This window comes from Bifidobacterium reuteri DSM 23975 (genome assembly GCF_000741695.1).
Lineage (GTDB): Bacteria > Actinomycetota > Actinomycetes > Actinomycetales > Bifidobacteriaceae > Bifidobacterium > Bifidobacterium reuteri.
The window spans coordinates 1-57,671 of sequence record NZ_JGZK01000006.1; the positions used below are offsets into that span (position 1 = coordinate 1).

Genomic DNA, 57,671 nt, shown 5'->3' on the forward strand with positions numbered 1-57,671 from the left:
ATGAGGAGGGGAAAATCGTTTCCTCATGTACCGCATATGCCCAGAATGCGTTGTAGGGATTCGTATATGTACCGCATATGCCCAGAACCAGGGCCGCTACTGGTGCGGGCGCCGGCGGAAGCAGAACCGGCCTGTGCCCTACCGATACCCCTCCCACAAAGGCAGGGGCATGAGAACGTCTTCGCAATCCGCCCACATGGCGGCAAGGTCCTGGCCGGGGGAGCGCAGCCAGCGCAGCTGGAGGCCATCCATCATCGAGAAGCCGGCCTGCAGAAGATGCTCCACGTTCACGCCATCCGGCACGCGCCAGTTGATGTTGAGCGCGTTGGCCACGGTGTCGTGCTCGCGGCGGGCGAAATAGTCGTGCGCCGGATGCGCGGGGTCGAGCGCCTCGGCGCTCAGGGTGGAGAACATGTGCACCAGCGCCGGGCGTGTGGCATTCACCGCCACCACCTTGCGCCACATTTCGGCGATGAGCGGACGCGCCTCGGTGACCATCGTGGCCATGATGTCCACGGTCTGCTGGTCGTAGGTTTCGGTGAGCGCGAGGTCCAGCAATCCCTCCTTGCTGCCCACGTAATGCAGTACGCCGGCCTTGGTGAGTCCGACCTCGGTGGCGATGCGTTGCAGCGAGGTGCCGTAGTAGCCGAGTCTGCCGAAGGATTCGACGGTCGCCTCGATGATGGCGCTGCGGCGGTCGTCCGCCGACGCGGCGGGGGAGGGGGTGGGATCGTTCATGCGTTTCTCTTCTCCGCTCCCGAGCCCGGGAGCTGGTAACTGGTGCGGTTGCTGGTGCAGGCGGGGCGATGGGGCTTGCACAACGACTTCCGCACAGTGTATTGCTGCATCGTATCAAGCAAGATTATCTGCTACCTTACGGTCGGTTGGTAAGGATTCCAAATGATTTCGGTGTGTTGCGTCGTCAATTCTGATACTCTACCTACCAACCGGTTGGTCTAGGCGGTATTGCCTGATGGAATTCGCGGATGAACCTCACTGGGCAGCGGGATATCGAATCCCCGAGATTCGTTCCCTTGCCGACGTCCGGACCGAACCGCGCAAAACGACTGACATCGCACACGACTCAAGGAAAGAGGCATCATGAGCGAAACCAACGCAACCCCGACCTACCCCTCCGTCAAGGATCTGACCCTCGAGGAGAAGGCGTCCCTGACCTCCGGCGGAGACGCCTGGCACCTGCAGAGCGTCGAGCACAAGGGCATCCCCGGCTACATGATCACCGACGGCCCCCACGGCCTGAGGAAATCCCTGGCCTCCAACACCAGCGAAACCGACCTCAACGACTCCGTGCCGGCCACCTGCTTCCCGCCGGCCGCAGGCCTCTCCAGCTCGTGGAACCCAGCGCTCATCCGCAAAGTCGGCGAGGTGATGGGCGAGGAGTGCGTGCAGGAGAAGGTCGCTGTGATCCTCGGCCCCGGCGTCAACATCAAGCGCAACCCGCTCGGTGGCCGCTGCTTCGAGTACTGGTCCGAGGACCCGTATCTGGCCGGCCATGAGGCGGTCGGCATCGTCGAGGGCGTGCAATCCAAGGGCGTGGGCACCTCGCTGAAGCACTTCGCCGCCAACAACCAGGAGACCGACCGCCTGCGCGTGGACGCCCGCATCAGCCAGCGGGCCCTACGCGAGATCTACCTGCCGGCCTTCGAGCACATCGTCAAGACCGCCCAGCCGTGGACCATCATGTGCTCCTACAACAGAATCAACGGTGTGCACTCCGCCCAGAACCACTGGCTGCTGACCGACGTGCTGCGCGACGAATGGGGCTTCAAGGGCATCGTCATGTCCGACTGGGGCGCCGACCACGACCGCGTGGCGTCCCTGAACGCCGGCCTGAACCTCGAAATGCCGCCGAGCTACACGGATGACCAGATTGTGTACGCCGCACGCGACGGCCGCATCGACCCAGCTCAGCTCGACCGCATGGCCCAGGGCATGATCGACCTGACCAACAAGGCCCGCGCCGCGATGAGCATCGACGGCTACCGTTTCGATGTGGACGCACATGACGAGGTGGCTCGCCAGGCCGCCGTGGAATCCATCGTCATGCTCAAGAACGAGGACGCGATCCTGCCGATTGACCCTGCCGGAGGCAAGAAGCTCGCCGTCATCGGAGAATTCGCGCGCACCCCGCGTTATCAGGGCGGCGGCTCCTCGCACATCACCCCCACCAAGATGACATCGTTCCTCGACGCTCTGGACGAGCGCGGCATCAAGGCTGACTTCGCCCCCGGCTTCACGCTCGACCTTGCCCCGGCCGACTCCGCGCTGACGCTCGAAGCCGTCGAAACCGCGCGCGACGCCGACGTGGTCCTCATGTTCCTCGGGCTTCCCGAGGAGGCCGAGTCCGAGGGCTTCGACCGCACGACGCTCGACATTCCCGCCAAGCAGATCGAACTGCTGCGTCAAGTGGCTGCGGAGAACCCGAACGTCGTCGTAGTGCTGTCCAACGGTTCTGTGGTAACCGTGCACCCGTGGGCCGATGCCTCCAAGTCGATCCTCGAATCCTGGCTGCTCGGACAGGCCGGCGGCCGCGCGCTCGCCGATGTGGTCTTCGGCGAGGCGAGTCCGTCCGGCAAACTCGCCCAGTCCATCCCGATGGACATCAACGACGACCCGAGCATGCTCAACTGGCCCGGCGAGGAAGGCCACGTCGACTACGGCGAAGGCGTGTTCGTCGGCTACCGCTATTACGACACCTATAACAAGGCCGTCGATTACCCGTTCGGCTACGGCTTGAGCTACGCGACGTTCGAGATCGGCGACGTGGCCGTGGCCAAGACCGGTGCCAACACCGCATCTGTGACCGCGACCGTGACCAACACGTCCGACACGCCCGCCGCCGAAACCGTTCAGGTCTACGTGGCGCCCGGCAAGGCCGACGTTGCCCGTCCGGTCCACGAGCTCAAGGGCTTCGAGAAGGTGTTCCTCGGAGCCGGCGAATCCAAGACCGTGACCATCGAGCTCAATGAGCGCGCCTTCGCCTACTGGTCCGAGAAGTACAACGACTGGCATGTCGAAGCTGGCGAATACACGGTGGAGGTCGGCGTCTCCAGCCGCGACATCGCCGCCAGCATCGCGGTGACGCTCGACGGTGACGGCAAGTCCATGCCGCTGAACGAATGGTCGACGTTCGGCGAATGGTCCGCCGACCCGGTCGGCGCCAAGGTGGTCGAGGCGGTGGGTGCCGCCGGCGAACGCGGCGATATGCCCAAGCTGCCGGACAACGACATGATGCGCCTGTTCCTCAATTCCATGCCGATCAACTCGCTGCCCACGCTGCTGGGCGAGTCCGGCAAGGACCTCACCGCCTTCATGCTCGACGAATACGCGGCGCTGACCAAGTAGCAGCAGTCCGGTCAGACGGTCCGTCGGCCTGACGTCGCGACATACCAAAGGGGAGTTCGCAGAACCACGGTTGTCACAGACAGCCATTGGGTTTCGCGCCATTGCGCGAAGCCCATCCGCCGTTCTGCGAACACCCCTTCGACGTATCGGCCGGCAACGAGCTATTGGTCTGTGCAAAGCTTCCTACAAGGCCCACTGACATGGTGGCCCCCAATGGACGACAGGCAATTGTTGTATGCGGAACTGTTGTATATGGGACGTAATAACATGCTTCAATGCAGATTAGATGCACATGGAATGCATAGTCAACTGTCGCGAATGGAGGGGTTGTGGACCGTCGTATCCTCAGCTTCGATTTGCGGGCGCTCGTCAAGGCGGTGAATCGGTATCTGGGTGAGACGATGCCGGAATCGGCGCGTATCGCCACAGGCGGGAACGCGCATATCATCATGTTCCTTGCCCGTAATCGGGACAAGGACATCTACCAGCACACCATCGAACAGAAGTTCTGCATCAGCCGGTCCACAGCCTCACGTGTGCTGGCGTTGATGGAGAGGAAAGGGCTTATCGTGCGCGAATCGGTCGCCCACGATGCCCGGCTCAAGAAAATCGTGCTCACCGAAAAGGCGGATGCCATCGTCGCCGACCTCACGGCGAATGGCGAGCGAGTGGAGCGTCTGCTGTCGAAGGGATTCACCCAGGCGGAGACCGAACAGCTCATGCAATACGTGCAACGGTTGCGTGCCAACGTGGACGCAGCGCAGCAGGCGTTCGAGCTGCGGCAAGAACAGCCCCGACATGAAACCAAACAATTCGACCATGACGAAATATCGGATACGGAGAACAAGAAGGAGGAGAGCAAATGAGCGATACCACAGCAAAACGTACTGCACGTACTGCAATAGCAGACAGCGATGATGCAGTCGCCACCGAAGCCGCGATCATGCGGTCGCGCAAGGCCGTCGAACCGGAACGCCCCAAGCATGTCATCCGGACGCTGGCGGGATCGATGCGCGAATACACCAAGGAGAGTTTCCTGGCCCCGCTGTTCGTGTTCATCGAGGCCATTCTGGAAATCGTGATTCCTACCGTGATGGCCACCCTGATCGACCAGGGCATCACCGGCGGCTCCATGCCCGCCATCATCAGGTTCGGCCTGATCCTGCTGGCCTGCTCCCTGGTTTCGCTGGGTTGCGGCTTCCTGGCCGGAAAGTACGCTGCCATCGCGGCCGCCGGTTTCGCCAAGAACCTGCGCCACGACCAATTCGAACAGGTGCAGCGCTTCAGCTTCACCAACATCGACCGCTTCTCCACCGGTTCGATCATCACGCGCCTGACCACTGATGTGACCAACCTGCAGATGGCGTACGGCATGATGGTGCGTATGGGCGTGCGCGCCCCGATCATGGTGATCGTGGCGTGGATCTTCTCCTACCGCATCAGCCCGAGCATCTCCATGGTGTTCCTCGCCTGCATTCCGATCCTGGCCATCGGCCTGTGCGGTCTGGCGGTGCTGGTGCATCCGGTGTTCGAGCGTGTGTTCCACACCTACGATGCCCTCAACAACGTGGTGGACGAGAACCTGCAGGGTGTCCGCGTGGTGAAGTCCTACAACCGCGAATCCTTTGAAATCAACAAGTTCGACAGGATCTCCAAGCGCATCTTCAAGGACTTCACACTCGCCGAACGCATCATGAGCTTCAACAATCCAATCATGATGTTCTGCATCTACGCCTCGATGATCCTCATCGCATGGCTGGGCGCCCAGCAGATCGTCGCCTCGGGCAACAACGCCGCCATCGGCCTGACCACTGGAGACTTGACCGCTCTGGTGACCTACGCCATGCAGATCCTCATGGCCATGATGATGCTGTCGATGATTTTCGTCATGTTCATCATCTCCCAGGCCTCCGCCGAGCGCATCTGCCAGGTGCTTCAGGAGAAGAGCACCGTGGTCGATCCGGAAACCCCGATCTCGACCGTGGCCGACGGCTCCATCGAATTCGACGATGTCACGTTCCGCTATTCCGACAGCTCCGAAAAGCCGGTGCTTGATGACATCAACCTGACCATCCCCTCCGGCGCCACCATCGGCATCGTCGGCGGCACGGGTTCGGCGAAATCCTCGCTCGTCCAGCTCATTCCCAGGCTCTACGACGTTTCCTCCGGCTCGCTCAAGGTAGGCGGCCGCGATGTGCGCGACTATGACCTCGAGGTGCTGCGCGACCAGGTGGCCATGGTGCTGCAGAAGAACGTGCTGTTCTCCGGCACCATCGCCGAAAACCTGCGCTGGGGCAATCCGGATGCCACGGACGAGGATCTGCGCCATGCCTGCCAGCTTGCCCAGGCGGACGGCTTCATCCAGGAATTCCCGGACAAGTACGACACGTACATCGAACAGGGCGGCACCAACGTCTCCGGTGGCCAGCGTCAGCGTCTGTGCATCGCACGCGCACTGCTCAAGAAGCCGAAGATCCTGATTCTCGACGACTCCACCTCCGCCGTCGACACCAAGACCGACAAGCTGATCCGCGAGGCGTTCCACCATGAGATCCCGGACACCACCAAGATCATCATCGCCCAGCGCGTGGCCTCGGTGCAGGAGTCGGACATGATCCTCGTCATGGACGAAGGCCGCATCATGGCACGCGGCACCCATGAGGAGCTGCTCAGGACCTGCGACGAATACCGGTCCATCTACGAATCCCAGACCAAGAACACCGCTCAAGGCCAGATGGAACTCGACCGGTCCGCAGCCGACCAGTCCGCGGCCGAGGAGGCCGCGAAGGTCAGAGGCGTCGATTCCAATAGCGAATCCAGCAATGAGTCTGGTGACAAGGCACAGGAAGGAGAGGCGCGATGAGCGACAAGCAGAATCAACGGAATTTCCGCAACCGCAAACCCGCGATGGGCAAGGCGGCTCCCGGCACCACCAAGCGCATCTTCGGATACATCCTGCAATACCGTTGGCGTGTGGTGGCCATCGTGGCGTGCATCCTCATTGGCGCTATCGCACAGGCCGGTTCCGCCCTATTCCTGCAGACCCTCATCGATAAGTACATCCTGCCGATGGTCGGGCAGAGCAATCCCGATTGGGTGCCTCTGATCCGCGCCATCACCCTGATGGGTTGCCTGTATGCGGCCGGTATCGTTTCCTCCTGGCTGTGGGTATGGCTGGTCGTGACGGTCGAACAGGGCACGTTGAAGAAGATCCGCGACGACATGTTCGCCCACCAGCAGCATCTGCCGATCCGCTACTTCGACACCAACGAGCACGGCGACATCATGAGCCGTTACACCAACGACACGGATACGCTGCGTCAGGCCATCAGCCAGTCGTTCCCGCAGATGTTCTCCGCCGGCATCTCCGCGCTGGCGGCCGTGATCGCCATGTTCTGGTTGTCAGTGCCGCTCACGTTGTTCGTGCTCCTGTTCACCGTGCTGCTGTACTTCATAGTGCGCGCGATCGTCGGCCGTGCCGGACGCTATTTCGTCAAGCAGCAGCAGTGGCTGGGCGATGTGAACGCCTTCGTGGAGGAATCCGTCAACGGCCAGAAGGTCATCAAGGTCTTCAACCATGAGGAGACCACCCAGCGCACCTTCGACCAGAAGAACCAGGAACTGTTCGAGGCGTCCGCCGAGGCCAACACCTGGGGCAACGTCACCATGCCGGTGGTGGGCAATATGGGCTATGTGCTGTACATCCTGCTCGCCATCGTGGGCGGTGCCATGGCGCTTGGCGGCGTGGGCAACTTCGGCCTGTCCGGCGCAGGCCCGCTGACCCTCGGCACCTTGGTCTCGCTGCTGACGCTGTCCCGTTCGTTCATCAACCCACTCGGCCAGGTCTCCATGCAGCTCAACATGGTGATGATGGCGCTCGCCGGTGCCTCCCGAATCTTCGCGTTGATGGATGAACCGGTGGAGTCGGACGGCGGCACGGTGACGCTGGTCAACGTGGAACTGGGCGAAGACGGCCGCACCATGACGGAGGTCGACCATGAGACCGGCCACTGGGCTTGGAAGCGCGAAGCCGGCGATGATGGCACCCGTTCGCTTAAGGCTGCGGAGAAACTGCATGGCACCGCACGCGAGGTGGCTTTGAAGGCCAAGGAGCAGGCGATTACCTCGCCTGACGGCAGGCTCACGCTGTTGCAGGGCGATGTGCGTTTCACCAACGTGACTTTCGGCTACAACCCGGACAAGCCGGTGCTGCACGACATCACCTGGTTCGCCAAGCCGGGGCAGAAGATGGCGCTTGTGGGCGCCACCGGCGCCGGCAAGACCACGGTGACCAACCTCATCAACCGGTTCTACGACATCCAGGAAGGCCAGATCCTCTACGACGGCATCGACGTGAAGAACATTCGCAAGCCTGACCTGCGCCGATCGCTGGGCGTTGTGCTTCAGGACGTGAACCTGTTCACCGGCACCGTGATGGACAACATCCGCTACGGCCGCCTGGACGCCACCGACGAGGAGTGCATCGAGGCTGCGAAGCTCGTGAACGCGGACGGCTTCATCCGCATGCTGCCTCAGGGATACCAGACCGTGCTCGAGGGAGACGGCTCCGGCCTGTCCCAAGGCCAGCGCCAGCTGATCTCCATCGCCCGCGCCGCCGTGGCCGATTCCCCGGCGCTGATCCTTGACGAGGCCACCTCGTCGATCGATACGCGTACCGAGGAGGTCGTACAGGCCGGCATGGACGCACTGATGAAGGGACGAACGGTCTTCGTGATCGCCCACCGTCTCTCCACCGTGCGCAACTCCGATGTGATCATGGTGCTCGACCATGGACGCATCATCGAGCGCGGCTCCCACGACGAGCTCATCGCGCTCAAGGGCGAGTACTACCAGCTCTACACCGGTGCCGTGGAACTGGAGTAAGACCTCCTGCCGTCTGCTGCCTGCAGCATTCCATGGCACGGTATTTGCGAAATATCTCTCACTGACGAAAAGCCAGTGAGAGATATTTTTACAAATACAGGGATGTAGTCAGCGGAAATCATCCCCGTGGCTTTGGAAGAAGCGGTGTGTCGAATTGCCTGTTGAACTGCCTGCCGAACTGCCACGTGAGGTGCGATATGGCCTAGCTGCGTGCTACGATATGCACCGTTGTGAGGCATTGATCCGTTATCAGCGGGGAGTCTTCGGAAGAACGGCGGAATCCGCATGCGCGGCATTCGCCCAGTAGAACCGACGGGATCGGCCCGAGACAGCCGAACATAAGCGGTCGCGCGGGTTTTCCGTTGCAAGGTGTCACAGCCTGAGGCGGGGAAGCGGTGCGATAAGCGAGGTGGTACCGCGGTGCGGAGCGCGACATAGTCGCTTCGTCATCGTCCTCGTATACAGGAACATCATTCGACGATGATTCCGGCGAGGCGACTGGATCGACCGGGTGCCCATCCGAATTCAACGTCATCGATGATGCTCCCCAATGTACCGACATCATACAAACAGGAGATCTACGGTGAGCGAAAACGTATATCCCAAGGCGAACGAGGGCGGCGAGACCGCGAACGTTGCGCCAAACCCCAGCTTCCCCCACATGGAGGAGACCGTTCTCGACTACTGGGACAAGGATGACACCTTCCAGAAGTCGGTCGAGCGAAACCCCTCCGGCGACCACAGCCAGAACGAGTTCGTGTTCTTCGACGGCCCGCCCTTCGCCAACGGTCTGCCGCACTACGGCCACCTGCTGACCGGTTACGCCAAGGACGTCATCCCGCGCTACCAGACCATGAAGGGCCGCAAGGTCAACCGCGTCTTCGGCTGGGACACCCACGGCCTGCCCGCCGAACTCGAGGCGCAGAAGGAGCTCGGCATCGACTCGGTCGACCAGATCGAGAAGATGGGCATCGACAAGTTCAACGACGCCTGCCGCGCCAGCGTGCTCAAGTACACGCACGAATGGCAGGACTACGTGCATCGTCAGGCCCGCTGGGTGGACTTCGAGCACGGCTACAAGACCCTCAACATCCCGTACATGGAATCCGTGATGTGGGCGTTCAAGCAGCTCTACGACAAGGGCCTCGCCTATCAGGGCTACCGCGTGCTGCCGTACTGCCCGAAGGACCGCACGCCGCTGTCCGCGCACGAGTTGCGCATGGACGCCGACGTCTACCAGGATCGTCAGGACACCACCGTCTCCGTGGCCGTCAAGCTGCGCGACGAGGACGCCTACGCCGTCTTCTGGACCACCACGCCGTGGACCGTGCCCACCAACTTCGCCATCGTGGTCGGCGCCGACATCGACTATGTCGAAGTCAAGCCCACCGAAGGCAAGTTCGCAGGCAAGAAGTTCTACCTCGGCAAGGACCTGCTGCCGCATTACACCAAGGAACTCGGTGAGAACTACGAGGTCGTGCGCGAGCTCAAGGGCTCCGAGCTCGAAGGCCGCCGCTACTGGCCGGTGTTCCCGTACTTCGCCGGCGAGAAGGCCGAGTCCGAAGGCAACGTGCCCGGTCCGAACGGCTACACCATCTTCACCGCCGACTACGTCGACACCGTCGAAGGTACCGGCCTCGTGCATCAGGCCCCCTACGGCGAGGACGATATGAACACGCTCAACGCCAAGGGCATCAAGAGCACCGACGTGCTCGACGCCGGCTGTCGCTTCACCTCCCAGTGCCCGGAGTATGAAGCATGTTCGTGTTCGACGCCAACCTGCCGATTCTGCGCAACCTGCGCGCCGGCGACGGCCCGCTCGCCGAAATCCCCCGAGGAGCATCGCGCGATCCTCTTCCAGGAGAAGAGCTACGTGCACTCCTACCCGCACTGCTGGCGTTGCGCCACCCCGCTGATCTACAAGCCGGTGTCCTCCTGGTTCGTCTCCGTGACCAAGATCAAGCCGCGTCTGCTGGAGCTCAACCAGCAGATCAACTGGATTCCGGAGAACGTTAAGGACGGCCAGTTCGGCAAGTGGCTCGCCAACGCGCGCGATTGGTCGATCTCCCGTAACCGTTTCTGGGGCTCTCCGATTCCGGTGTGGGTGTCCGACGACCCGAAGTACCCGCGTGTGGACGTGTACGGTTCGCTTGAGGAGCTCAAGGCCGACTTCGGCGATTATCCGCGCGACCGTGACGGCAACATCAACATGCACCGTCCGTGGATCGACAACCTGACCCGTCCGAACCCGGACGATCCGACCGGCAAGTCCACGATGCATCGCATCACCGATGTGCTCGACTGCTGGTTCGAATCCGGCTCGATGTCGTTCGCGCAGTTCCACTACCCGTTCGAGAACAAGGAGAAGTTCGAACAGCACTTCCCGGCCGACTACATCGTCGAATACATCGGACAGACCCGCGGCTGGTTCTACCTGCTGCACGTGATGGCGACCGCGCTGTTCGACCGTCCGGCGTTCAAGAACGTGATCTGCCACGGCATCGTGCTCGGCTCCGACGGCCAGAAGATGTCCAAGCACCTGCGCAACTACCCGGATGTGAACGGCGTGTTCGACAAGTACGGTTCCGACGCCATGCGCTGGTTCCTGATGTCGTCCCCGATCTTGCGCGGCGGCAACCTCATCGTCACCGCCGAAGGTATCCGCGACACCGTGCGCCAGGTCATGCTGCCGGTGTGGAGCTCGTACTACTTCTTCACGCTGTACGCCAACGCCGCCAACGGCGGCAAGGGCTTCGACGCTCGTCATCTGCATGCGGATGAGGTCGCGGCACTGCCGGAAATGGATCGATACCTGCTGGCCCGCACCCGCAGGCTCGTGGAGCGCGTGGAAAAGGCACTGGACGAGTTCGCGATCTCCGACGCCTGCGACGCAGCATCCGACTTCATCGACGTGCTCACCAACTGGTACATCCGCAACACCCGAGACCGCTTCTGGAACGAGGACGCGAACGCGTTCAACACCTTGTACACCGTGCTCGAGGTATTCATGCGCGTGCTCGCCCCGCTCGCCCCAATGGAGGCCGAATCCGTGTGGCGCGGCCTGACCGGCGGCGAATCCGTCCACCTGGCCGATTGGCCGTTCGTGGTGGACGAGAAGACCGGCGAGGCTACCGAATTGGGCCGCGTGCTGGTCGATGATCCGAAGCTCGTGGAGGCGATGGAAAAGGTGCGCGAAGTCGTCTCCGGCACTCTGTCCCTGCGCAAGGCGTCGCAGATTCGCGTGCGCCAGCCGCTGTCCAAGCTCACCGTGGTGGTCGAGGATGTGAATGACGTGCGTGCCTATGCCGAGGTGCTCAAGTCCGAGCTCAACGTGAAGGACATCGAGTTCTGCACGATGGAGGACGCCGGCTCCCAGGGCCTGAAGATCGTGCACGAGCTGCGCGTGAACGCTCGCGCTGCCGGCCCGCGCCTTGGCAAGCAGGTGCAGTTCGCCATCAAGGCGTCCAAGACCGGCGCATGGCATGTGGATGTCGACACCGGTGCTCCGGTGGTAGAGACGCCGAACGGTGATGTCGCACTGGTCGAAGGCGAGTACGAGCTGATCAACCGTGTGGAGGAGCAGAACGCGGCTGAGGCTTCGGTCTCCGTGTCTGCGGCGCTGCCGACCGGCGGCTTCGTGATTCTCGACACTGCGCTTGACGCCGATTTGCTGGCCGAGGGCTACGCGCGCGACGCCATCCGCGCTGTCCAGGACGCCCGCAAGGACGCCGGACTCGACATCGCCGACCGCATCTCGCTGGTGCTGACCGTGCCGGCTGCCGATGTGGCCAAGGTCGAGCAGTTCCGCGACCTGATCGCTCGCGAAACGCTGGCGACTTCGTTCGAGGTGAAGGAAGGTGCCGAGCTGGCCGTCGAGGTCGCCAAAGCCTGAAATCGCTGAATCGGCTTGCTGAGCTTCCAACGTTGAACGTTGCCGACAGCTTGGCAAGCCCGGTGCCAATAGATAAGAGCTTGTCGTTATGGTAGGAATCGCATAGATTCCAATCACAACAACAAGCTCTTTGTGTTCCTATAGGCGTCGTTCTTGTATATAAAGTGAATGGGTGTTGCCTACCGTGTTTGGCGGGCAACACCCATTCACTCTATCTGGATTGGTAACGGCTGCTCACTCCGCGGCGATGGCGGCCTTGAGCTCGTCGACCTTGTTGGTCTGCTCCCACGGGAACTCCACGTCGGTGCGACCGAAGTGGCCATAGGCGGCGGTCTTCAGATAAATCGGACGCTTCAGATCGAGCTCGTCGATGATGGCGGCCGGACGCAGGTCGAACACCTTACGCACCGCGGCGGCGATCTGGCCGCGCGTCACACCATCACGCTCGGTGCCGAAGGCCTCCACGTTGATGGACACCGGATCGGCCACGCCGATGGCATAGGCCACCTGCACCTCGGCCTTGTGAGCCAAGCCGGCAGCCACGATGTTCTTTGCGACCCAGCGGGTGGCATATGCGGCGGAACGATCCACCTTGGACGGATCCTTGCCGGAGAATGCGCCGCCGCCATGGTGGGCTGCACCACCATAGGTGTCGACGATGATCTTACGGCCAGTAAGGCCGGCGTCAGCAGCCGGGCCGCCGAGTATGAACGAACCGGTCGGGTTCACCAGCTGACGGTATCCCTCATATGGCACCTTGTCGCCCAGGACTTCCTTCAGGACAGGGTCGATGACGTGTTCCTTGAGCTGCGCTTCAAGCCACTCATGAGTTGCCTCCGGGTCGTGCTGGGTGGAGATGAGCACGGTGTCCAGGCGTACCGGCTTGTCATTGTCGTCGTATTCCACGGTCACCTGGGTCTTGCCATCCGGGCGCAGATGCGGCACTTCGCCGGACTTGCGCACCTGCGTCAGACGGAAGGCCAGACGATGCGCCAAGTAGATCGGCAACGGCATCAGCACCGGCGTCTCGTCGGTGGCGTAACCGAACATCACGCCTTGGTCGCCGGCACCCTGAGCCTCGTAGCGTTCCTCGCGGCTGGCTGCGGTCTCCTGCTCGGCGGAAAGGCGGGATACGCCTTGATTGATTTCAGCGCTTTGCCCGGTAATCGCCACAATCACGCCGCAGGAATCGGCATCCAAGCCGACCTCTGAGGAAGTGTATCCGATGTTGCGCAGGGTCTCACGAACTTTGGACTGCACATCGCAGTATCCTTCGGAAGTGACTTCGCCGAACACCAGGAAGACGCCTGTGGCAGCTGAGGTCTCCACAGCGACATGGCTGGTGGGATCCTGCGCGAGCAGGTCGTCAAGAATGGCATCGGAAATCTGATCGCACACTTTATCCGGGTGGCCTTCGGTGACGGATTCCGCGGAAATAAGCCGCTTCTCTTCTGTCATATCATCCCTTTCATCAGGACTTATCGCCCCGCAGGCAGGCGGAGCACAATGATACGGTTGTATTCATTTTTGATGGAAGCAGGCATAGCAAAGGGCTCGTGCCAACCAGCGCGGTGGCGCGAGCCCTTGGTCGTGTTCGCTCCTGAGTCTGTTTATAGCCTATGCAACTCGGTAAAGCAAGCATGTGACTCGAAAATCAGTGCACAGCGGAACCTGACGGCATGTGGCATGCGGGGGAGCGTGACGGCGAAGCCGATCAGTTGCCTTCGCTCAGATCGTCTTCGCCCAGAGTCTCCTCAAGCAGACCTTCGTCGATTTCACGGAAGGCGATGGACAGCGGTTTCTCGTTGTTCTGGTACTCCACCAGCGGGCCGACGTTCTGCAGAAGGCCCTCGTTGAGCTGGGTGAAGTAGGAATTGATTTGGCGGGCGCGCTTGGCGGCGAAGATGGCCAGCGCGTACTTGGAATCAGCATGCTGCATCAGGTCGTCAATCGGCGGGTTCGCCAGACCGGTGGGGTGCGGGTCGGTGCCGAACGGCTCGGCAGCCTGCTCGTCAGCCTGATCCTTGACCTCGGTATCTTCTGCCATAAGTATGTGTCTCCAAACGTTGGAAAATCTATCTCAACCGAAGCAAGTGTAGCCTTGCCGTGGGACTTCATGCATGCTCGCAGACATCGGTGAACTGCTGGATGCGCCAAGCGAATAAGGTTACGGTTTTGAAAATTCCATTATTCGACTCTTGACAAGAAACGTGTCCCGTGCAAAGGCTTGAATGGAATCATGACCGAAATGCGATCTGCAAAACTCATGTCCGGCCGCGTCTTCGCAGGCGCGCGCGCCCTGTATCGTGCCGCTGGCGTCAGCGGCGACGACATGGGCAAGAAGCCCATCATCGCCATCGCAAACTCATTCGACGAGTTTCTGCCTGGCCACGTCCACCTGAACAAAGTGGGACGCATTGTCTCCGAAGCCATCAAAGAGGCTGGCGGCATCCCCCGTGAGTTCAACACTATGGCTGTGGATGATGGCATTGCCATGGGCCACACCGGCATGCTGTACTCCCTGCCTTCCCGCGACATCATCGCCGATACCGTCGAATACCAGTGCAACGCGCACTGCGCCGACGCCCTGATCTGCATCCCGAACTGCGACAAGGTCGTGCCGGGCATGCTCATGGCCGCCCTGCGCCTCAACATCCCGACAGTGTTCGTCTCTGGCGGCCCGATGGAGGCAGGCACCACAGTGCTCGCCGACGGCACCGTCAAGAAGAACACCGACCTCATCTCCGTGATGTACGCCTCCGCCGACGATAGCGTCTCCGAGGAGGACCTGCTCAACTACGAGAAGACCGTGTGCCCGACCTGCGGTTCCTGCGCCGGCATGTTCACCGCCAACTCTATGAACTGCCTGACCGAGGCCATCGGTCTGGCCCTGCCGGGCAACGGTACGATCCTCGCCTCCCACGGCTTCCGCAAGGAGCTGTTCCGCAAGGCCGCGCGCCAGGTCGTCAAGATCGCCAACCAGTACTACAAGGACGACGACGATTCCGTGCTGCCGCGCTCCATCGCCACCAAGGAGGCGTTCGAGAACGCCATGACCATGGACGTGGCCATGGGCGGTTCCACGAACACCGTGCTGCACATTCTGGCCATGGCGCAGTCCGCTGACGTGGACTTCACCCTGGACGACATCGAGCGCATCTCCCACACCGTGCCCTGCATCTGCAAGGCCGCGCCTTCCGGCAAGTGGGAGATCTCCGACGTGCACCGCGCGGGCGGCATCTGCGGCATCCTCGGCGAACTCGACCGCGCCGGCAAGCTGCACAGGAACGTCCACTCCATCGATTACCCGACGCTCGAGGACAAGCTCGCCGACTGGGACATCATGCGCGACACCTGCACCGAAGAAGCCAAGACCATGTACCACGCGGCGCCGGGCCACATCATCTCCCCGGAGCCGTGGACGCACGAGACCCTGTTCGATTCGCTCGACACTGACCGCGTGAACGGCGCCATCCACGACATCGATCACCCGGAGATCCACGAGGGCGGTCTCGCCGTGCTGCGCGGCAACCTCGCTCCCGACGGCTGCGTGGTGAAGACCGCGGGCGTGCCGCAGGAGATCTGGAAGTTCCGCGGACCGGCTCTGGTGGTTGAGTCCCAGGAAGAGGCCATCAAGGTCATCCTTGACGATACCCTGAAGCCTGGCATGGCCTTGGTCATTCGCTACGAGGGTCCGAAGGGTGGCCCGGGCATGCAGGAGATGCTGTACCCGACCTCCTTCGTCAAGGGCAAGGGCATCGGCAAGCAGGTGGCCATGCTCACCGATGGCCGCTACTCCGGCGGCTCCTCCGGTCTGGCCATCGGCCACATGGCTCCCGAGGCTGCGAACAAGGGCCCGGTGGCGCTTATCAAGAACGGCGACATCATCGACATCGACATCGAAGCCCGTTCCGTGAACGTGGAGCTGACTGACGAGCAGCTGGCTCAGCGCCGTGCGGAGCTTGAGGCCGGCGACGGCTATGTGGCCCATCGTGACCGCAAGGTCTCTCAGGCGCTCAAGGCGTACGCCGCCTTTGCCCGCTCCGCCGACAAGGGTGCTACGAGGGATCCTGACCTTATCAACAAGCTCTCCGGTCTCGCCTGATTCCACTGATTCTGCTGGCCGTCCGGCTGTGGACGGCTATGGATTTGGGGCCCGTCATCTTCCTTGTGTAGGAAGATGACGGGCCCCAAATCTTATGCAGCACTCATTGCGCAATATGCGGATGCGGGTCGAAACATAAGTCTTGAACGATACCTGTTTATGTTTCGACCCGTATGAGGCATCAACAATGGGACGAAACATAAACAGGAGCAGGATGAAACTTATGTTTCGACCCGTCTGCACGTTCCAACGTCTGATTATGCATGCAGGCGAACCTGCATATGAGCATAACTCAGTGCAGGCATGCGGTGGGGGAGAGACGGGCTCCTCGCGCCCAGTCGGCGGCGCGCATGGCCTTTTTGCCTTGCGCTTTGACTTGGGTGAGCTCCAGCGCGGTGGTGCCGGTGCCGACCCAGACGTTCTTCTTGCCGGCCTTGAGCTCGCCGGGCTTCAGGTTCATGGGTGTGTTGGAGTTGCCTGCATCCGCGGGCTGGGCGGCGAGCACGTGCAGGGTGAGCGGGTGAGCGGTCTCGGTTGCAACTTTGACGGTTGCATCTTCGGTGTCCGACGCTCCAGACAGACCATCCGCATGCAGTTCAGTCCAAGCTCCAGGCTGTGGGGTGCACGCGCGAATCTGACGGTCGATGGCATCGGCGGCATCGGTCCAGTCGATACGTGCATCCTCCACGGTGATTTTGTGCGCATACTCCAGCCCTTCGGCCGGCTGCGGTGTGAACGTTGCGGTTCCTTCCCCGACCGCCGCCAGCGCATCCACGTACAAGGGCGCACCTTCTTGGGCCAAGAGGGTCAGAAGCTCTCCGGAGGTTTCGCGTCCGCCGAGCTCAATGGTCATCGATGCCACGATTGGACCGTCATCAAGACCTTCGCCCACTTTGAACACATCCGCACCGGTGGTGGTGTCTCCGGCCCAGATGGCGCGTTGCGCAGGGGCTGCACCACGCCACTTCGGCAGATTGGAGAAATGCAGGTTGTACCAACCCATCGGCACTGCGTCGAGCACGTTTTTCGGCAGGATATTGCCATAGGCGATCACCGCTGCGATATCGGCGTGCAACGCGCTGAGTGCGCTCAGGAATTCGGGGGAGCGGGGCTTGGCGTCAATTACCGGCAGGCCGAGCTCCAAAGCCGCGGCTTTGACCGGGCTCGGCGTCAGTCTGCGTCCACGGCCCGTGGGAGCATCTGGGCGTGTGATGACACCCACCACCTCAAAACGTGGGTCTGTAGCGAACGCCTTGAGTGAGGGAACCGCAACATCAGGTGTGCCTGCGAACACCAGTTTCAGCATGAATCTCCTTACGATGCATTGATGAATCGTGTCAGGATAGCGCCGTTGCTGGACTCCCCTCAGTCAGCTTTGCTGACAGCTCTCCCGGGAGGGGAGTCCGGGAATCTGGTGAGGACGGTCGCTATCCCGTTGGCACGGCTCCCCTCAGGGAAGGGGAGACAGAAGCCGGCATTGATCAGACTGTATCGTGATGGCTACTGGACGTCCGGGATGTTGACCCCGTTGGCGATGAGCAGTTCGCGCAGCTTGACCGGATCCTTGAACCGAACGCCACGAATGCCGGCCGCGTTCGAGCCGACGATGTTCATGGCCTTGTCGTCGATGAACAGCGCGCCATCGGCTGTGATGCCAAAGCTCTTCAGCGCCGCCTCATAGATCTCCTTGTGCGGCTTGCGCAGCTTGACGAAGCCGGAGACCAGCTTGCCGTCCAGCTGCTGGATGATGTCGCATTGCTCTTCGGCCACATGGAAGAGCTCGGCCTCCCAGTTGCTCAATCCCCAGACGCCGATGCCGGCGGCTTTGAGATCGTTGACCAGCACGCGGGCGCCCGGTACCACACCGGTCAGGGAATCGCGGAAATTGTCTACGTAATACCGCAGCATGTTCGCCCACTTGTCGCCCTTGCGTTCGCGCATGATGGCGATGGCCTCATCGGGGCTGGTGCCGGCATCCATCATGTCGTTGATGTCATAGAACCCGGAGATGTCATTGTCGAGGAATTCCTCGATGGTGTGCTGGCTGTAGCGGGGGATGAGCACTGCGGCGGGGTCCCAATAGATGAGCACATTGCCGAAATCGAAGATCACGTCAGTGATGGGTTTGCCGGCGTTCACGGACGCATCGCCGTCTGTCACCAGCACATCATATTCCATATCCGGTTCTCCCGGCCAACCTTTCATGATGATCCTCCTTTTGGAATCTGTCATGGACCGCGTATGGTACCGCTGAGTTTTCCAGCTTCTATGGTTTCATGTGTTGACGACGAGGACGACGAGGACAAAGCGTGTCGAAGATGAGGCAAAACAGCTGGAATCGCGTCAGATCAGATCCTTGGGGTCGACGCGGAACCGTAATTCTCCGGGTTCCCGCGCGGCCACATGACGGGCGGTCTCGCGTCTCAGCCGCAATGCCAATGCCGCTCGTTCGCTTTGCGGCACCCTTACCACGGCTTTGACCCTATCCGCGGTGGCCTCCAGTTCACGGGCGTCCACCGTATCCGGCTGAGCGATGGGCACAGGTCCCAGCATGCCGGGCAGCTCGCCGCACAACGCCCAATCGCCGCCCAAAGCTCCGACACGTTGCATCAGCGTCATCACCGCGTCCCGTCTGCCCCAGACGCATGCCGCCGCCACGGTAGGGGGCATGCCGGTTTCCGCGCGCTCCTCCATATCCTTGGCGGCGAGAATACGGGAATCCCATATCATCAGCGATTGCGCGATGGCAGGATCGGTTTCACCGAGAATCAGCGCGCTGCCGCCGCGGGATCGTGGTGCGCATAGCGACACGGCGCGCATCCATGCTGTCAGCGTATCGAGACGGGCGTCCACGCCTAGCGCATACAGGCTTGTCCACGCATCGAGGATCGCCACGGCACGATACTCATAGCCCTCCGGACGTCGTGTGCCGTCCACTGGGCGAACACGAGGTTCGAATCCCGGTGTCGCGATGACGATCATCGGCTGGGAGGGCACATTCGTCACCAGCCCGCGGGCTTTGGAGGACACCACCACCGGCACTCCACGGAACAGCCCGGCGAGTTCCTCGGCTGTACCGGTGGCACCGACCCGGATCACCCGCATGCGATCATGATGGCACGCGGGGCATGTCCAGTTCATGGCCGGGGCCCCGCACCATTGGCATCGTGGTGTGGAATCCGTGCGGTCGGCAGGAAGCTGCAACGGTCCCGCGCATCTGGCGCACCGCGCCTGGCCGTGACAGGTCGCACAGCTCAGCGTCTCGCTGATGCTGTCCTGTGGAATCGATAAGAGCACGGGTCCGCTTTCCAACGCCTTGCTCAATATCCGAACAGCCGTATGCGGCACGCGCGCGCCAATGGTCGGGTCGGCGAGTCGCGAGAGCTCTTCGCGGTTCAGCCACCGCACCCATGGGGTGGCGTCTTTCAACGGCGAAGCCAGCGGATGAATGGCGGTGGAATAGCCGCTCACAGGCGTCTCCACGGTGTGTGGCCCGGCGGTCTCCCAATGGCTTTGTGCGCTACGCGCGTTGGCCATGGCCACGAAGACGCCGCCATGGGCTTTGGCGCGCAGTCTCATTACGCCACGGGCCTGAGGATACGGCATCATGCCATCCATGTTCTGATAGGCTGCATCTTCCAGGATGGCGAACAAGGCCGGGCCCTCGACCGGCGCATAGGCCACGGCGCGAGTGCCTATCACCACTTTCACCTGCCCCAATGCGACGGCAAGATAGGCGCGGTAGCGATCCGCGGCAGGCATGGTCTCCGCGTTCAGAATGGCCACATCACCCGCCCATCCGCCTGACGGCGAAGGCATGAACGGCGTCAACCCGTAGTTGCGCAGCATGGGAAGGAGATCCTCCACCTCTCTCATGGTGGGCAGCTCCACAACAGCGCATTTGCCGGCTGTCAGCGCAGCGGCGACCATCCAGGCCATGTTCCTCTGCCATTCCTGCGCGCCGGGGAGGGAATCAAAGACAAAGGATCGGAACTGTTTACCGATGAGCCCCTCGTACAGGACATGTGCGTCGCCGTAATTCGCGACGACGCGTTGATACCCCTGCTCGGTGCCCTTGCGCACCATGGGGGCGACGGAAAACCCGTGAGCGTCGATAGGGGAGCCATCGGGTGTGGTGCCCCTGCCGGCAAAACCTGATGCCGCCGGCGATGTGGATGCCTGCTGTCGCTCCTCGGAAGGTCGCGGCGCGGCGGACATACCGGACCCGACAGGACGCCGGAAGGATGCCGCCAGACGCTGTTCGGCCTCCACCTTTGCCACGCGGGGTGGTACGGCGAAGCGAAGGATATTCGCCCGAGTGCCTCCGTAGGCGTCCGCAATCAGCGCAATGTCGTCACGCATAGACTTCGGGACCAATACGTCCGGGCTCAGCACCCGTTCGATGTAGCGAAGCGAGGAACGCGGAGTACTGCTTGCAGTGGTCCGTCCCCATATGATGCCATTGACTCTTCGACCGCCGAATCGTACCCGAACCAGTACGCCGGGCTGTGCGGCGTCGCTGTCCTTCTCATCGATGAGATAATCGAACGTCTGCCCCAGGTGCAACGCCTGCACCTCCAACACCACCTGGGCGATGGGCGCCTGATCGGCCGGCGTGTGTTCTGCGGGCGCGCGTCTGCGCCGCTTGCGTGGGGTAAGCCCCGCAAGTGTCAATTGTTCCGCGCCCTCAACAGTCATGAAGCCACTATAAGCGAGGATTTCATGTGCGGTAAAAATTTACCTCAGGTATTCGAGTACGTGACGAAGATCGCGGTCGTTGATTGATTCATCGGCGGCAAGCTGGGTCTTCGGCTTCGCGCAGAACGCCAGTCCAAGACCTGCCGCCTGAATCATCGGAATGTCGTTGGCGCCATCGCCTACCGCCACGGTCTGGCTCATCGGCACGCCAAGGCGTTCGGCCCAGGCGCGCAACGCATGCAGCTTCACCGTTTTGCAGACGATCTCGCCCAACACCTTGCCGGTCAGCCGGCCGTCCACCACATCCAAGCGATTCGCGATCCACAGGTCGATATGCCCCTCGGCGGCCAAGCGATCCACCACTTCATGGAAGCCGCCGGACACCACGCCGACCTTCCATCCGTGCTCGTGAAGCGTGTCGATAAGCTCCAACGCGCCTCGAGTGAAATGCAATTTGTCATGTACGGTGTCGAATACTGAGACAGGAAGCCCCTCGAGCAGTGCGACACGGGCTCGCAGCGCATCGCAGAACTCCAGTTCGCCCCGCATGGCGCGTTCGGTCACATCGGCGATCTCCTCGCCTTTGCCTGCCGCTTCACCAAGCTCGTCGATGACCTCTTCATCAATCAGTGTGGAATCCACGTCCATGACCAGCAATCCAGGCTTGCTGAGCGTCGGCATCGGATTGCTGGTCGCGGTACCGTCGCCGTCATCATCGGTGAACTTGTCAACAAAATGCGCATCTTCTCCAGTCATGCCTTAGATTGTCGAAAAACCTTGGGACAATACCCGCTATGAGTCTTACCCCTGAGCTTGCCCTTGCAGTAGCCCAACAGTCCACCCCGGTATGCAGTGCCTCGGATGGCGGATTGATCGGTGCAATCACCTCATGGCTGGTTGCCCTTATGGAGACCGTCGGAGGTGTTGGCGTGGCGCTGGCCATAGCATTGGAATCCGTATTCCCGCCCATTCCCTCGGAAGTGATTCTGCCTCTCGCCGGTTTCACCGCCGCACGCGGCACCTTGAGCCTTCCCGGAGCGATCATCTGGGCCACCATCGGTTCGGTGCTGGGCGCATGGGTGCTGTATGGCATCTCCCGTTGGGTCGGACTGCATCGCATCAACCATGCCGCGGACAAGATTCCCGGCGTCAGCCGCAACGATGTGAGCAAGGCCAACGACTGGTTCACCAAATACGGTACCTGGTCCGTGCTGATCGGCCGCGTGATTCCCGTGGTGCGTTCGCTGATTTCTATCCCCGCCGGCTTCAACCGCATGAATTTCCTGCAGTTCACCGGCTGGACGCTGCTGGGATCCGCGATATGGAACACGATTCTGGTGTCCGCCGGTTACATGCTGGGGGACCAGTGGTGCTCCATCCAAGGTGCACTGGGCGTATTCGAGGATGTGGTCATCGCAGTGGTGATTGTGATCCTCGTCTGGTTCATCGCGCGCAAAGTGCGTAGTGTGGTTCGTGCGAGAAAGCAGCAGTGACACAGACACGGACGACAGGCCGCGCCTCGACAATCATGAACAAGACAGCCGGAGAGAGCCGAATGAGTGAAGCAGAAGACCTTGCCGCATTGAACGATCGTCTGATGGCCAGGAACCATGCGCTCGCCGAGGCATTGTCCCGGGCGGGCAAGGAGCTGACCCGCGCCAAGTCCCAATTGGCTCAGCTCGCCCAGCCCCCGTTGACCTTCGCCACCATGGTGAAGGTTGATGCCTCACATGTCGATGAGGATGGTGTGCAGCATGCCTCCGCGGAGGTCATTTCCGGCACGCGGCGCATGGTGGTGCCTGTGGCGTCGAACGTGAACGCCGCACGTTTGACCTCCGGTGCCACCGTGATGCTCAACGAGAAACTCGTGCTTGTCGAGCATCACGACAGCGACACGGTGGGTCAGGTCCGCGTGGTCAAAGAGTGCCTTGACGATGGGCGTCTGTTGGTCAGCGACGCGTCCGGCAACCCCGTGCTCATACGCCGCTCCGGTGGCATGGCTCATGTCACGGTCAGCCAGGGCGATCGTGTGATCGTGGATCCATCCGTACGTATGGCGTTGGATGTGCTGCCCGTCGAAGGTGACAAGGACCTGGTGCTTGAAGAGACCCCTGACGTCACCTTCGCCGATATCGGCGGCCTTGATACGGAGATCGGCCGCATCAAGGATGCGGTGCAATTGCCGTTCCAGCACCGCGCGCTCTTCCGACGCTATGATCTGAAGCCTCCCAAGGGCGTGCTGCTCTACGGTCCTCCCGGCAACGGCAAGACGATGATCGCCAAGGCCGTAGCCAACGCGCTGTGCGAGGGCGGCTACGACATGGATGGCGATGGCGCGATGACTGATGCCGAACGCAAGGTCACTGGCGTGTTCCTTTCCGTCAAAGGCCCGGAGCTGCTCAACAAGTATGTAGGCGAATCCGAGCGACTCATCCGCTTGATCTTCCAACGCGCACGCGAGCGCGCGGCGGAAGGCCGACCGGTGGTGGTGTTCATCGATGAGATGGATTCGCTGCTGCGCACCCGTGGCTCCGGCGTCTCCTCCGATGTGGAGACCACCATCGTGCCGCAGTTCCTCGCCGAACTTGATGGTGTGGAATCACTGGACAATGTCATGGTGATTGGTGCTTCCAACCGTGTGGACATGATCGATCCCGCCGTGCTCCGGCCCGGGCGTCTGGATGTGAAGATCCGTGTCGGCCGGCCCGGGCCTGAGCAGGCCGTCGCCATAGTGGATCATTATCTGACCGATGACCTGCCCCTCGACCCTGACGTGGATGCCCATACGCTGTCCACAGTGCTGGTGCAGGACATCTTCGCCACCAATGAGCGTCGGCATATATGCGATGTGCAGGGCGAAAACGGCCAATGGTCGGCCCTGTTCCTCGCCGACGTCGTGTCGGGTGCCATGCTCAAGAACATCGTGGATCGCGCCAAGACCAAGGCCGTCAAACAATCCATCGAAACCGGTGAGGACGTGGCGTTGACCGTATCGTTGCTGGCCGCGGCGGTGGAAGAGGAATATGAAGAGACCCGGGATTCGATGGCGGATGTCGATCCCGAACAGTGGGCGCGCGTCAATGGCATGGATCCGATTCGCAGGGTTCGGGCAGTCTCCTGATTGCGTGAATCGACCGCGACGGCACCGACAGCGAACAACGTGTATGGAAAACAATGGAAAGCAGGAACGGATATGACCGTCAAACGAGTGATGGGAACCGAAACAGAATATGCGGTCTCTCTGCAAGGTTCCGGCCGATACAATCCCGTACAACTTTCCTTCGATGTGGTGGGCGCGGCGGCGGACGGCCACAGCGACACCATCCGCTGGGATTATCGTCAGGAGGACCCGGTCAATGACGCGCGCGGCACCCGGCTTGAACGCGCCGCGGCACGGCCGGAGATGCTCACCGACGCGCCCCAGCTCAACATCACCAACGTGATTGCCCCCAACGGCGGTCGCGTGTATGTGGATCATGCCCATCCTGAATATTCCGCTCCCGAAACCCTCGACCCGTTCGAGGCCGTGCGATATGACCATGCCGGCGACCTCATCATGCAGGCCGCAGCCGAGCATGCCGCCAGGCAGACCGGCACGCCGATTGTGCTGCATCGCAACAACGTGGACGGCAAAGGCTCCTGCTGGGGCACGCACGAGAACTACATGATGCAACGCAGCGTGCCGTTCAATCAGGTGGCTCGGCTGATGACCTTGCACTTCGTGACACGCCAGATCTATGCCGGCTCCGGACGGGTCGGCATCGGCGAACACAGTGAACAGGCCGGATTCCAGCTCAGCCAGCGTGCCGACTATATTCATGCGAGAATCGGTCTGCAGACCACCTTCGAACGCCCGATCATCAATACGCGGGACGAATCCCACTCCACCGAATCGTGTCGCCGGCTGCACGTGATCGTGGGCGACGCCAACCGCATGCAGGTCCCGCAAGTGTTGAAGCTCGGCACCACCAGCATGCTGTTGTGGCTGCTCGAGCATGCCGACGAGGCGGGATTCGACATGAATGAATTCCTGAATGGGTTGGATCTCGCCGATCCCGTCGAAGCCATGCATGTGGTGTCGCATGACCTTTCCCTGGCTGCCGAATTGCCGCTGGCCAATGGAGGACAGGCCACCGCGTGGCTGATTCAGCTGAAACTCCGCCAAGCCGTGTACCAGGTGGCTGCGCTGCTGGACGGCACCGACACCAAAGGCGAACCGGCTTGGCCTGATAAGCCGACCGTGTCGGTGATGGCCATGTGGGGGCAGGCGCTTGCCGACGTGGCTGCGATCCGTCACGCCGATGATGATGCACGGCTTGGGCTTGCCGCCGAGGCAGGCCGGGTCGAATGGCTGCTCAAGTGGCAATTGCTGGAGAAGGTGCGCAGGAAAATCGCCGGTGGAAGCAACGCCGGGGCCACGCAGGATACGCGATTGGCTTGGCAGGACTCCCGCATCAAGGTCATCGACTTGGCTTGGGCTGCGCTTGATCCCCGGACCAGCGTATTCGCCAAACTCGACCCCCGGACCGAACGTGTGGAACGCAACGAGGACATTGCGCGGGCCGCCGACGAGCCTCCTACCGATACCCGTGCCTGGTTGCGCGGCGAGTTGGTCAGGACATTCGGCGAGGAGGTGGCCGCAGTGAGCTGGTCACGGCTGACCGTGCGTGATCCGCGATTCATGGACGGCGATGATTCGGCTGAATTCTACGGCAACGCCAGCCGGACCACCACCGATCCGGCCCGCCTGTTCTCCTTGGATATTTCAGATCCGCTCGCCTTCACCAAGAGCCGTTGCGAACAGAGGCTGCGGGAATCGAAACACGCCATTGACCTGCTCAAGGCTTTGGCCATCGGCAAAGAAGGATAGACTTGTCTGCTATGGATGACACACAAACACAGACCCCTCAGGATCTGCGCAATCTCGCGCTGAAAGTAGCCGGACTGCTTGAAGAAGCCGGCAAGCATGCCCTCCATGACCAGATCAATCCCAGAAATCTCGCACAACCCTCCACGGATGAGCAGGAGCGGCGAGGCCCCCTGTTCAAATTGGAGACCGACAGCAAGATTCTGCGCTTCATGAGCACACGTTTGGCTGATATAGCCCATTTCGACGGTTTCTGGACCACCCGTCCATCTGAAAGCCGCCCCGGTCAGAAATACTGGTATATCGGCAAGATCGATGGTGTGATCAACTATGTGCGCCGTATGAGCGAATGGACGCTCACCGCAGCATTATTCGAATTCGACGAGAATCGCGAGCCCAAGCCCATTCTCGGTGTGGTGCATGCGCCGGCTTTGGGATTGACCTATCTGGCTGCACGTGGTGCCGGTGCCGTGCGCATCCATAAGACCGCAGTCGGTGAGAAACGCGACAAGGTGGTTCCCTCGATGACCTCCTCGCTGGATGGTTCCGTGCTGAGCTACGGCATGTCGATCATTCCCGAGGAGTCCAAGAGAGCCCTGGATGTGGCATCCGCGCTGGCAGGCCGCCCTGCGGACATCAAGCGTGTCGGACCGGCCTCTTTGGACCTGTGCAAGGTCGCGGACGGTACATACGACGCTTATTTCGAGCCGATGCTTCATGTCTGGGACATTGCCGCCATCGCCGCGGGAACGGTGGTGGTCTGGGAGGCTCAGGGCACGCTCAGCCGTTGGGATGGCGACCGCATCCATTGGCGTCATGACAACGACGTAGTGGCCACCAACGGCCTTATCGTCCGCGATCTTAAACCGTATCTGAAATAGTTCCATTCCGCTTCCTCCACAATGAGGAGGCGTCCACATCAATCATTACAAGAAAGCGTCACATATGCCGCAGCAATTCCAACAGCCACAGTCCCAATCCGCCGACCAGCACGAGGAAGACGACCAGATCGTCACCCAATCCGCTGATCAGGAACAGGGACAGGCACAAGACCAGGGCGACGTGCTCGACAGCATCCTCGACGATATCGAGTCCACGCTGGAAACGAACGCCGAAGAATACGTGAACAGCTTCGTGCAAAAAGGCGGCGAGTGATGCCCCAACTGCGTGACAGCGGCACCCGCTCCCTGCACGCCACAGAACCCGTGCCATCCGCCGAGATGGACGGGTTCTGCCGTATTTTCGGTATCGAGACCGAATACGGCGTGGCGGTCACCGGCGCCGACCGGCCGGTGGATGCCGGGCAGGTGGCGATGACCATGTTCCAGCCCATCGTCTCGCGCTCTCGTTCCACCAACACCTACCTGTCCAACGGCTCCCGTCTGTATCTCGACGTCGGCTCGCATCCCGAATACGCCACCGCCGAGGCCCGTGACCCGCGCGAGGCATTGGCTCAGGATCTTGCCGGCGAACGGGTGATGCGGAACCTCGCCTTGAAGGCGCAGACGAAACTGCGCGAATCGTACGGCGAACACGCCACCATTCACGTGTTCAAGAACAACGTGGATTCCGCAGGGCACGCCTTCGGATGCCATGAGAATTACCTGGTCCGCCGGTTTGTCCCATTGGAGACTATCGAGCATCAGCTGCTGCCGTTCCTCATCACCCGGCAGCTCTACACCGGTGCCGGGCGCATGACCCCGGACGGCTTCCAGATCACCCAGCGCGCCGATTTCCTCGACGAGGCCGTATCCTCGGCCACCACGCGCTCGCGCCCGATGGTCAATACGCGCGACGAACCGCACGCCGACCCCGACTCGTTCCGTCGTCTGCATGTGATCATCGGCGACTCGAACCGTTCGCAATGGGCCACATGGATGAAACTCGCCGTGACGCACCTCGTGCTGTGCGTTATTGAGGACGCAGCCCGGCGCGGCGTGCCCTGCGGTTTCGAGGAGTACGATTTCGCCGATCCCGCCGCGGCCAATCGCATGGTCAGCCGCTTCCTTGAACATCCGGATGCTGAATTGTCGCTCGTTTCGGGCGCAACGATCACTGCACTCGGATTGCAACGCCGGTACTACCGGGCGGTGGCATCATTCGTCTCCGACCATCGTGAGACGATGGGTGCCTCATTGGCGAACAGGTCTTACTCCGGCTCCGTGATCTCGGATTCGATGTCCGGTGATTCTCCCGATGTGCCGGTGACTGTGGTGCTGCAGGAGTGGGACCGGGCGCTTCGTGCTCTGGAATCAGGGGATTACACCGCGCTCGCCGACCGTGTGGATTGGGCCGCCAAAAAGCGTGTGCTCGATACCGTTCGCCGTCGTCGCCCGGACGCGACATTCGCGCAGTTGGAGCAGTTGGAACTCGATTACCACGACATCGCCAATGGACGGCTGTATGGTTCGCTATCTTCGCGGGGTCAGATACGCGGACTCATAGCCGACGATGATGTGGAACAGGCTGTGCACAATCCGCCGTCCGACACCCGAGCCGCCCTGCGCGGCCGGTTCGTGACCGCCGCCCTCGCCTCTGGTGCCCAATTCTCCGCCGACTGGACGCATTTGGCCCTGACCGCCCCCGAGCGCCGGGAAGCCGTGCTCCTCGATCCGTTTGATGCCGCTGGAACCTCGGACTTCACGCGTCTTATGGAGGCGCTGGACCGCTAGTATCCTGCGTCGTTAATTCGTTGAATACATTGGATGCTCCCCTTGTCAGGGGAGCTGACCCGCGAAGCGGGACTGAGGGGTAATGAATTAATCAACGAACTTACGGCGAGGCATACTAGTCCGGTAGATAGTAATACGCCAAGGGGCCCCGACCGTCATGGTCGGGGCCCCTTGGCGTTGCTCGATTCGGCAGTCAGTCGCTCAATGTTGAGCGTCAATTCACTCGGTGACGGCCTTCTTCAGCAGGGAGCCGGCGGAGATGCGCACGCCGTAGGAAGCCGGAATGTTGATGGTTTCGCCGGTGCGCGGGTTGCGGCCGGTACGAGCGGCGCGCTTGACACGCACAGCGGAGAAGAGGCCAGTGAGCTTCAGGCCTTCGCCGGACTTCATAGCGTCGACGAACACGTCCTGGAAAGCATTGACAGCAGCCTCGGCCTGGGCCTTGGTCAGGTTGGACTTCTGAGCAATCTTCGAGACGAGATCAGACTTGTTGTATGCCATAAAGCATCCTTCTTGGGTCAGTGGGCAGGCGCGGTTGTCTGCCCGTGGTTCATCCATGATAATAGCGCATGCACCTGCCGAAACCCGCTATTTATAAGGGTTTTCACATCTTTTTTCGGGTTTTTCGCGTGAATCGACCAAAAGATGGCAGTTTGACCACGATAGGGGACAGCCATACCAAACCGCAGTGATGATGCGGACCGGCATGACTGTCGGAGAACCCTCGGCGCAAGGTGTGTCGCCGCCGCTTGTCGTCACACCAGATTGCGGTGATCGAGCCATTTCATGGCAGCCGCACCCAGCGGAATGCGAATCCAGTAGAAGACCACGCGATGAAGCAGCGTCGCGGAGAGCGCCACTGCCTGTGGCACGCCTACAGCCACGAAAGCGAAGGTCAGCGCGGCCTCCACACCGCCAAGGCCACCGGGAGTAGGCACCGCCGAACCCAACGCATAGGCGAGCATGAACACGAATGTGGTTTCCACCGGATTCGACGAATAGCCGAATGCGTGAAGCGCGGACCAGAACGCCAATCCGGTGGTGATGTTCTGGAACAGCGCGCCAGTGCAGCTGATGGCGAGTTGGCGGGGCTGTGACAGGATATCAAGCAGCTGGTTGAGATAGGTTTTCGCAAGTGGTACCAACTGTTTGGTCACCAGATGGCGTACGGGTGGAATCATCATCGCCACAGACAGCACCACCACCACGATGCCCAGTACGATCACCAGAGTGTTGGTGGGGATGGCGCCCGAGAGCATATTGCGTCCGGTGAACATGCCGATGATCACGAGCATGAGGAAATACACCCCGTAATACACCACCAGCGCGGCGCTCATGATCGCCGTGGCGGCGGTGCTGCGGTATCCGGATTTGCGTAGGAACTGAAGGTTGACGAAAGACGGTCCCACACCGGCGGGCATGGATACCGTGGCGAAGCCGCCGGCCACCTGGCTCATGAACACACCCGTGTTGTTGCGTTTGCTGCGGTCCATCAGCGAACCCAATGATATCGAAGAGCCGATCCAGCCACACACGCCGAAGATAAGTGTGATTACGGCCATCAGCGGATTCGCGTTGGTCAGGGCGTCGATGATCTCTTCAGGCTTGAGCTGGGTGAACACCACCGCCACGGCGACAATGACCAGCAGCATCGTGATCATCGAGCGCCAGGAGAAACGGGCGAGCGTCACCGGTTCGCCGGCTTCTCCGTTGTCGTCGTCGTTCAGATCGGCGAGCTTGCCTCGTAACGATTTGAGCAGTTGCTTGTTCCAGCTGTCCAAGGACCTGGTGGTGGAAGGAATGGCCATTTTCTGGATGAATGGCGCAATGGAGGCGAGCGTCAGATCGCCCCATGCCTCGCGTGCCGCATCTACCGCTGGCTCCACGCCGATCAACAAGGCAAGGAGCGTCAGCAACTGCACCTTATCGAGAGCGGTGTTGGCGGCGCTGGAGGCGTTGTCCCCGTCACCCCATCCGGCGATCACCGCCGTGCCGTCTTCGAGCCTTGCCAGCGTGGAAGGGATGATGCGCCGGTGCGTATAGCCTCGGCGATTGGCCACGGACAGGTAGCGCATATACGCCACTGCATCGGCCTTGGTCAACGTCTTGAGATTGGCGGGCATGGCGATCGTGTTCGCATCCAGTACCAGAATGGCTGATTCGTCCGTGTCGGCGATGCCATAGGGGGCCGGTGCGGGAAGCTTGATATTGTGCAGTCCGAGCAGCATGGACAGATGATGCTGCACGGCATCGCGCACGGAACGGTCACGGCGTATGGACACGCTGGTGAATCGCACCCAATCCCACAGTTGTTTGAAATATCCCGCTGTATGGGTCTGCGCATCCAGCACGGATACGATGAAGGCGCGCCCATCGGTGGTATGCAAGTCATACAGGCGCGAGCCGGTGGTCAGGTCATCCTCTAGGGTGGCGTCCAGGGATCCCTTCCTTCCGTCCACGGGGTCCTGATGCCTGATCAGGGAGGCGGTCTCCAATCCGATGCCGTTGAGCGCCGTGACGAGCGCCTCGCCCCAGACGCCTTTGTTCTGCGTGCCCACGATGAAACGGATGAGCATGCCCACCGTGCGCCCGGCCGTCATGGACACCAGCGTGCCGGTGACCGAATGCCAGGAGAGCACGACCATCACCGCCGCGGTGATGTAGAGGATATTCCATCCCCATTTCACCGTGGAGCGGGTTCGACGAGGGCCTGCGGCCGTCAGAAACGCCGCCATGCCGGCATAGATATCCGGCAGCAGGCCGGAGCCGAAGGAGGTGGCGGCCGAAAGCAATGCCATCGCCAGAGTGTGGTCATTGATGCCGCTGACCAGCGTGGAAACACCCCATGCCGTGCCGTATCCGGCGAACATGGCAATGGCTGAGATCGCGGCTTGTGGCCATTCGCGGGAGAGCAGTAGCTGCCCCAGCACGGTGACCACAATGATGATGGTCATCAACTGCGTCAGCACTGTGGAAGGGTAGTTGGCCAGCCAATTGATGGCCTGTGCGGCGGTATGCGCATCGGACTCCACTCCACGGGTCATACCGCCCATGAACACTGCGAACACCATGACGATTGCCGCGGCCAGCAATGATAATGCGCTTCTGGCCAGATCGCCGAAATCGTGTGTGCGTTTCGGCGCCACGTCGTCAATGATCGGACTTGCCACCTGAACTCCTCTTGCCGTTCCTTGTCGTCAGCTTCGTCATACAACAGGTCATACGACAAGGCGCGCACGCCATCGCGCACGCGCCTTGCTCCATCATGGTGATGCGTACGTCCTGCCTCAGCGGTCGAATGCCACGAGTTCCGAAGCCACGCCGGTATAGGTGGCCGGGGTCAGGGCCTTCAGACGGGCGGCGGTCTCGGGATCGAAGGACTGCTGATCGATGAACTGCTCGACCTGCTCCTTGTCGATGGTGTGGCCTCGCATCAGCTCCTTGACCTTCTCGTACGGCTTGTCCATGCCGGGCAGACCGCGCAGCTCGCAGGCGCGCATGGCGGTCTGGATGGGCTCGCCGAGCACCTCCCAGTTCTCGTCCAGCTCGCGCTCGATCACTGCATCATGCGGGTGGATGGACTTCAGACCGCCCATCAGGTTGTGCAGGGCGAGCAGCGAATAGCCGAGCGCCGAACCGATGTTGCGCTGGGTCGTCGAATCGGTCAGATCTCGCTGCCACCGCGACTCCACCAGCGTGGCGGAGAGGGTGTCGAGTAGCGAGCAGGACAGCTCGAAGTTCGCCTCGGCGTTCTCGAAGCGAATCGGGTTGACCTTGTGCGGCATCGTGGAGGAGCCGGTGGCGCCCTTGACCGGCACCTGAGCGAACACGCCACGGGAGATGTACATCCACACGTCCACGCACAGGTTGTGCATGATGCGGTTCGCGTGGGAGACGGTGGAATAGAGCTCGGCCTGCCAGTCATGGGATTCGATCTGCGTGGTCAGCGGGTTCCAGGTCAGACCCATGCGGTTGGTCACGAATTCACGGGAGACCGCAATCCAATCCACGTCCGGGCAGGCTGCAAGATGTGCGCCGAACGTGCCGGTCGCGCCGTTGATCTTGCCCAGATACTCCTGGCCCTTGATGTGCTTGAGCTGACGGTTCAGTCGGTAGACGTAGACGGCGAGCTCCTTGCCGAGTGTGGTCGGCGTGGCCGGTTGACCATGGGTCAGGGACAGCAGCGCCTTGTTCTTGTATTCTTCCGCCTTGCCGGCGAGGTGATCGATGATCTCCTCGAACGCCGGTTCCCAGACGTTGTTCATCGCGTTCTTCACGCAGCGGGCGATGGACAGGTTGTTGATGTCCTCCGAGGTGCAGGCAAAATGCACGAGGGTCTTGAGACGATCGTTGATGTTGGTCAACTCGGCCGGGGCCTTATCGATCTGATCGTCGATGTAGTATTCCACGGCCTTCACATCATGATGGGTCACGGCCTCGTGCGCGGCATGCTGCTTGATGCCCTCGGCACCGAAATCCTCGGGGATAGCGCGCAGGAACGCCTTCTCGGCTTCGGTGAACGGCTTGACGCCAACCACAATCGGCTGGTTGCCGTTGTCTTCGAAACCGTTGGCCAGCAGAATCATCCATTCGACCTCGACGCGCATGCGCTCGCGGTTCAGCGCCGGTTCGCTCAGGTATTCCACGAGCGGGGCGGTAGCCGCATGATAGCGGCCGTCAAGCGGGGTCAATGCAATTGCGGGGGAAATATCAGTAAGCTTCATGCGTTCTAGGGTACTTCCAGCCGTGAACCGGACGTGTCCGGAGCCGCCGTCGGGCTGGGGATACGCTGGCGCTCGAGGGAAGGCGTGGCATCGGATTTGGCCATGCGGCCTTGGAAGTAACGGGTCTCCTTGAGCTCGCCGGCTATGGTCTGTTGGAAATGCTGTTCGTGGCGTTGCAGGGCGGGGGAGCCCAGATCGGTGGCGTTGCTGTAGGCCGCCTGATGGTATTTGATCCAATGGCTGATCTCCCGCCCGTCGGTGCCGCCTCCCGCCACTGGGGCGGCGGCATAGGCGTTCCGTCCGTAAATCGGTGTGGTACCCGGTGCGCACGAACCGTCGTCGTTGATGGTGCCGGGTGTCGCCGCAGGAGCGGGCGAGACATGCCCCCGTACGGTCAGCCAATGATCGGAGTCCGGATTCGAGGCGCCGTCCAAGGCTGCCACCAGTTCATCGTCGATCTCTACGCTGGTCACCCAGGTCTTCTCGGGAATCGGGTGATTGGCGACTGGAGAACCGGCCGTCACCACGTGTTCGATGCTGTAGTCGTCCGCCCAGTCGGAGGCGATGGTCGCCGCCACGATGCCGCCTTGCGAGTGGCCGATAAGCGCCACCGGCTCATCCTTGCCGATGCCTGCCTGCTGCATCGCCTCGGTGACCATCCGGACACTGTCCGCCCGCATACGACGTTCTCTGTCGTCACTCATCAGCTCCACGTTCTGCTCCCATCCGAATGGGGAATCCGCCTTGCCGTCGGTGCCGGGGATGGTGACGAGCCAGGCATTGGTGCCGTCAGTCCGCTCATAGCGTTGAACGGCCACAGTGCCGTATTCGAGACCGCTGTCAAGATTGATTTTGCCTAGCCGTTCTTCGGCGAGACGACGCAGATTCTCCATCGCATCGCCCACGCTGCCGCTTGATCGCACCACTTCGGTGCGGGCATACACCTCCTTGACGTCAAGATGATTGCCTTGCAGGATGTCCTTCACCGGACCGGAGACATTGGCGATCTTCCCGGCGCCGGCATTCACCTCGTCGGTATGCTTCATGCCTTCGCCGATGGCGATACCTCCGACCATGGATCCGATGCCGCTCATCACCCCCTCTTGCAGCCCGTAGGTGGAAGTAGACATCCAGGAAGCGTTCGGTTTGCCTTCAATCACCCAGCCGGAAATCAGCCCGCCCAGGGCCACCGCCGCAGTACCGATCAGGGCATGGCCGGGTTTCCACTGGGTGCCAGCCTGTATCAATTCGGTGAAGGTACGACGGACTGCGAGCTCCGCTTCGGAATACAGCGAATGGGCGCGAATCAGCAGGCTTGCGGTGTCGGACAGTTCGATGCTGAGTCTTCGACAGGCTGCCGCATGTTCCGTGCATCGGGCTCCCAGCGTGGTGTATGACAAGGTGGTGTGACCGGGGGTTACCGCCGATGGGTCGCCCGCGGTTAGCGTGGCACACATGGGCGCACTGGTTCGATGCGATTGAAGCTGCAATGCGGCATCACCCCAGGAGGCGGACAAGGCGTCGTATCCTGATGCTTCATCGTCAAGCGCTTTGGCGATTGCCGTGTATTCCTCAAGGGTGGCGGGAGCATATCCGCGACCGCCGTGGACGGAGGCTTCGACCTGCCAATAATATGTGGATTCCGACATGGTCATCCCCTCGCCAATCGTTCGGTGGCGTCCATGTCGGATTCCAACGCGGCAGACGCCTGCCGGATCCGATCCAATCTTGCGCGGAACAGTTCCGCTGCATTGCCTGTCCATATGATGTTATTTGCCTTGGCGCTTGCCGTGGCGAAGCGTTCGTTGACGGCAAGCGTGGCGGAGCGTTGGATGCCGATGAGGTTTCGGCTGCGCTCCACCGCTGTATGGCATGGGCAGGTGCCATAGCTGAACGGTGTCACCGTATTGCCGGCGAATCCACCGATGGGGTCGATGGCCGCCGGATTGTGCTGCGCGTTCGTGAATGTTGGATTGGTGCTGAATGCGTTCATGAATCCAGCTAAAGGGACAATGGTGTGACGCGTCCAGCCGAACCGACCTATGTGGTTCCAGCTTACGGAAAATGGGTGGGTTTATCCACGACAAATGTGAATAAACCCTGTAGACCCCCGTAGACAAGAGCGTCATAATGATTCGAGCCCGTTTATCCACAACAAATGAGGATAAACGGGCCCTGATAATCTCTGCCTGATGCATCTGGCCGATGTGACTTGCCGATTATAGACAGCCCGATAGCTAGTCTTAACGATTCCGCGACGTCATCGACACTGCCGACCGGGCATCACCATGGTTTCGTGGTATTGCCCTTGTTCTGATTGGTATTCTGTTCGGTCTTGGTGTTGGTTTTGGTGTCGGTGGACTGCTGGTTCGCCTTCATCAGCTCCTCGACCTGCTTCTTCTGCTCCTCGGTCAATGCTCCGCCCCGCTTCGCATTCGAGGACGAGGATTCATCCGCCTGTTGCGGCTCAGCGGACTGAGACGTATCACCTTCAGTCTGTGCCTTGGCTTTCTTCAAGGTGATCGTCGTTAGCTGGGAGGAAATGGAAGCGTTCGCGTCGATGGCATCCCTGATCTGCGGCAACAGCACCCCGCGCATCTGACCGGCTTCCGCGAATTGCGCATCGGTCTGCTCCTGCTGCGCATGCAGCGTGCTCACGTCGGTCGACTCATCCTGAGCGGCTTTGATGTTGGCGTTCAGAGATGCGGTGGCCTGATTGAAGGTGATAGCGGCCGAAAGGTTCACTGCGGCGACTCCTGCCACGGCCGTCAGCAGCGCGATGACGACGATCAATGCGATACGCATACCCAACGGTGCGCGGGCGTGGCGCGTGCCTGCGTTATCTGATGCACTCATAGCAGCCTCCTTGAAACCGTGATCCATGCGCCGAGCTCCCAGGCCAGCAGAAGCACCATCGCGATGGCGAGCGGCCAGACCATCGCAACGGTCCGCGTGCGTTCCTTTGCCGTCGTCGTCACACGCCATTGGCTTGAAGCCTTGCCGGAGACCTGTCCATGCAGTGTGGACGTTGCATTCGTGGCAAGGTATGTGCCGCTGATTTCGTCAGCGATGTCCTTCAGGTTCTGCTCATCCAATTTCGAGATGCCGGGCTGACCGGTGTCCGGATCGGTGACCCACTGATCGGTGGTGGAGGAATCGCCGGCGCTCACCCCATCGGCTATCACGGGAATCCTGCCGCCTTCAGCGGAACCTACGCCGACCGTGAAACCATCGTCCACGTATTGTCTCAGTGCAGAGAAGCTGCGCCGTGCGGCGCTTGAGGTCTGTTCGCCGTCAGTGATGAGATAGAGCACGATGGCATCATCGGGGTGCGCGTCACGAATCGACTTGGCGGTGACCAACAGCTGGTTGATTGGGGCATCCAAATTGGACCCGGATGATACGGACGTGGATTCGACGGCCAAGGTATCGGCCCAATTGTCGATGGCGGGAGCGTCTGGAGTCAACGGCACATCCAGCGTTCCGGACGCGCCAAAGTGCAGCGCCGCGAAACTGGCGTCGCCATAACTGGCCGTGATATCGTGCACGGCTTTGCGCGCTGCGGCGATGCGCGATATCGTCTCATCGGAACCATAGTGGGCATCCTCCACCGCCATGGAGCCGGTGGTGTCCACCGCCACGATCACATCAGTGGCATTGATGGCGCGTGATGTGGTGGGAGCCACCACGCTTGGGGTCAATACCATGACTGCGGCAATCAGCAGCATCGCAGCGCGACGTATGCACGCCCATACGGTTTCGTCGGTGGCGTTGTTCGCGCGACGCCGGACGAACTGGATGATTTCAGCCACGGCCATCAGCGCCAGCACTACGGCCAGTGCTCCGCCGGCAATCCAGCCAGAGCGGGGGAGAAGGTGAATTCGCTCATCGCCTCAACCTCCATGCGCATGCCAGAACAATGATCACAGCCACCACCAAAGCCAGCGTCCACCAGCCGGGGGCATCGGTCATGGAAGCCTTCGCCTTGCTGTCGGATTCGGTGTCACGCCGTGATTGGATGTCCCTGACCAATTCCTCCACGGACCTGCCATTCGACTGCGTCAGGAACACGCCGCCATGGGATTCGATGGCTGTTTTCATGTCCGATGTTGTTTGCTCGCCCTCACTTGATTTCGGGCCGGAATACAGGCCATCCACCGTGATATTGGTTTGCCGGGTCAAGTCGAGCGCCTCGTCAAGAGAGTATGTCGGCTTGCCCGAGACCACATTATCGGTGGCGAGGACGATCGATGCTGCGCGCTGGCGTGAAGCATTCGTCTCGTTTGCCGAGCCGTACGCAAAGCCGGGCAGCATGGCGGCGCAGGAAACCACGCCATCGCCGATCAGCGACGTGGCGTCTTTCCTGTTCTGTGTGCCCTCCAGCCAATCCGCTATTTTCTGGTAATCCGCATCGGACATCTTGTCGATATCATCCTGGGTCTCCACGCCTTTGAGCGCCGTACTGGCGGCAGTCAGCTGCTTGGTGACCAGATCATAGTCGTCGGTGAGCGGGAACACCGTACGGGACGTGGAATTGAAGATGCTCAGCCCGATGCGTTCCCCCTCGAAATGCTTGACCAGCTCCAGGTAGGTGTCGATGACCTCACGGTCATACGGCAGTGTGGAACCGGATACATCAAGGCACAGTACGATGTCCCTGCTCGATGCACGCTCATCGCCGGCTCCCACTTGGGAGGGGCGCGCCACCAGCGCAACGGCCAATGCCAATGCGATGGCCATAGCCACCACGGCAACTCGATTCACCACACGCCACTGATGGAACAGGCGAGAGGCATGCTCGGTATTGAGGTCTTCATCCAAAGAGAACACGGCTTCATCATTGGTATCGCGGCGGCGGGCGAACACGACGAGGAGCATTACGACGGCCACAGCCACCAGAATGCCGGCCAATGCGGCCCAGGGCCAATGCCAGGCAAGCATCATGGACGCCACCTTTCCACCAGATTGGCCACCCAATCGGCGGCCTGCGGCACCGTGACCGATCGTGCATGGATATTGAACGCGGGATCGGCGAACTCCGGGGGATACAACGCCTCGATGGTCTGCCTCAGCGTGTCCAGGCCCTGTCTGTTCGCGGACGTGCGGTCGAGGAGCGTCAGATCGGTCAAGGTACTGGAATGCAACGACCTTCCGGAGGCGTCCGTCGCGAAATCTCGTGCCACCAAGGCCAGTTGCGTCAAGGCCTCCTCACGGCTCAACGCACCGCGCTCGTGCTGGTCGACTATCGCGTCGATGCGTGCATGCCATAGGGCTTTGGCGCTGGTATTGCGGTGCGCGCCGCGGGGCTGTTTCACCTTGGCGGGTTTGCGGGGAGAACGGGACAGTATCACCACGGCGACGATCAATCCGAGTGCCAGCAGAAGGCAGACGGCAATCACCGCGACGAGCGGGCCGGTCAGGGACAGCTCGTCCTGAGGATGAAGATCTGCGGGCTCAACGGCCAGAGTCAATGCGGACGGCATCATCGACGATCACCTGCCAGCTGCAGTTCCGGCGACGAGCCAAGCTGATTGCGCGTGGTACGTGCCAGGGCAACGGATACCAGATGCACGAAGCGGTCGAACATCTCCTCGCTGGAATCGGCGCGAATCAGGAACGATCCGGTACGATTGAGCTCCTGTTCCAGTGATGCTGCCATATAGTGACGATGCGTCTCGACCTCACGTGCACTGACTGCTGATCGCATGAACGCCGGTACCCGTCGGCCGGTCACACCGTCCAATGGCGCGGCATGATGTCTGGACAGCGGCGTGAACGGGTTCAGCGTCGCCACATCGATCAACACCAGCGGGTGCGTCCGGGCGATGCGGCGCAGTCCAGCAATCTGCCCCTCTGACAGAGCATGCTCGTCGGTGGCCAATACGATCAGTGCGTTGCGGTCCTTGATGCGTCTCGCGTATTCCAGCAAGGCGTCGATATTGCGTCTGTGCGTCCACTGACGTTCCAATGCCTTGTCCAAGGTGCGCTCGAACTGGGCGAAGCCGCCATTGAAGGGAATGCGGGTGATGCTCGCCTCATCGGAGAAGACGATGGACACATCGTCCGAGCGGCGCAAAGACAACGCGGCGAACATGCGCAACGCATTTGCAGCCACCTCATACGCTCTCTCGCCGGAAGAACAAACGCCGGTCATCTCACGGCCTACATCCATGAGCAGCCAGACGCGTGAAGTCGCCAGACGCTCACGCTGCACCACCATGGGCTGTCCCTGTCTGGCGCTGGTCTTCCAATCGATCAGCCGGGACTCGTCACCAGGCGCGTAGGCACGCACATCCATGATATCGCCGGCGCCACCATGGCGTCCGGACGCGTGCTCGCCCTCCAGTACGCCCAACGTCTTGCGCACGGTGGGCAAGGCGATTTGGGTGCCGAGGGCCTCGATCTTTCTGCGAATCGTTTGCGAACTCACGGAACAGGAACCGTTTCGACGATCTTATCCACGATCTGGTCGCTGGTCACACCGTCGGCCAACGCCTCAAACGTGAGCACGATACGATGGCGCAGCACCTCATGGACGAATGCCTTGATATCCTCCGGCACCACATAGTCACGGCCGGAGAGCAGCGCCTTCGCCTGTCCGATACGAGTCAGGGCGATGGTGGCGCGCGGCGAAGCGCCCAGACGGACCAACGTCGACAATCCCTTGATGGGGTGCGATCCCGCGCCGCGGGATGTGGCGGTAATATCGACCGCATACTTCATGATGGCGTCGGCCACGTGCACACGACGTGCAGCCCTACGCAGGAACTCCACGTCGGATACGGTGATGCGCTCTCCCGTGATGGTGTCGGGGCCGATCATGTCCGATCCTCTGCGGGTGAGCATGGCAAGCATGCGGGTCTCCTCGTCGGCGGACGGATAGGTCATCACCGCTTTCATCATGAAACGGTCCATCTGGGCTTCGGGAAGATTGAATGTGCCCTCCTCCTCGATGGGGTTCTCGGTCGCGATGACCATGAAGGGCTTGGGCAGTTCGATTCGCTGCCCGCCGATGGTGGTGGCACCCTCAGCCATCGCCTCGAGCATGGCCGACTGGGTTTTTGCGTTGGACCGGTTGATCTCATCGAGCAAGACGAAATTCGCGTGGATAGGTCCGATCTGCGTAGTGAATTTCTGCGAGGCGAAATCGAACACCTGAGTGCCGGTCAGATCCGAAGGCATGAGATCAGGGGTGCACTGCACACGTTTGAACGAACCGGATACACAAGTGGCCAGCGTCTGCGCCGCCGTGGTCTTGGCCAGACCGGGAACGGACTCAATCAGGATATGCCCGCCGGCGACCAGCGTCACGATCAACGACTCGCGCAGATTGTCCTGACCCACCAAGGTCTGGGCGAAACGTGCGCGGATGGTATCGGCCAGCAGCCGTGCGCGTTTGGCATCATCAAGGCCCAGGGGCGCTGCGGCACCGGGGATCGGAGCGGTCTGAGGTGCGGCGGCTGGGGGTTGGATCATCGGCTGCGGCGGGAGTTGCGGTTGCGTGGGGAACAAAGTCATGCCCACCACTGTAACTACCAACACTGACTGTTTGCTTTACGCCAACGTCCATGTAACCGGGGTGGCGCCTTGGGCGATTAGGGCTTGATTGGTGCGGGAGAAGGGTCTGGAGCCGAAGAACCCGCGTGATGCGGATAATGGGCTGGGATGGGGCGACTTGATGATGGTGGCGTTAGTGAGCAGCGGTTCAAGGCTTTGCGCATTGCGCCCCCAGAGAATGGCCACCAGCGGTTTTGGTTTGCCGTTGGCATCCACGCGGGCGTTCAGGGCGCGGATAGCGGCTTCGGTGACCTGTTCCCATCCTTTGCCTTGATGGGAATTCGGTCTGCCCACACCCACGGTCAGACATCTGTTCAACAGCATGACCCCCTGTGTGGTCCAAGGCGTCAGGTCGCCATTGGACGGCATAGGAACTCCCAAGTCGTCCACCAGTTCCTTATATATGTTAATAAGACTCTTGGGAAGCGGGCGAACATCAGGCGCCACGCAAAAACTCAATCCGACGGGATGGCCGGGTGTGGGATAGGGGTCCTGCCCGACGATGAGCACCTTGATGGTGTCGAAGGGGATGGTGAACGCGCGCAGGATATTGTGGCTTGCGGGCAGCCAAGGGCGCCCTGCCGCGTTTTCCGCTCTCAGAAAATCACCCATGTGATGGATGACGGGCTCCACATCGGCCAAGGCATGCGCCCAGCCCGGTTCTACCAGTTCGCTCAGCGGTTTGATCATGGTTCCATACTCTAGCCAAACGTGCATATACAGTGCATGTCCGTGGCATGGCATGCGACGCGCTAGCCCATTTCGTGCCGGACGGTTACACTCGGGTGTAGTTTGCATGAAGGAGGCCGGCGTATGGCGCGCGACAAAGTGACCTACGAATCATATGAACAGGATGTCTTCGACAATCCGCCCCAGGGTCCCGTCGGGGCTCATCGCGGTTCCCGTCCGGTCATGGTCCGTATCGCTCCGTTCATCATCGTGATCGTGGTGGCTGCGCTGTGCGGCTTCGGTGCGTGGGCGTACGGCAGCGGCGAGTATCAGAACCTGCTGAATCTGAAGACACCCCAATCCACGACGGCGTCCAGTGACACGACGCAATCCACGACGAAGTCCGATTCGTCGGCATCCGACTCTTCGGATTCCTCGAGTTCCTCGGATTCCTCTACCAGTGATTCGTCGGCAAGCGATGATTCGAGTTCCTCAGCCGATTCGTCCAGCAGCGATTCGTCCAGCAGCGACCAGAATGCGCAGCAGCAAACGCAACAAGCCCAGACCGCTACTGTGAACAAGGCCACACAGGTGCGTGTGGTGAACGGTACCGGAGTCTCCGGATACGCCGGACAGAAGGCGGACGTGTTGCAGACCGCAGGATATACCAGTGTGGAGGCGGCCAATCCTACCGGTTCATTGCCTACCGGCACGGTGGTGTGGTACCAGAATGAAACCGACAAGGCCACCGCTCAGGACGTGGCCAATACGCTGGGGATTACCGCGGTGGAGCAGGTTCAGGGACTGTCCGCTCCGATTACCGTTGTGCTGCTGAACTAGCATTTGCGCCAAGGATCAAGGAGAATATCGCGACGATCATAGGCAGCGGCGATGTGACTGGATTTCAGGTGTAATCGCGTTGGGTTTGTGGAAAACCGGACGAGCTATTCAGCCCATGTAGTGAGACGATTTTTTCTTGTTCTTCGGCTTCTGATTGGCATTGTTCCCTCGTCACTGTACAATCATGCTCTAGTCGCGAGGTAGGGGGAGCGCGATGCGGTTCTTTCTACGTTCCCTAAAGGTATGTTCGCGACGCCTAGGGAACAAAGGAAAGATCAGATATGGCACAAGGTACCGTAAAGTTCTTCCTTGCCAAGAAGGGGTTCGGGTTCATACAGCCGGACGGCGGAGGCGAGGACGTTTTCGTGCATTACGCGGAAATCAAGGACGACGGCAGCAACAATAAGTTCAAGATGCTGTATGAGGGCGATCGGGTGGAGTATACGCCCGTCTCGTCTGGTAAAGGTACTCAGGCTAAGGATGTCGTCAAGTTGTCTTCTGGCGAAGAACGTCCCGAGTGAGTGGTTTGCCCGCAACGACGCAGATAAGGTCCCGGTTGGTGATGTCTCATCGACCGGGACCTTTTGCGTGGTCTCCCAGCGGGCAGGTTCGTTTTCATGCCGATAGCGCAATCTCCAAACACGATGTTGGCACTCTCGGGCGGAGAGTGCTAATGTCACAGTTAGCACTCGGAGGGCGAGAGTGATAACCGGCAGCTGACGGTCGGTTCGCCCATCGGCTCTCGCGGGTGATAACGGTATACATAGCCATTTGGAGGAACACACAACCATGGCAAAGATCATTTCTTATGATGAGGAAGCCCGTCAGGGCATGCTGGAGGGCCTCGACAAGCTCGCCAACACCGTCAAGGTCACGCTGGGCCCGAAGGGCCGCAACGTCGTGCTCGACAAGACCTATGGCGCTCCGACCATCACCAACGATGGCGTGTCCATCGCCAAGGAGATCGATCTCGAGGATCCGTACGAGCGCATCGGCGCCGAGCTGGTCAAGGAAGTCGCCAAGAAGACCGACGATGTCGCCGGCGATGGCACCACCACCGCAACCGTGCTCGCCCAGTCCTTGGTTCACGAGGGCCTGAAGAACGTGGTCGCAGGCTCCAACCCGATCGCCCTGCGTCGTGGTATCGAGAAGGCCACCGAAGTCATCGTCAAGGAGCTCGTCGCCGCTGCTAAGGACGTCGAGACCAAGGATCAGATTGCTGCCACCGCCACCATCTCCGCCGCCGATCCCGAAGTCGGCGAGAAGATCGCTGAGGCTCTGGACAAGGTCGGCCAGGACGGCGTGGTGACCGTCGAGGACAACAACCGCTTCGGTCTGGACCTCGACTTCACCGAGGGCATGCGCTTCGACAAGGGCTACATCGCTCCGTACTTCGTGACCAATGCCGACGATCAGACCGCTGTGCTTGAGGATCCGTACATCCTGCTCACCTCCGGCAAGGTCTCCTCTCAGCAGGACATCGTGCACGTCGCCGAGCTGGTCATGAAGACCGGCAAGCCGCTGCTGATCATCGCCGAAGATGTTGATGGCGAGGCTCTGCCTACCCTGATCCTGAACAACATCCGTGGCACCTTCAAGTCCTGCGCAGTCAAGGCTCCGGGCTTTGGCGACCGCCGTAAGGCCATGCTGCAGGATATGGCCATCCTGACCGGCGCTCAGGTCGTGTCCGATGAGCTGGGCCTCAAGCTCGACTCCATCGACGTCTCCGTGCTCGGCCACGCCAAGAAGGTCATCGTCTCCAAGGATGAGACCACCATCGTTCAGGGTGCCGGCTCCAAGGAAGACATCGACGCTCGCGTGGCTCAGATCCGTGCCGAGATCGAGAACACCGATTCCGACTACGATCGCGAGAAGCTGCAGGAGCGTCTCGCCAAGCTGGCCGGCGGCGTGGCCGTCATCAAGGTCGGTGCTGCCACCGAAGTCGAGGCTAAGGAACGCAAGCACCGCATTGAGGACGCCGTGCGCAACGCCAAGGCCGCTATCGAGGAAGGTCTGCTGCCTGGCGGTGGCGTGGCTCTCGTTCAGGCTGCTGCCAAGGCCGAGAAGGACGAGGCTGTCACCTCCCTGACCGGCGAAGAGGCTACCGGTGCCGCCATCGTGTTCCGTGCCATCGAAGCTCCGATCAAGCAGATCGCCGAGAACTCCGGTGTGTCCGGTGACGTGGTGATTGACAAGGTCCGTTCTCTGCCGGAGGGCGAGGGCTTCAACGCTGCCACCGACACGTATGAAGACCTGTTGGCCGCCGGTGTGACCGACCCGGTGAAGGTGACTCGCTCCGCTCTGCAGAACGCCGCCTCCATCGCCGGCCTGTTCCTGACCACCGAGGCTGTCGTCGCCAACAAGCCGGAGCCGAAGGCTGCCGCCCCGGCTGGTGCCGGCGCTGACATGGGCTACTGATCGGTATCCGATCGCTAGCTGATTGACAGCTCGAACTGACTGAGTGTCGGGGAGGTTCCTTCGGGAGCTTCCCCGACACTCATTTTGTATCAGTTCATTGGGTTAACCAGGAATGCAAACGGCGCATCGGTCATTGCGCGAACAGCCGCGAAGCCGCGGCTTCGGCGTCCGCATATACCGTGGACGCTGAAGCCAGTGCACGCTGTATTGATTCCAGTGAGGCCTCCATCTGCTGTTGTGCCGCTCGCCACCCTGCTACCGCTGAGGTGAATTGTGTGGCCGCCGATCCGCGCCAGGCCTCTTGCAGCGCGGCGAGATTGGTATACATGCCGCCGACGGCCTGCCTGATTTGTGCCACCGACCCTGCCACAGCGGCCGACGATGATTGGATTCGCTCGGAATCTACTTGATATTGGGGCATCGTTGCTCCTTTCTGTCAATGATGGGCTCTGTAACTGGCGTTCGTTATTGCGAATACCGAACGCTATGGTGGAGCTTATGGCAAATTCGAATTGGGCGGACGTTTTTATGACCAATGTGGTTCCAGCTTCGGCATCATGCAGTACGACTCAACGACGCAAGGCGGGGAATTGGCTTGTCCGTGCGGTTTTCGCGCTTGTTGCACTGGTGCTTGCCTGCATGTCGCTGACCGTCAATGCGTATGGGGATAACTCGGATCCAAGCACGAATGATTCGAACAGTTCGAACAGTGGCGTCACCATCACCGATAACATCACCGATACGGAGAACCTGCTCGGATCCCATGCCGCCGAAGTCACCGATGCCATTGCGCAGACCGAACAGGAAACCGGCGTGCATGTCCACTTGCTGTACCTGTCCAGCTTCAATAGCGAACAGACGCCGCAACAATGGGCCTCCAATGTATTGGAATCCACCAATCCCCAGCCCAACACCGTGCTGCTGGCGGTGGCCTCCAATGATGGCAATCTGGTCGTGGCGGTCTCTTCCAATTCCGATGAGTGGCTGAGAAACCAGGACACGGTCGACAAATTGTCTGATGCCGCGCAGGCGCCTTTGATGAAGAGCACGCCTGATTGGCCTGGGGCGGCCACTGCCATGATGGACCAGATTGTGCAGTCCAAGAAGACCACCACATCACGCTCCACTGTGATGCTTGGCGTCGCGATCATGGTCGGTGTGCTGGTGGTGCTGGCCGTTGTCGCCGTTGTGATGGTGAAGCGTCGTCGGCGCAAGAGTGCTCATAAGAGCACCGAGAAGAAGCCCAGGAAAAAACTTCAAGCGAGTATTCAGGAAACACCCAGACGAGCGCGCCACTCTAGAAAACATGAGTAAGCCTATTGAAGCATCGATTGTTGTCGTAGACGACGAACCGTCCATTCGTGAACTCCTGGTCGCCTCGTTGCATTTCGCCGGATTCGAGGTCAACACCGCAGCTTCCGGTTCCGAAGCCATCGAAGTGATTGAGAAGGTGCAGCCGGATCTGATTGTGCTTGATGTCATGCTGCCTGACATTGATGGGTTCACGGTAACCCGCCGCATCAGGCAGGAAGGCATCGATGCGCCGGTATTGTTCCTGACCGCGCGCGACGACACCCAGGACAAGATCATGGGATTGACCGTAGGCGGCGACGATTACGTCACCAAGCCCTTCAGCCTTGAGGAAGTGGTGGCGCGCATCCGGGCCATCCTGCGCCGTACCCGGGAGCAGGTGGAAGACGATCCGATCATCCGCGTCGCCGATCTGGAAATCAACGAAGACTCCCATGATGTGACCCGTGCGGGTCAGCCCATCGATCTGAGCCCCACCGAATACAAGCTGTTGCGCTACCTGATGGATAACGAAGGCCGTGTGCTGTCCAAGGCCCAGATCCTGGACCATGTCTGGCAATACGACTGGGGAGGGGATGCCGCCATTGTGGAATCGTACATCTCCTATCTGCGCAAGAAAGTCGATGGCATCGAAGTCACCGATGACAATGGCGAAAAGCACAAGGTGACCCCGCTGATCGAAACCAAGCGTGGCATCGGTTACATGATTCGCGAGCCGAAGCATTAAGACGGCAGGTGTGCATGACCAGCCCTGAGAAGTCCCCGCAGCCAGTTTCTCCGGCATCGCCCGCAGTCTCCGGCACCAAGAGCTCCATGGCAAACACCTCGACAGACAGCAGTCCACGTGTGAATGTGCCGGGACTGCAATATCTCAAGGAGCATCACGAGCGTAAGCGCAATGTTTTCCTGCGCCATCTTGACCGTGTCTCGCTGAGCGGCAAACTTGTGGCCTGCACCATCGTGGTGCTGCTTGTGGGCGTCACAGTGATTTCCTTCTCGATTCGCACTCTGGTGGGCAACTACATGATGGAGAAGGTCGATACGCAGCTTCGTGTGCAAAGCCAGCTGGTGTTCAACAACATCGATCTTCTGGCCAAAGACGACAATTCGAATGGGCTGACCAGCCCCAATTCCTATTTCCTTCAGCTGCAATACACGGACGGCACCAAGGATGCGGACGGCGATCCCCTGACGGTGACGCCGCTGTTGCCACAGCTGAAGGATGGTCTGGTCTCCATACCGGTGCTTCCTTCGGACGGTGATACCTCGGGTATCACGCTCGGGCAGGTGTTCACCGCCCCCGCAGTCGCCAAGCAGATCGTTCAGGTGCAGAGTGACACCGCACAGTCTCCCGCACAGGGCGATGCCTCCGGAGGCGGCGGCACGGATGGCAGCGACTCCTCCCAATCCACCAGCCGCGTCACTACGGTGTTGACTGATCCACGCAACAATGTCAGCCATGCCACGCTTGCTTCGGCGAATTCCCCATGGCGCGTATTGCCGATGCAATGGACCGAACGAGACTCCAAAGGAGTCGAGAAGATACGCGGAGTGATGTATATCGGTCTTTCGCTTTCCGACCAGATCGATACGCTCAATACGCTGACTCGCTACTGCGTGGTCGTGGGCATCGCGGTACTGCTGTTGGGCGGCTCATTATCCACGCTGATCATTCAGCAGACAATGACTCCGCTCAAGCGTATGGAGAAAACAGCGGCGAAGATCGCCGCAGGCGATTTGAGCCAGCGTATCCCATCCGCTCCGGAGAACACCGAAGTGGGGTCGCTCGCCGCCTCGCTCAACACGATGCTCACCCGAATAGAGGTCAGCTTCCATGAGCAGGAAGAGACCACCGAGAAGATGAAGCGGTTCGTCTCCGACGCCAGCCATGAGCTGCGCACTCCGCTCGCAGCGATCCACGGATACGCGGAACTGTACAAAATGCAGCGTGACATGCCCGGTGCATTGGAGCGCGCCGACGAATCGATCGAACATATTGAACGTTCCAGCCAGCGTATGACCGTGCTGGTGGAGGATTTGCTGTCCTTGGCTCGGCTGGACGAAGGCCGTGGCATTGATGTGACGGGCAGCGTGAACCTGGCCTCTCTGGTCACGGATGCCGTGGATGACCTGCATGCGCTTGACCCGAACCGCACGATCATGCGCAATCGTCTGGCGCTGGCTCCAGGTCGGGACATGAGCCATCCGGCATCGTTGCAGTTGGCGGATGGCGGCTGGGAAGCCGTAACCTTGTCCGGTGACGCGTCGCGCCTGCGCCAAGTGGTCACCAATATCGTGGGCAACATCCACCGGTATACCCCTGCCGATTCTCCGGCGGAAGTGGCGATTGGCACCATGCCCGCCGCCATCGACCCCCGGCAGCTGTCCCAGATGCCTACCACAGAGGCGTCGATGCGGCGCTTCATCGATGCCGCCGAAGTCGGCGCTTCGATGCAGACCGGATACCGGTATGCCGTGTTGCAGTTCGTGGACCATGGCCCCGGCGTTCCGCCTGAATCTCGGTCGAAGATTTTCGAGCGTTTCTACACCGCCGATCCTTCGCGGGCACGGCAGAAGGGCGGCACCGGATTAGGCATGGCCATCGCACAGTCCGTAGTCAAAGCGCATCATGGCTTCATCTGTGCCACCGGTACGGAGGGAGGCGGCCTCACTTTTACCGTCATCCTGCCCATCGAACGGATGGCTTCCGCGCCGGCCGGACATCAGACGCAGACCAAGCCCGCCAAAACGAAGACCTCGTGGTTCTCAGGTGAGCGTAAAGCGTAAGACGACTCAGCCCGGTGGCACAGGTCAAGGCCTGTGAGGTACACTATACCTTCGGTTCATTACTCCCTAAGCACTAAGGAAGGTTTCGCAATGCCCACCGGTCGAGTTCGTTGGTTTGACGCAGCCAAGGGTTATGGCTTCATCACCAGTGAGGAAGGCAAGGACGTGTTCCTGCCGGCTCAGGCCCTGCCCTCTGGCGCCACTACGCTGCGCAAGGGTGCCAAGGTGGAGTATTCCGTGGTGGACGGACGTCGTGGCCCGCAGGCCATGGATGTACGCCTGATCGCATCGGCACCGAGCCTGGTGAAGGCCACCCGTCCCAAGCCGGATGACATGGCTGCCATTTGCGAGGACCTCATCAAGATGCTTGACTCCGCAGGCAACACACTGCGTCGACACCGCTACCCGTCTTCCGCCGAAAGCAAGAAGCTTGCTTCGTTGCTGCGTGCTGTGGCGGATCAATTTGATGTACAGGATTGATTGATCCATGACCGATACTGATGAGACCACGGTGACGCCCGATCCTCGCGCCATAGCGCAGGCCGTGCTGTTCGAGGTTGCGGACGAACCTGAACAGGTAGGCGAGTTCGTCACCGCCAACGAGATGGAGGACTACGTCACCGATTTCCGTTTTGCTGCCCATATCCGCGGTTACGAGGGATGGCAGTGGTCGGTGACGTTGTATCACGACCCGGAACTCGGCTCGTGGACGGTCAACGAATCCTCACTGATTCCTACTGAGGACGCGCTGCTGCCGCCGAAGTGGATTCCGTGGAAGGACCGTCTGGAGCCCACCGATCTTTCACCGACCGACTCCATTGGCACAGATCCCGACGATGAACGCATCGAAACCGGTGAAATCGAGGAATCCTCACTCGAGGATGTCAATGATGCCGCTGAGACCTTTCGGCTCACGCGGCGTCATGTGCTGAGCCCGCTGGGGCGTGCACAGGCGGCCAAGCGTTGGTATGACGGACCTCGAGGTCCCAAGGCATTGAGCACCAAGACCGCGGACGGCAATTTATGCTCGGATTGCGGGTTCTTTGTGCCGCTGACGGGCGAGCTGAACCGCATGTTCGGCGTCTGCGCCAACAAGTGGAGCCCGGATGACGGTCGTGTGGTCTCGCTCGATCATGGCTGTGGCGAGCATTCCGAAATCGAACCCCCTGAGCCGAGTCGCATCTGGGTGCAGTCCAAGCCAGCTCTCGATGACCTGCATATCGATATCGTGGCGCATGCCAAGACGCGCAGGCAGTCGCCTATCTTGGATGATGATGAGGCTGAGGCTGGATTTGAGGCTGAGGCTGGCGGGCCTGAAGCTGTCAAGGTTGCCGAGGTTTCCGAAGCGACGGACGAGACGACGACCGTATCTGAGGTGGGAGAGGCCTCCGATACCACTGCGGATGCTATTGATGCCGTTGATGCCGGACACGCCGGCACGCAGCCGACTGACGTGTCTGGCGCGCCAGAAGGGACGGCATTGTCGGAAGGCGGCCTGGACGGCAGTGATTCGAGCCATGTTGAGGACGTCGTTGCCGACTCGACCGATATCACCGAGAACGATGCGACAATCTCGGTGACGGATGCCTCCGATGCGGTGGCTGGATACCGTGATGCGGATCCCGGCTCGCTGTCCGACGAGACGTCGGCTGAATCGGATTCCGATGACGGGGAAGACGGCACCATTCGTGATGACGACGACGAGTCCGAACCGGACGATGACGCTCTTGATCATGAGGATTCCGCTGGCGTCGATATCGACGATGACGATATCGATAACGAGGATGACGATGATGATGAGGATGACGAAGCCACCGAAGAGGACATTCTTGCCAACACCACCGTGGATGACGGTGATGATGACGGCGACATGGATGATGATTTGGTCGACGATGATTCCGGCGTATCGGAAGATGTGTCGCCGGAATTGGAAACCGTCATCGATCTGATCGAGCAGCTTCGTCAGAGCAGGACCGAGGAAGTCGTCGACACCGATGATACGGACATCGACTCCCCGGATGATGCTGATGACGCTTCGCACAACGAGCAATAGACGCAGAATACTACGTGGGGAATGCCTGGCTTCATTGTAGGGAGAGTTCCGCCAGAAATACCTTGGGGTGCTGTGTGTGGGGAGAATCCATGGGGTGCTGTGGAAGGGGGAAAAGAATCCGTAGGACGCTTCGCGACGGGAGCGCCCCACGGAACGATTATCTCAGTGCACGACGGTCACCGTGCATTCGGCGAAGTTGACGATCTGACGGGACACCGAGCCGAGGAAGTGCGCATCCAGACCGGACAGGCCTCGCGACCCGACCACCAGATGACTTGCATACCGGGAAGCGGCGATCAGTCCCTTGGACGCCGGGATATGGAAAGCGTCGAAGGCGACTTTCACGCCTTCGGGAACGGATACCTTGGCCATCAGATCCGAGAGTATCGCTTCGGCGCGCTGCTGTCCGACCTCCACCGGCGCAACGGCGTTCTCATAACCCGGGATTACCCCGAGGTCGCGTAACTGCCAACAGAACATCACGTTCAGCGGCTTGTCATGGATGCGGGCCTGTTCCAACGCGAAATCAAAGGCGTGCCGAGAGGTCTCTGAGCCATCGACGCCAACCACCACCGGCCGGCCGGCCGGCTTGGCTTCAGGCGCGGGATTCACGTAATGCACCGTCGTGTCACTTGGGGTGAGCGCATTGGCGATGGCGTCGGTCACGGTCTCCTCTTCGCTGCCGCTGATACGCACCACGGTCACTGGAACCTGCGCTTCTTCGGCCAAGGAGGCGGATAGCGAACCGAGGAACCAACGCGCCACGCGCCCCAGTGAACGCCGCCCCACGACTATCTGCTGGGCGTTATGCCCGATCTGCAACAGGGCAGCGGTGCCCGAAGCCTTGACGGAAGTGAGTTTGAGGTTCGCAGGATCGAAGTCAATGCCTTTGGCGGCTCGATCCACCCAGTCGCGCAGTTCATTCGCTATATCATGTCGGATGGTGGCCCAAGCCTCGTCGCTATCGGGCTCCGACCCCATGTCCCAGGAATGGGTCCAGCCGAATACCGCATTGACGTTCTGACCGGTCAGCGCGGCCTCTTCAAGGGCCCATTTCAATGCCGCGAACGATTCGTCGGAACCATCAACACCAACTACAATGTCAGCCTTGGCGTTCAGTTCAGTCATCACAACCTCCTATGCATCAGTATGGATGGCGAATCCGATACGTCCAGCATATCGTTTTCTTTCCCGCTTACGGCGCAATTCACGGAATGATGTGAATAAACGTCACCGCGAATCGGTAGAGTAAGACGGAATGTCAATTGAGGAAGGACAAGCATGTTCGAACGGTTTACCGACCGTGCACGGCGCGTGATCGTGTTGGCGCAGGAAGAGGCCAGGTCTCTCCAGCACAACTACATCGGCACCGAACACCTGCTGCTCGGCCTGATCCGCGAAGGCGAGGGAGTCGCCGCCAAGGCGCTTGCCTCGAAGGGTGTGGAGCTGGACGCCACCCGCAAACAGGTCGAAGAGATGATCGGCAAGGGCAACGCTGCTCCGAACGGGCACATCCCCTTTACTCCGCACGCCAAGCAGGTGCTGGAGTTCTCGCTTCGCGAGGCCCTGCAGCTGGGGCACAGCTATATCGGCACCGAGCATATTCTGCTCGGTCTGATCCGTGAAGGCGAAGGCGTGGGCACCCAGGTGCTGATCAAGATGGGTGTCGATCTGGGTGAGCTGCGCAGCGCGACCATCGATATGATTCGCGGCAATTCGGGCAACGGGTCGAGCGACGGCAAGGGTGATCTCGCCAATGCCGGCGGTGTGGCAGACAAGCAGAACAAGTCGGGCTCCGCGATTCTCGACCAGTTCGGCCGCAACCTTACGCAGGAAGCCGCAGAAGGCAAGTTGGATCCGGTCATCGGGCGTACCAATGAGATTGAGCGCGTCATGGTGGTGCTCTCCCGTCGCACCAAGAACAACCCGGTGCTGATTGGCGAACCGGGTGTGGGCAAGACCGCCGTTGTGGAAGGCCTCGCCCAGAAGATCAACGCCGGTGATGTGCCGGAGACGCTCAAGGGCAAGCAGGTCTACTCGCTCGATCTTGGTTCCATGGTTGCCGGTTCCCGTTACCGTGGTGATTTCGAGGAGCGTCTGAAGAAGGTCCTGAAGGAGATCAAGACCCGCGGCGACATCGTGCTATTCATCGACGAGATCCATACCATTGTCGGTGCAGGCTCCGCTGATGGTGCGCTGGGCGCCTCCGATATGCTCAAGCCGATGCTGGCTCGAGGCGAGCTGCAGACCATCGGCGCCACCACTACGGACGAATACCGTAAGTACATCGAGAAGGATGCGGCTCTGGAACGTCGTTTCCAGCCGATTCAAGTGCATGAGCCGACGATCGCCGAGACCATCGAGATTCTCAAGGGTCTTCGGTCCCGCTACGAGAACCACCATCATGTGACCATCACGGATGGGGCGCTCCAGTCTGCGGCCGAGCTTTCGGCGCGTTACATTCAGGACCGTCACCTGCCGGACAAGGCCATCGATCTGATCGATGAGGCTGGCGCGCGTCTGCGCATCAAGCGTCTGACGGCACCGCCCGAGCTCAAGGAGCTGGACACGAAGATCGCCAAGGTGGCTGCCGAAAAGGATGAGGCCATCAAGGGACAGGACTTCGAGAAGGCCGCCGAGCTGCGCGACCAGCAGGAGAAGCTGGAGTCCGATCGTAAAGCCAAGGAAGACTCTTGGCGCGAAGGCGAGTCCGACGTCAAGATGGTCGTGGATGAGGACGTGATTGCCGAGGTGATCAGTTCCACCACGGGTATCCCGGTGTTCAAGCTCACGCAGGCCGAGTCCAAGAAGCTGCTCAACATGGAGGCCGAGCTCCACAAGCGCATCATCGGTCAGGATGAAGCGGTGTCCGCACTGTCCCGTTCCATCCGCCGTACGCGCGTGGGCCTCAAGGATCCGAAGCGTCCGGCCGGTTCGTTCATCTTCGCCGGTCCGACCGGTGTGGGCAAAACCGAGCTGGCCAAGGCTCTCGCCGAATTCCTGTTCGACGATGAGGACGCCCTGATCCGTGTGGATATGTCCGAGTTCTCTGAAAAGTACGCGGCCTCGCGTCTGTTCGGTGCGCCTCCGGGATACGTGGGTTACGAAGAGGGCGGCGAGCTCACCGAGAAGGTGCGCCGCAAGCCGTTCTCCGTGGTGCTCTTCGACGAGATCGAGAAGGCACACCCGGACATCTTCAACACGCTGCTGCAGGTGTTGGATGACGGACACCTGACCGATGGCCAGGGCCGCAAGGTGGACTTCAAGAACACCATCATCATCCTCACCACGAACCTCGGTACACGTGACATCGCAAAGATGGCGAACACCGGCTTCAACCTCGGTTCCAACACCGAGTCGAGCTACCAGCGCATGAAGGAGCAGGTGAGCGCCGAGCTCAAGCAGCAGTTCCGCCCCGAGTTCCTGAACCGTCTGGATGACATCATCGTCTTCAAGCAGCTCACCGAGCCGCAGGTGCGTCAGATCGTGGACCTCGACGTCAAGCAGCTCAACGACCGTCTATTCGATCGTCACATGTCGCTTGAACTGACTGATGCAGCCAAGGATCTGCTCGCACAGAAGGGCTTCGATCCGCTGCTGGGCGCCCGTCCGTTGCGCCGTGTGATTCAGCGCGACATCGAGGATGCCATCTCCGAGAAGATCCTCATGGGCGATTTGCAGGATGGCCAGCGTGTGGTGGTCGATTCCGAAGGCGAAGGCATCCTTGGAGAGTTCACCTTCAAGGGTGAGCAGTTCGAGGAGCCGGGAACCGCTGATGCTGCTCCGGCTGATAAGGGTTCCGACGATGCAGACGACAAACCTGCGCTGGTGGACGCTGCAGCTGCCGATTCCGGTGATAACGCCGGTCAGCAGTCCGCTGAGTAAGTCCTGTGAATAGGTCCGCTCGGCAATAGTCAGGAACAGTCTGACGTCTCATAATCCAGGAAGAGCCCCGATTCCATGATGGAACCGGGGCTCTTTCGCATTCAGCCGCTGAAATCCACCTCGCCGAGTTTGTCGATGAGCTTCATGTTCTCGGAATAATCGACGGGACAGGCGATGATGTCAATGCCCGATCCCGAGCGCAGCGCTGCACGCAAGGTGGGATACAACTCGTCGGCCGATTCGATGGGATGACCCTTGGCACCGAAGCTCATGCCCAGCGCCACCACGTCCGGGTTGTTGAAGTCCACGTACTCGTGCGAGCCGTCATGCAGGTCCATCTTCCACTTGATGAGGCCGTACGCTTCATCCACCCATACCAGAATCACGATTCGGGCGCCTACGCGCACGGCCGTTTCGATTTCCTGGACATTCATCATGAACGAGCCGTCGCCCATCACCGCCAAAACCGGACGTCCGGGATGCTCCAGCGAGGCGGCCACTGCGCCAGGCAGCGTCCAAGCCATGGTGGAGAGCGAATTGTCTATTACGCATGTGTTCGAATAATAGGTGGGGTAGAGGCGCGCCATCCACATTTTCAGCGCGCCCGTATCCACCAATGTGATGTCCGTGTCCGTCTCCATCGCACGTCGCGTGTCCGCCACGATGCGTTGCGGTTTCATCGGGAATGAGTCATCGTGCGTGTACGCCTCGTATTCATGGGTCAGCAACTCATGGATTCTCGGATGTGAGACGCCGAATGTAATATGCTTGGCTTTGAGCTGGGCGATCAGCGATTGCAGCGTGGCATTGATGTCACCCATGATATTGAGCGCGGTCGAATAATGTGCATCGGTGTCCTCGCTGAACGTATTGATGTGGATGATGGTCTTGTCGTCGTTCGGATTGATCTTCTTCGGATCGAACTGCTGGATCGAGAAGCCCACTGCGATAATGAGATCAGCCTCGTCGAATGCGAAGTTCTCATAATCGTGACGCATGAAGCCCACTACGCCCAGCGCGAGCGGGATGCGGTCGGAGATCACGCCCTTGCCCTCGAATGTGGTGGCCACCGGTACGTTGAGCTGCTCGGCCAACGCCAGCAACTCGTTCTCCGCATCACCGCGGGCAACGCCGTTGCCAGCCAGGATGATGGGATGCTTCGCTGTGCGGATGATGTTCACTGCACGGTCGATGGTGTCCGCGGTGGGGGCGAAACGCATACGTTCCGGCAGTGGTAATGGGCGAGCCTCTGCCGGTGCCGGCATTTCGGCCACGTCTTCGGGCAGGATGAGGCACGTGGCGCCCGGCCGGTTGCGTTGGGTGATGGCGAATGCCTTACGCACCATCTCCGGCACGGATGCCGGCTCCACGATCATCGACGTCCACTGGGTCAGCGGGCGGAACACGGATACCAGATCGATGATCTGATGCGATTCCTTATACAGTCGGGTCACGTTGCCTTGCGCGCAAATGGCCACAAGCGGAGTATTGGCGCTGTTCGCCTGTGCAACCGGAAGGGTGAGGTTCAACGCGCCCGGGCCTAGCGTCGCCAGGCACACACCTGGTTTGCCGGTCAGGCGGCCTTGCGTTGCGGCCATGAACCCGGCACCCTGCTCATGACGGGTCAGGATGAAGCGGATACGACCGTCGCGCGCAAGTGCCTCCATCAACGGGATGTTCTCCTCGCCGGGGATGCCGTACATGGTCTCGACGCCTTCGTTGACCAGACATTCGACGAACAAATCGGCTACGGTACGAATATGATTGGGATGCTGATTGGGAGTGCTCACATCTGGGAGTCTAACAGCCTGCCAAAACAACAATCAAAGTTCACCTGTCCGTTGATTCCGGGCGTTCGCCTGTTCAATCGGAAAACATATATTGTCGACCGTGAAGGTAGGTATGAATCGCCAACAGAGGTGGATCGGCGGAAAAAGGTGGCTTGGCGTCAGCCTTATCGCAGTAATTGCCAGCATCGCTACGGCTTTCGTGGTTCCCAACGCAATGGCGGGAGCCTCGGGAGCCGTTCCTTTTTCCGGCGACGATCCTGCTGCCGGCACACGCACGGTTACTGTCGCGGATATTACCGACTTCCATGGCCATATCGAACGAGGTGCCGACGTAGCCACTGCTTTCACGCTGGCGAATGGGCACAATGCGGGCAATATGGTTGCAGTGTCAGCGGGTGATCTGGTGGGTGGTTCGCCATACGAATCGGCCGTGGCCAAAGATCGCCCCACTCTGGACATGGCTCGCGAATGGGGGCTGACGATTTCCGCCGTGGGAAATCATGAATTCGACCGTTCGGTAGCCGATTTCAACAATCGCATCGCGGATCCCGCCAATGGCATCGACTGGCTGTGCGCCAACGTTTCGGCAGCCAACAAAGCGGCGGATGGCAAGCTCAGCAGAGTCAAGGATTACACGATTCGCACGGTCAACGGCAAGCGTATCGGGTTCGTGGGGGCGCTCACCGATGCGCTCGGCTCGGTCGCCACGCCGCAGATCACCCGTGACGCCGATTTGGGCGAGCGGGCCGTGGACGCCATCAACCGTGTTGCAGGTGATTTGAAGCGTTCTGGCAAAGTGGATGCCGTGGTGGCGTTGCTGCACGCGGATGCCTCCGCAGCCAAAGCAATCGGCCGCGATGTCGATTTGGTGTATGCCGGCCACTCCCATGCCGTCAAGCAGATGATCACCGATGGCGGGGCACCGGTGTATGAAGCCGGAAGCTATGGCCAGGACATGGCCGTGCAGGATCTCATCATCACGGGGCATGGCAGCCGTGCCACAGTTCGAGTAGCCGATGTGGATCTCGGCAATGGCACCGGCCAGACCAATGTGCGGGGCGTGCTCGGCATAGATGGCCTGAATGGTCATTCGGTGCGACAGGCGGCGTGGATGTCGGCAGGCGCGGACGCCAATGGTATGGTTGCTCGTGCG

The 57,671-nt window shown here is 60.6% G+C and carries 42 protein-coding genes, 2 pseudogenes and 1 riboswitch (1 of these 45 running past the window's edge); of the genes and pseudogenes, 22 read left to right on the forward strand and 22 right to left on the reverse strand.

The annotated features are described in order from the left end of the window. Window positions 1-138: 138 nt before the first annotated feature. A complete protein-coding gene (locus tag BREU_RS06740; RefSeq protein WP_044088695.1) occupies window positions 139-738 on the reverse strand; it encodes a TetR/AcrR family transcriptional regulator in 600 nt (199 codons plus the stop codon). Window positions 739-1,101: 363 nt separating this feature from the next. Between BREU_RS06740 and BREU_RS06745 the strand changes: the two genes are divergently transcribed. The 5 genes from BREU_RS06745 (at window position 1,102) to ileS (ending at window position 12,142) form a co-directional block, all read left to right on the forward strand. Further along, window positions 1,102-3,366, forward strand: coding sequence for an exo-alpha-(1->6)-L-arabinopyranosidase (locus tag BREU_RS06745; RefSeq protein ID WP_044088694.1), 2,265 nt, complete (start codon window positions 1,102-1,104; stop codon window positions 3,364-3,366). Between the two features lie 329 nt (window positions 3,367-3,695). Next, window positions 3,696-4,232 (forward strand): MarR family winged helix-turn-helix transcriptional regulator, encoded by a 537-nt coding sequence (locus BREU_RS06750; RefSeq protein WP_044088693.1) that lies wholly within the window; start codon window positions 3,696-3,698, stop codon window positions 4,230-4,232. A gap of 77 nt (window positions 4,233-4,309) precedes the next feature. Continuing rightward, complete coding sequence (locus BREU_RS06755; protein ID WP_044088740.1) at window positions 4,310-6,229, forward strand: ABC transporter ATP-binding protein; 1,920 nt, start codon at window positions 4,310-4,312, stop codon at window positions 6,227-6,229. Continuing rightward, entirely contained in the window at window positions 6,226-8,250 is a 2,025-nt protein-coding gene (locus tag BREU_RS06760; RefSeq protein ID WP_044088692.1) for an ABC transporter ATP-binding protein, read from the forward strand. Before BREU_RS06755 ends, BREU_RS06760 begins: the two co-directional genes overlap by 4 nt. Window positions 8,251-8,833: 583 nt before the next feature. Beyond that, window positions 8,834-12,142 (forward strand): mupirocin-resistant isoleucine--tRNA ligase, encoded by a 3,309-nt coding sequence (gene ileS / locus BREU_RS06765; RefSeq protein WP_238567026.1) that lies wholly within the window; start codon window positions 8,834-8,836, stop codon window positions 12,140-12,142. 234 nt (window positions 12,143-12,376) lie between these two features. Here the strand turns inward: ileS and metK are convergent, their stop codons facing one another. Both metK and rpoZ read right to left on the reverse strand, forming a co-directional pair. Continuing rightward, on the reverse strand, window positions 12,377-13,600 hold the full coding sequence (gene metK, locus BREU_RS06770; protein ID WP_044088690.1) for a methionine adenosyltransferase: 1,224 nt from the start codon (window positions 13,598-13,600) through the stop codon (window positions 12,377-12,379). Further along, window positions 13,596-13,656: riboswitch (SAM riboswitch) on the reverse strand. (Overlaps the previous gene by 5 nt.) Before the next feature lie 200 nt (window positions 13,657-13,856). Further along, a complete protein-coding gene (gene rpoZ / locus BREU_RS06775) occupies window positions 13,857-14,189 on the reverse strand; it encodes a DNA-directed RNA polymerase subunit omega (RefSeq protein WP_044088689.1) in 333 nt (110 codons plus the stop codon). 192 nt (window positions 14,190-14,381) lie between these two features. Here rpoZ and ilvD point away from each other — a divergent pair, with 192 nt between their 5' ends. Beyond that, window positions 14,382-16,247 carry a dihydroxy-acid dehydratase gene (gene ilvD, locus BREU_RS06780; RefSeq protein ID WP_044088688.1) on the forward strand — a complete coding sequence of 622 codons (1,866 nt, stop codon included), beginning with the start codon at window positions 14,382-14,384 and terminating at the stop codon, window positions 16,245-16,247. A gap of 292 nt (window positions 16,248-16,539) precedes the next feature. Here ilvD and fmt read toward each other — a convergent pair whose 3' ends face one another. The 4 genes from fmt to serB form a co-directional block, all read right to left on the reverse strand. Then, the gene (fmt, locus tag BREU_RS06785; RefSeq protein ID WP_044088687.1) at window positions 16,540-17,553 is read right to left on the reverse strand and encodes a methionyl-tRNA formyltransferase; all 1,014 of its coding nucleotides are present in this window, start codon (window positions 17,551-17,553) and stop codon (window positions 16,540-16,542) included. 194 nt (window positions 17,554-17,747) lie between these two features. After that, entirely contained in the window at window positions 17,748-18,452 is a 705-nt protein-coding gene (locus tag BREU_RS06790; RefSeq protein ID WP_044088686.1) for an HAD family hydrolase, read from the reverse strand. Window positions 18,453-18,590: 138 nt separating this feature from the next. After that, window positions 18,591-20,945 (reverse strand): primosomal protein N', encoded by a 2,355-nt coding sequence (locus BREU_RS06795; protein ID WP_044088684.1) that lies wholly within the window; start codon window positions 20,943-20,945, stop codon window positions 18,591-18,593. Window positions 20,946-20,984: 39 nt separating this feature from the next. Continuing rightward, a complete protein-coding gene (gene serB, locus BREU_RS06800; RefSeq protein ID WP_044088683.1) occupies window positions 20,985-21,701 on the reverse strand; it encodes a phosphoserine phosphatase SerB in 717 nt (238 codons plus the stop codon). A 38-nt stretch (window positions 21,702-21,739) separates the two neighbouring features. On the opposite strand from serB, the gene BREU_RS06805 reads away from it, so the two are divergent. The 6 genes from BREU_RS06805 (at window position 21,740) to pafA (ending at window position 28,484) form a co-directional block, all read left to right on the forward strand. Beyond that, entirely contained in the window at window positions 21,740-22,438 is a 699-nt protein-coding gene (locus BREU_RS06805; RefSeq protein WP_044088682.1) for a DedA family protein, read from the forward strand. Window positions 22,439-22,500: 62 nt separating this feature from the next. After that, window positions 22,501-24,066 carry a proteasome ATPase gene (gene arc / locus BREU_RS06810; RefSeq protein WP_081886598.1) on the forward strand — a complete coding sequence of 522 codons (1,566 nt, stop codon included), beginning with the start codon at window positions 22,501-22,503 and terminating at the stop codon, window positions 24,064-24,066. A 72-nt stretch (window positions 24,067-24,138) separates the two neighbouring features. Next, on the forward strand, window positions 24,139-25,815 hold the full coding sequence (dop, locus tag BREU_RS06815) for a depupylase/deamidase Dop (RefSeq protein ID WP_044088680.1): 1,677 nt from the start codon (window positions 24,139-24,141) through the stop codon (window positions 25,813-25,815). An 11-nt stretch (window positions 25,816-25,826) separates the two neighbouring features. Then, window positions 25,827-26,693, forward strand: coding sequence for an inositol monophosphatase family protein (locus BREU_RS06820; protein WP_044088679.1), 867 nt, complete (start codon window positions 25,827-25,829; stop codon window positions 26,691-26,693). 64 nt (window positions 26,694-26,757) lie between these two features. After that, window positions 26,758-26,967, forward strand: coding sequence for a ubiquitin-like protein Pup (locus tag BREU_RS06825; protein WP_044088677.1), 210 nt, complete (start codon window positions 26,758-26,760; stop codon window positions 26,965-26,967). After that, complete coding sequence (gene pafA / locus BREU_RS06830) at window positions 26,967-28,484, forward strand: Pup--protein ligase (RefSeq protein WP_044088676.1); 1,518 nt, start codon at window positions 26,967-26,969, stop codon at window positions 28,482-28,484. The genes BREU_RS06825 and pafA overlap by 1 nt, the downstream gene beginning before the upstream one ends. A 219-nt stretch (window positions 28,485-28,703) precedes the next feature. Here pafA and BREU_RS06835 read toward each other — a convergent pair whose 3' ends face one another. The 12 genes and pseudogenes from BREU_RS06835 to BREU_RS06890 all read right to left on the reverse strand — a co-directional run bounded on the left by BREU_RS06835 (window position 28,704) and on the right by BREU_RS06890 (window position 41,455). Continuing rightward, window positions 28,704-28,985 (reverse strand): HU family DNA-binding protein, encoded by a 282-nt coding sequence (locus BREU_RS06835; protein ID WP_044088675.1) that lies wholly within the window; start codon window positions 28,983-28,985, stop codon window positions 28,704-28,706. 254 nt (window positions 28,986-29,239) lie between these two features. Next, window positions 29,240-31,654, reverse strand: coding sequence for a lysylphosphatidylglycerol synthase transmembrane domain-containing protein (locus BREU_RS06840; RefSeq protein ID WP_044088674.1), 2,415 nt, complete (start codon window positions 31,652-31,654; stop codon window positions 29,240-29,242). A gap of 117 nt (window positions 31,655-31,771) precedes the next feature. After that, the gene (purB, locus tag BREU_RS06845) at window positions 31,772-33,208 is read right to left on the reverse strand and encodes an adenylosuccinate lyase (protein WP_044088673.1); all 1,437 of its coding nucleotides are present in this window, start codon (window positions 33,206-33,208) and stop codon (window positions 31,772-31,774) included. Window positions 33,209-33,213: 5 nt separating this feature from the next. After that, window positions 33,214-34,857 (reverse strand): PGAP1-like alpha/beta domain-containing protein, encoded by a 1,644-nt coding sequence (locus BREU_RS06850; RefSeq protein ID WP_152598566.1) that lies wholly within the window; start codon window positions 34,855-34,857, stop codon window positions 33,214-33,216. Window positions 34,858-34,859: 2 nt separating this feature from the next. Next, on the reverse strand, window positions 34,860-35,201 hold the full coding sequence (locus BREU_RS06855) for a hypothetical protein (RefSeq protein ID WP_052382066.1): 342 nt from the start codon (window positions 35,199-35,201) through the stop codon (window positions 34,860-34,862). A 290-nt stretch (window positions 35,202-35,491) separates the two neighbouring features. Next, window positions 35,492-36,091: a DUF6466 family protein gene (locus BREU_RS06860; RefSeq protein WP_044088672.1), complete on the reverse strand. Its 600-nt coding sequence runs from the start codon at window positions 36,089-36,091 to the stop codon at window positions 35,492-35,494. Next, window positions 36,061-37,097, reverse strand: a pseudogene (locus BREU_RS06865) (vWA domain-containing protein). Before BREU_RS06865 ends, BREU_RS06860 begins: the two are co-directional and overlap by 31 nt. Further along, on the reverse strand, window positions 37,094-38,152 hold the full coding sequence (locus BREU_RS06870) for a vWA domain-containing protein (RefSeq protein WP_044088670.1): 1,059 nt from the start codon (window positions 38,150-38,152) through the stop codon (window positions 37,094-37,096). The pseudogene BREU_RS06865 and the gene BREU_RS06870 overlap by 4 nt, the downstream one beginning before the upstream one ends. After that, window positions 38,149-38,691 (reverse strand): hypothetical protein, encoded by a 543-nt coding sequence (locus tag BREU_RS06875; RefSeq protein ID WP_414133022.1) that lies wholly within the window; start codon window positions 38,689-38,691, stop codon window positions 38,149-38,151. The genes BREU_RS06870 and BREU_RS06875 overlap by 4 nt, the downstream gene beginning before the upstream one ends. Continuing rightward, entirely contained in the window at window positions 38,691-39,638 is a 948-nt protein-coding gene (locus tag BREU_RS06880; RefSeq protein ID WP_044088668.1) for a DUF58 domain-containing protein, read from the reverse strand. Before BREU_RS06880 ends, BREU_RS06875 begins: the two co-directional genes overlap by 1 nt. Then, the gene (locus tag BREU_RS06885; protein ID WP_044088667.1) at window positions 39,635-40,726 is read right to left on the reverse strand and encodes an AAA family ATPase; all 1,092 of its coding nucleotides are present in this window, start codon (window positions 40,724-40,726) and stop codon (window positions 39,635-39,637) included. Before BREU_RS06885 ends, BREU_RS06880 begins: the two co-directional genes overlap by 4 nt. A 36-nt stretch (window positions 40,727-40,762) precedes the next feature. Beyond that, window positions 40,763-41,455 carry a uracil-DNA glycosylase gene (locus BREU_RS06890; RefSeq protein ID WP_044088666.1) on the reverse strand — a complete coding sequence of 231 codons (693 nt, stop codon included), beginning with the start codon at window positions 41,453-41,455 and terminating at the stop codon, window positions 40,763-40,765. 123 nt (window positions 41,456-41,578) lie between these two features. On the opposite strand from BREU_RS06890, the gene BREU_RS06895 reads away from it, so the two are divergent. The 3 genes from BREU_RS06895 to groL all read left to right on the forward strand — a co-directional run bounded on the left by BREU_RS06895 (window position 41,579) and on the right by groL (window position 44,692). After that, window positions 41,579-42,274 carry a LytR C-terminal domain-containing protein gene (locus tag BREU_RS06895; RefSeq protein ID WP_044088665.1) on the forward strand — a complete coding sequence of 232 codons (696 nt, stop codon included), beginning with the start codon at window positions 41,579-41,581 and terminating at the stop codon, window positions 42,272-42,274. A 281-nt stretch (window positions 42,275-42,555) separates the two neighbouring features. Further along, window positions 42,556-42,795: a cold-shock protein gene (locus tag BREU_RS06900; protein ID WP_033890233.1), complete on the forward strand. Its 240-nt coding sequence runs from the start codon at window positions 42,556-42,558 to the stop codon at window positions 42,793-42,795. A 268-nt stretch (window positions 42,796-43,063) separates the two neighbouring features. After that, window positions 43,064-44,692, forward strand: a complete 1,629-nt coding sequence (groL, locus tag BREU_RS06905) for a chaperonin GroEL (protein ID WP_044088664.1) — start codon at window positions 43,064-43,066, stop codon at window positions 44,690-44,692. A 130-nt stretch (window positions 44,693-44,822) separates the two neighbouring features. On the opposite strand, the gene BREU_RS06910 is transcribed toward groL, so the two are convergent. After that, window positions 44,823-45,113: a WXG100 family type VII secretion target gene (locus BREU_RS06910; protein WP_044088663.1), complete on the reverse strand. Its 291-nt coding sequence runs from the start codon at window positions 45,111-45,113 to the stop codon at window positions 44,823-44,825. A gap of 218 nt (window positions 45,114-45,331) precedes the next feature. On the opposite strand from BREU_RS06910, the gene BREU_RS06915 reads away from it, so the two are divergent. The 5 genes and pseudogenes from BREU_RS06915 to BREU_RS12705 all read left to right on the forward strand — a co-directional run. Beyond that, the gene (locus tag BREU_RS06915) at window positions 45,332-46,006 is read left to right on the forward strand and encodes a TPM domain-containing protein (protein WP_044088662.1); all 675 of its coding nucleotides are present in this window, start codon (window positions 45,332-45,334) and stop codon (window positions 46,004-46,006) included. Beyond that, window positions 45,999-46,730, forward strand: coding sequence for a response regulator transcription factor (locus BREU_RS06920; RefSeq protein ID WP_044088661.1), 732 nt, complete (start codon window positions 45,999-46,001; stop codon window positions 46,728-46,730). Before BREU_RS06915 ends, BREU_RS06920 begins: the two co-directional genes overlap by 8 nt. An 86-nt stretch (window positions 46,731-46,816) precedes the next feature. Then, window positions 46,817-48,790, forward strand: a complete 1,974-nt coding sequence (locus tag BREU_RS06925; RefSeq protein ID WP_044088737.1) for a HAMP domain-containing sensor histidine kinase — start codon at window positions 46,817-46,819, stop codon at window positions 48,788-48,790. A gap of 90 nt (window positions 48,791-48,880) precedes the next feature. Continuing rightward, entirely contained in the window at window positions 48,881-49,270 is a 390-nt protein-coding gene (locus tag BREU_RS06930; protein WP_044088660.1) for a cold shock domain-containing protein, read from the forward strand. 7 nt (window positions 49,271-49,277) lie between these two features. Next, window positions 49,278-50,513 (forward strand): annotated as a pseudogene (locus BREU_RS12705) (DUF3027 domain-containing protein); the annotation flags it as partial. A 492-nt stretch (window positions 50,514-51,005) separates the two neighbouring features. Here the strand turns inward: BREU_RS12705 and BREU_RS06940 are convergent. Then, window positions 51,006-51,971, reverse strand: a complete 966-nt coding sequence (locus BREU_RS06940) for a universal stress protein (RefSeq protein ID WP_044088659.1) — start codon at window positions 51,969-51,971, stop codon at window positions 51,006-51,008. Between the two features lie 153 nt (window positions 51,972-52,124). On the opposite strand from BREU_RS06940, the gene BREU_RS06945 reads away from it, so the two are divergent. Continuing rightward, window positions 52,125-54,728, forward strand: a complete 2,604-nt coding sequence (locus tag BREU_RS06945) for an ATP-dependent Clp protease ATP-binding subunit (RefSeq protein WP_044088658.1) — start codon at window positions 52,125-52,127, stop codon at window positions 54,726-54,728. 101 nt (window positions 54,729-54,829) lie between these two features. Here the strand turns inward: BREU_RS06945 and BREU_RS06950 are convergent, their stop codons facing one another. After that, window positions 54,830-56,518, reverse strand: a complete 1,689-nt coding sequence (locus tag BREU_RS06950) for an acetolactate synthase large subunit (RefSeq protein WP_044088657.1) — start codon at window positions 56,516-56,518, stop codon at window positions 54,830-54,832. A gap of 112 nt (window positions 56,519-56,630) precedes the next feature. On the opposite strand from BREU_RS06950, the gene BREU_RS06955 reads away from it, so the two are divergent. After that, on the forward strand, window positions 56,631-57,671 hold the 5' portion of the coding sequence (locus BREU_RS06955) for a bifunctional metallophosphatase/5'-nucleotidase (RefSeq protein WP_081886600.1). The gene runs 801 nt beyond the window's last position; only the first 1,041 of its 1,842 coding nucleotides appear in the window; the start codon lies at window positions 56,631-56,633; the stop codon falls past the right edge of the window.

What these genes read in the sequence shown, in the direction of transcription:
- BREU_RS06740 (WP_044088695.1), bottom strand. Translation starts at nt 738, where the DNA reads ATGAACGATCCCACCCCCTCCCCCGCCGCGTCGGCGGACGACCGCCGC.
- BREU_RS06745 (WP_044088694.1), top strand. Translation starts at nt 1,102, where the DNA reads ATGAGCGAAACCAACGCAACCCCGACCTACCCCTCCGTCAAGGATCTG.
- BREU_RS06755 (WP_044088740.1), top strand. Translation starts at nt 4,310, where the DNA reads ATGCGGTCGCGCAAGGCCGTCGAACCGGAACGCCCCAAGCATGTCATC.
- BREU_RS06760 (WP_044088692.1), top strand. Translation starts at nt 6,226, where the DNA reads ATGAGCGACAAGCAGAATCAACGGAATTTCCGCAACCGCAAACCCGCG.
- metK (WP_044088690.1), bottom strand. Translation starts at nt 13,600, where the DNA reads ATGACAGAAGAGAAGCGGCTTATTTCCGCGGAATCCGTCACCGAAGGC.
- rpoZ (WP_044088689.1), bottom strand. Translation starts at nt 14,189, where the DNA reads ATGGCAGAAGATACCGAGGTCAAGGATCAGGCTGACGAGCAGGCTGCC.
- ilvD (WP_044088688.1), top strand. Translation starts at nt 14,382, where the DNA reads ATGACCGAAATGCGATCTGCAAAACTCATGTCCGGCCGCGTCTTCGCA.
- fmt (WP_044088687.1), bottom strand. Translation starts at nt 17,553, where the DNA reads ATGCTGAAACTGGTGTTCGCAGGCACACCTGATGTTGCGGTTCCCTCA.
- BREU_RS06790 (WP_044088686.1), bottom strand. Translation starts at nt 18,452, where the DNA reads ATGAAAGGTTGGCCGGGAGAACCGGATATGGAATATGATGTGCTGGTG.
- BREU_RS06795 (WP_044088684.1), bottom strand. Translation starts at nt 20,945, where the DNA reads ATGACTGTTGAGGGCGCGGAACAATTGACACTTGCGGGGCTTACCCCA.
- serB (WP_044088683.1), bottom strand. Translation starts at nt 21,701, where the DNA reads ATGACTGGAGAAGATGCGCATTTTGTTGACAAGTTCACCGATGATGAC.
- BREU_RS06805 (WP_044088682.1), top strand. Translation starts at nt 21,740, where the DNA reads ATGAGTCTTACCCCTGAGCTTGCCCTTGCAGTAGCCCAACAGTCCACC.
- arc (WP_081886598.1), top strand. Translation starts at nt 22,501, where the DNA reads ATGAGTGAAGCAGAAGACCTTGCCGCATTGAACGATCGTCTGATGGCC.
- dop (WP_044088680.1), top strand. Translation starts at nt 24,139, where the DNA reads ATGACCGTCAAACGAGTGATGGGAACCGAAACAGAATATGCGGTCTCT.
- BREU_RS06820 (WP_044088679.1), top strand. Translation starts at nt 25,827, where the DNA reads ATGGATGACACACAAACACAGACCCCTCAGGATCTGCGCAATCTCGCG.
- BREU_RS06825 (WP_044088677.1), top strand. Translation starts at nt 26,758, where the DNA reads ATGCCGCAGCAATTCCAACAGCCACAGTCCCAATCCGCCGACCAGCAC.
- pafA (WP_044088676.1), top strand. Translation starts at nt 26,967, where the DNA reads ATGCCCCAACTGCGTGACAGCGGCACCCGCTCCCTGCACGCCACAGAA.
- BREU_RS06835 (WP_044088675.1), bottom strand. Translation starts at nt 28,985, where the DNA reads ATGGCATACAACAAGTCTGATCTCGTCTCGAAGATTGCTCAGAAGTCC.
- purB (WP_044088673.1), bottom strand. Translation starts at nt 33,208, where the DNA reads ATGAAGCTTACTGATATTTCCCCCGCAATTGCATTGACCCCGCTTGAC.
- BREU_RS06850 (WP_152598566.1), bottom strand. Translation starts at nt 34,857, where the DNA reads ATGTCGGAATCCACATATTATTGGCAGGTCGAAGCCTCCGTCCACGGC.
- BREU_RS06855 (WP_052382066.1), bottom strand. Translation starts at nt 35,201, where the DNA reads ATGAACGCATTCAGCACCAATCCAACATTCACGAACGCGCAGCACAAT.
- BREU_RS06860 (WP_044088672.1), bottom strand. Translation starts at nt 36,091, where the DNA reads ATGGATCACGGTTTCAAGGAGGCTGCTATGAGTGCATCAGATAACGCA.
- BREU_RS06870 (WP_044088670.1), bottom strand. Translation starts at nt 38,152, where the DNA reads ATGATGCTTGCCTGGCATTGGCCCTGGGCCGCATTGGCCGGCATTCTG.
- BREU_RS06875 (WP_414133022.1), bottom strand. Translation starts at nt 38,691, where the DNA reads ATGCCGTCCGCATTGACTCTGGCCGTTGAGCCCGCAGATCTTCATCCT.
- BREU_RS06885 (WP_044088667.1), bottom strand. Translation starts at nt 40,726, where the DNA reads ATGACTTTGTTCCCCACGCAACCGCAACTCCCGCCGCAGCCGATGATC.
- BREU_RS06890 (WP_044088666.1), bottom strand. Translation starts at nt 41,455, where the DNA reads ATGATCAAACCGCTGAGCGAACTGGTAGAACCGGGCTGGGCGCATGCC.
- BREU_RS06895 (WP_044088665.1), top strand. Translation starts at nt 41,579, where the DNA reads ATGGCGCGCGACAAAGTGACCTACGAATCATATGAACAGGATGTCTTC.
- BREU_RS06900 (WP_033890233.1), top strand. Translation starts at nt 42,556, where the DNA reads ATGGCACAAGGTACCGTAAAGTTCTTCCTTGCCAAGAAGGGGTTCGGG.
- groL (WP_044088664.1), top strand. Translation starts at nt 43,064, where the DNA reads ATGGCAAAGATCATTTCTTATGATGAGGAAGCCCGTCAGGGCATGCTG.
- BREU_RS06910 (WP_044088663.1), bottom strand. Translation starts at nt 45,113, where the DNA reads ATGCCCCAATATCAAGTAGATTCCGAGCGAATCCAATCATCGTCGGCC.
- BREU_RS06915 (WP_044088662.1), top strand. Translation starts at nt 45,332, where the DNA reads ATGTCGCTGACCGTCAATGCGTATGGGGATAACTCGGATCCAAGCACG.
- BREU_RS06920 (WP_044088661.1), top strand. Translation starts at nt 45,999, where the DNA reads ATGAGTAAGCCTATTGAAGCATCGATTGTTGTCGTAGACGACGAACCG.
- BREU_RS06925 (WP_044088737.1), top strand. Translation starts at nt 46,817, where the DNA reads ATGGCAAACACCTCGACAGACAGCAGTCCACGTGTGAATGTGCCGGGA.
- BREU_RS06930 (WP_044088660.1), top strand. Translation starts at nt 48,881, where the DNA reads ATGCCCACCGGTCGAGTTCGTTGGTTTGACGCAGCCAAGGGTTATGGC.
- BREU_RS06940 (WP_044088659.1), bottom strand. Translation starts at nt 51,971, where the DNA reads ATGACTGAACTGAACGCCAAGGCTGACATTGTAGTTGGTGTTGATGGT.
- BREU_RS06945 (WP_044088658.1), top strand. Translation starts at nt 52,125, where the DNA reads ATGTTCGAACGGTTTACCGACCGTGCACGGCGCGTGATCGTGTTGGCG.